Source organism: Sphingomonas sp. 67-41, from assembly GCF_001899725.1.
Taxonomy (GTDB): domain Bacteria; phylum Pseudomonadota; class Alphaproteobacteria; order Sphingomonadales; family Sphingomonadaceae; genus Sphingomonas; species Sphingomonas leidyi.
In genome coordinates this window covers 57140-113164 of record NZ_MKWJ01000008.1, presented here as the reverse complement: position 1 = coordinate 113164, position 56025 = coordinate 57140, and the positions used below count along the sequence as shown (strand labels likewise).

The window sequence follows — 56025 nt, the reverse complement described above, 5'->3', positions numbered from 1 at the left end:
GTCGGCGAGCGGCTGGTCGGCGATGCGGAGGCGCGGCTGGCGGCGGCGCGGGCCGGGGTGGAGGTGGTGACGCCGCTCGTCATCGACTTGCCCGCCACCGGCCTGCCGGCGAACCGGCGGTTGCTGGCGTTCGAGGACGCGGCGCTGGAACGGGCGGGGCGGGTGTTCGGGCCCTGGCGGTTCGAGATCACGGGGCCGGAACGCGTGGCGGTGACCGGCCCCAACGGCGCGGGCAAGACGAGCCTGCTCAGGATGGCGGCGGGCGTGCTGGCGCCGGAGCGCGGCGCCGTGCGGCGGGCCGAGGGGCGGGTGGCGATGCTCGACCAGCATGTCGGGCTGCTCGATCCGAGGGCTTCGGTGCTCGACAATTTCCGGCGACTGCACCCCGGCGCCACCGAGCGCGAGGCGCATGCCGCCTGCGCGCGCTTCGCGTTCCGCAACCGGGATGCGCTGAAGCGTACGGGCGATCTCAGCGGCGGCGAAAGGCTGCGCGCCGGGCTGGCCTGTGTGCTCGGCGGCGAGATAGTGCCGCAACTGCTGCTGCTCGACGAGCCGACCAACCATCTCGACATGGAATCGATCGAGGTGATCGAGGCGGCGCTGGCCGGCTTTGACGGCGCGCTGCTGGTGGTGAGCCACGACCGCGCGTTCCTCGAGGCGATCGGGGCGGGGCGGGAGATCGCGGTGGGGCGATGAGCGTTCAGCGTTCCAGCGCCAATACCCAGGCGCGCTGGGCCTCGGTGTCGGGAATGGACAAGCCGCGCGCTGACTCGATCGCCGTCAGGGCTGCGACGGGATCCATGCCGTCGGCCACCAGCATCGCTGCCGCCATCAGCGAGGATCGGCCGATTCCCGCGCGGCAATGAATGGCGATCGGCTTGCCTGCGCTCGCGATTTCGGCGGCGAAGCGCACCGCCTGGCCGGTATCGTCGGGAAGTCCGCGGTCGGGGATCGGGAAGCGGTGGAAAGCGATGCCGCTGTCCGCGCAGAGCCCGGCTTCGCGCTGCAATGCCAACGCCTCGACTTCCTCGTCCTCCAGAAGCGAGACGACAATTCCGACACCTGAATCACGCCAATGCGCGATCTCGTCCTCCAGCCAGTCGTCGGCGCGCGGCCGGGCCATGATCGCGAGCCGGAGCGAGTCGGGGGTGTCGATCCAGTAGAGCGTCGAGGGCATGTCGCGCCCGGCTAGCCCAGCGGCGGTTCGGCGGGGTCGCCGTGCATGTCGATCTCGCGCACGCCGCGGGTGCGGCGGGCGGTGTTGACCAGTTCGCGCAGCTTCTCGCGGCGGGCGCGGGCTTGGGCCACGTCGCGGATCACCAGCGGGGCGTCGCGGGTGGTCTCGTCCGAAGAGGCGATGCTGATCGTGCCGATGTCCGCCAGCTGGTTGACGATCGAGAAGTCGATACGGACGTCCTTCACTCGGTAGAGCTCGATCTCGTCGATCGACTTTCGGAGAATGCCCTTGTGGAGGATCAGCCGATCCTCGGTGACTTCATAGGCGATGCCGAGATTCTCGAACCATTTGAGGATCAGCACCACGATCGCGACGACGAGCAGCAGCGGCGCGACCCAGGCGGCGCCGGCCAGCATGCCCTGGGCGAGGAAATAGAAGGTGCCGGCCAGCCCGAGCAGGAAGAGAAAGCAGGTGCCCCAGCCGGCGAGCGTGCCGACCAGCCAGCCGAGCGTGGAGGAACGGAAACGATCCAGGACTTGCGGCATGCGTACGGGCCTTCCCTGCGGTGTTGGCAGGGGAGGATAGCGGATGGCGCCGCCACATCAACTCGGGCGAAAAGCTCAGCTGGTATATTTGTCGCAGGTCGAGCGGGTGGCGGCGGGCGCGGGATTGAAGAGCTGCGAGAAGTCGCGCCGGTCGCGCACGATGAAGGATGCGACATAGTGGAGCCTGGCCGGACCCATGAAGCTGGAGCCGAACAGGCGCTGATAATCGTAATTCACTTCGACGAAGATCAGCCCCGAGCCGCTCGGCGCAGTGACGACGGCGCCCGGATCGCCCATGCCGGCACTGGCGGTGCCGGCATTCGCCTGGGTGGCGTCGGTACCGGCGGTCGCGCTGGCGGTGCCGTAGCTGGAATCATAGCCGGTCCCGCTCTTGAGCCCGAAGCAGCGCTGCCAGTGGATGCGCTGCACCGGCGCGGTGTCGTAGCTCTGCTGGACATATTCGAGGCTGGAGAGCGTCACCCGGCCGTTGGCGCCGATCCCGAGCGCGCTGCCCTGGAGGCGCGCGGCCTGCAGCGCGTTGTTGATGTCCAGCTCGCGCAGCTGGACGGTGGAGGCCGTGCTCATCATGCCCATGCGCGAGCCATTGTCGGCCAGGCTCGCAGTGAGCTGGCTGACCCGCAGATTGGCGAGCGCGAGGTTCGCGGTCTCGACCCCGTAGCAGCCGAGCACCAGCACGACCGGAAGGGCGAGGGCGAATTCGAGCATGGCCAGCCCCGACCTGGCGGCGGCGAAGCGGCGGAGCAGCGCCGGGACGCGATGCGGGCTCATGTGCAGATCGTCGCCGGCGACGGGATGTTCTGCGTGGCATAGGGCTGGTTCATCAGCGTGGTGGTGGCACTGAGCGTGGCGGTGCCCGGCCAGCCGAACAGGCGCGTGACCGGGAACAGCCGGCCATAGGTGATCGCGGCGGTGTAGACAGTGACGTCGTTCGGCCCGCCCTGGCCCGCGCGCCCGGCATCGGCGTCCCATTGGCCGTTGCCGTTGACGTCGGTGTAGCATTCGCCGGGATCGCGCACGCCGTTGCCGTTGGTGTCGACGAACGGCTCGGGCGCGACGGCGCTGAAGCTGGTATAGCTGCGCCGGACGGGATAGCCGGCGGCGAAGGCGGCGCCGGGCGCCACCGCCCGGACCTGGGCCAGCACGCGCGCGTCGATCGAGGCGGGGGTGGCGCCCTGGATGCCGCTGTCCCGCCCGGCCTTCTGCACCGCGCCGGTGATCACCGACTGGACATAGGCCTGATAGCCCAGCTCCATCATGCCCATCATCAGCACGAGCATCACCGGCAGCACGAAGGCGAACTCCACCACCGTGACGCCGCGCCGGTCGCGCCGGAGCCGGGCGAGAGGGCGCCGGCTCATTGCGACACCCGCAGCATCGCCACCTGCTTGGCGATGGTGGCGAAGGCCGTCGACAGGCCCGCGCCGGTGGTGGTGGCGAGCGCCTGGTTGGTGGTGGTGGCGCAGGACTGCATCTGGGTGGTCGCGCTCGAATCGATCGTCACTGTCCAGATCTGGATGTTGCGCGCCTTGGCCGCGGCGCATTCCGCGAGGAAGCGGGCATTGTGATAGGCCTTGAGGTTGGTGAAGTCGCCGCCGCTCACCCGCCGGTCGTAATATTCGTTGCCGTACATGCCGTAGATCGACGTGCTGGGCGCCATGTCGCCATCGGTGAGGAACACGATCACGCGGTTGGGCGCCTGGCGCGCGGGCCAGGACGCGGTGTCCGCCGCGAAGAGGCCGGTGGGCGAGAGCAGCCGCGTGCCCCAGATCATGCCGGTGTCGTGATAGGTGCCGCCGATCGGCCGGAAGTCGCTGGCGTTGACATAGCTGGAGACCTGGGTCCGCGTCATCACCGCCAGGCGCGAGACCGGCTTGCCGCAAGAGACATAGCCGAGCTGGTAATAATAGGGGGTGCCGATGTTCGGGCTGCTGCTGCTGTCGCCGGTCGAGGTGGCGGTGGCGGTGCTCGAATAATTGTTGCGGGCATAGAAGAGCTCGGGCCACATCGGCTTCCACTGGGTGTCGATGTTCGAATTGGGCACGAGGTCGGGATCGAGATCGGGCGGCAGCGTCGAGGTGTTGAAGCTCATGGTGCCGGCGGTGGTGGCGCGCTCCTCGAGGCAACCGGTCCAGCGATTGGTGGCGCCGGTGGTCTTGCTCGGATCGGTGACCGTGCTGCCGGCGACGAAGCTGCGCACGTCGAAATTGAGCTGCTGGTATTTCCAGATCGGGATGCCGAGCAGGTTCCCGGTCTGGCTGCGCGATTCATAGTTCCACTGCGTGTTCGCGCTGCCCGTGCCGCCCACCATATAGGCCGGGGACAGCGCGACGATCGCCTTCCCGGCGTTCACGGTGGAAGTGTAGGTGACGAAGCCGTAGCGGATATGGGTGGAGGGGTCGGCCGCGGCGGCGAGCGTGTCGTAGAAGTTCAGCACCGCCGAGCGCAGCGCCGAGATGCGCGAGCCGCTCTTCTCCGGCACGTAATAGGCCGTGCTGCCCGGATAGCCGGCGACGCTGTCATTGCCGCTGCCCGCGCCGTCGGCGGGGCGGGCATAGCTGGTGGTGCCGGCCGAGCCGACATAGTTGTTGCAGGTGTTGTCGTCGTCCTGCGGCAGGCAGGCCATCGAGCCGGTGGTGTCGAGCACGAAGATCACGTCGGTGTCGCCGACGTCGTAGCTCGCCTGGCAGGTGACGTTGATCGTCTGGCTGGGGACGCCGAACATCGACAGGATCGTCATCGGCACCACTGCCTGGGCAGTGCCGGCGACCTGCGCGTCCGACGTCTTGCTGGGCGTGAAGCTGGCGGTGCTGGTCTTGAACCAGCCGGTGCGAAAATTGTTGTTGAAGAAGGTCTGGGCCTGGGCCGTCGCGGTCGCGTCCAGCGTGGTGTTGCCGGCCGAGGTGTCGGTCATGAACTTGCGGCCGGCCAGGACGCCCGCATCGCATGCCTGCTGCAGCCGCGTCTTGACGACGTACATGCGGGCGGAATCGATCGCGCAGCCGCAAAAGGCGGCCAGCGGGATGAGCATGGCCGCCATCATCGCCAGGGTATTGCCGCGGCGATCCCGCGCGAGACGCGCCAGGAACCCCGCGGGACATTGCCGATCCTGCTCCACGATACGCTCCGCACCGGGACCTGCTAAGGTCCACAATCTGGAGCACTTTTTCTTCCGAAACCGAAAAAGAGATGGTTGCCGGGGGATTAGGGAATTCACCCCGGAGGGATTCTACGGAGGGCGTGGGGCCGGAACTTGAGCGAGACCCTGATTTCCCTCGTCATTCCGGCTCGAGGCCGGAGTGTGGAACATGAGTCCTCAGCCTAGCTTCCCGGTGCCGGATCACCCGCGCCGACCACTTTGGCGTCGAGCGCGATCGTCCTGCCGCTGGCGAAGGACAGCTGGAGCGGGACCGTCTGGCCGGGCTTCACCGCCGGCCCGATCGAGAAGAGCATCACATGACGGCCGCCCGGCGCGAAGGCGAGCTTGCCGCCGGCGGGGATGGCAACGTCCTTGAGCGGGGCCATCGACATCATGCCATGCTCGCCCTTCATGCTCTCGTGCAGCTCGGCCTTCAGCGCGGCGCGCGAGGAGACGGCGAGCAACGTGTCGGCGGTCGCGCCGCCCTGCACGGTGAAATAGGCCGCGCCCGGCTGGCCGGCGACGGCGGGCAGCCGGACCCAGGCATTGCCGGCGGAAAGCGTGCCCGCGGGCGCGCAGGCGGAAAGTGCCGCCACCGTAACGATCGTCGAGAAACGCCGCATCCGCCTTACTCCCATTTCGGGAAACCCTCTAGAAAGCCCTGCTTCTTGCGGCAAGCGCGTGTGCACCTATATCCGGCAACGTGACCGGTTCTCCGCGCTGCCTCCAAGCAGGGGCGCGGGGGCCAAGTTTTTTGATTTGAACTGGGGGCCAACGAGGGACCATGGCTAAAGTTATCGGTATCGACCTGGGGACGACCAACAGCTGCGTGGCAGTGATGGAGGGCGGCAAGCCCAAGGTCATCGAGAATGTGGAAGGCGCGCGTACCACGCCGTCGATCGTCGCCTTCGCCAAGGATGGCGAGCGCCTGATCGGCCAGCCGGCGAAGCGCCAGGCAGTGACCAATCCGGACAACACGGTTTTCGCGGTGAAGCGCCTGATCGGCCGCCGCTTCGACGATCCGGTGACCAAGAAGGACACCGAGCTGGTGCCCTACACCATCGTGCGCGGCGCCAATGGCGACGCCTGGGTGCAGGCCGGCGGCGAGGACTATAGCCCGTCGCAGATCTCGGCCTTCATCCTGCAGAAGATGAAGGAAACCGCCGAGGCCTATCTCGGCGAGAACGTCACCCAGGCGGTGATCACGGTGCCGGCCTATTTCAACGACGCGCAGCGCCAGGCGACCAAGGACGCCGGCAAGATCGCGGGCCTGGAAGTGCTGCGCATCATCAACGAGCCGACGGCGGCGGCGCTCGCCTATGGTCTCGAGAAGAACGACGGCAAGACGATCGCGGTCTATGACCTTGGCGGCGGCACGTTCGACATCTCGGTGCTCGAGATCGGCGACGGCGTGTTCGAAGTGAAGGCGACCAACGGCGACACCTTCCTGGGCGGCGAGGATTTCGACGCCAAGCTGGTGCAGTTCCTGGCCGAGGACTTCAAGAAGGCTGAGGGCATCGACCTCACCAAGGACAAGCTCGCGCTCCAGCGGCTGAAGGAAGCCGCCGAAAAGGCCAAGATCGAGCTTTCGTCGGCGCAGACCACCGAAGTGAACCTGCCCTTCATCACCGCCGACGCCAATGGGCCGAAGCACCTGGTGAAGACGATCAACCGTGCCGAGCTGGAGCGCCTCGTCGAGGACCTGATCCAGCGCACGCTCGAGCCGTGCCGCAAGGCGCTGGCCGATGCCGGCGTCAAGGGTTCGGCGATCGACGAAGTGGTGCTGGTCGGCGGCATGACCCGCATGCCCAAGGTCCGCCAGATCGTGAAGGAATTCTTCGGCAAGGAGCCGCACACCGGCGTGAACCCCGATGAGGTGGTTGCGATCGGCGCGGCGATCCAGGCCGGCGTGCTCCAGGGCGACGTCAAGGACGTGCTGCTGCTCGACGTGACTCCGCTGAGCCTCGGCATCGAGACGCTGGGCGGCGTGTTCACTCGCATGATCGACCGCAACACGACGATCCCGACGAAGAAGAGCCAGGTCTATTCGACTGCCGATGACGGCCAGCAGGCGGTGACCATCCGCGTCTTCCAGGGCGAGCGCGAGATGGCGGCGGACAACAAGCTGCTCGGCCAGTTCGACCTGGTCGGCATCCCGCCGGCGCCGCGCGGCGTGCCGCAGATCGAAGTGACCTTCGACATCGATGCCAACGGCCTGGTCAACGTGTCGGCCAAGGACAAGGGCACCGGCAAGGAGCAGCAGATCCGCATCCAGGCCTCGGGCGGCCTTTCGGACAGCGACATCGAGCAGATGGTCCGCGACGCCGAGAGCTTCGCCGAGGAGGACAAGAAGCGCCGTGCCGCGGCCGAGGCGAAGAACAATGCCGAGAGCCTGATCCACACGACGGAGCGCCAGCTCCAGGAAAATGGCGACAAGGTCGATGCCGGGTTGAAGGCGGAGATCGAGGCGGCGGTGGCCGAGGCCAAGGCCGCGGTCGATGGCGGCGATGCCGACGAGATGCAGGCCAAGAGCCAGAACCTTGCCCAGGTGGCGATGAAGCTTGGCCAGGCGATCTACGAGAAGCAGACCGCCGAGCAGGCCTCGCCCCAGGCGGGTGCCGGCGCGGCGGCGGGTTCGGAGGCCGGCGGCGAGGAAGTCGTCGATGCCGAGTTCTCCGAGGTGGACGACAACAAGGCGTAACCAACGTCCCCTCCCTCTCCCCGCATGCGGGAGAGGGCCGGGGAGAGGGGGAGACGGGGTGGCGATGCGGATGCTTTCCGGCGGCGTGCCCCTCTCCCAACCCTCTCCCCTGACGGGGAGAGGGCTTTTTGAATGACCACCGAAGTCGATTATTACGAGCTGCTCGAAGTCGAGCGCACCGCGGACGACGTCACGCTCAAGTCCGCCTATCGCAAGCTCGCGATCAAATATCATCCGGACAAGAACGCCGGGTGCAAGGATCACGAGGCCAAGTTCAAGGCGATCAACGAAGCCTATGACTGCCTGAAGGATCCGCAGAAGCGCGCGGCCTATGACCGGTTCGGCCATGCGGCGTTCAAGAACGGCATGGGCGGCGGCGGCGCCGGCCCGCAGCCCGATTTCGGCGCGTTCAGCGACATCTTCGAAAGCGTATTCGGCGAGTTCATGGGCGGCGGCCGGGGTGGCGGCCGCCAGGTGCGCCGCGGCGCCGACCTGCGCTACGACATGGAGATCACGCTGGAAGAGGCCTTTCACGGCAAGACCAGCGAGATCACCGTCGACGTCTCCGGGCATTGCGACACCTGCGACGGCACCGGTGCCAAGCCCGGCACCCCGGTGAACCAGTGCAAGCAGTGCGGCGGCCATGGCAAGGTCCGTGCGCAGCAGGGCTTCTTCATGGTCGAGCGGACCTGCCCGGTCTGTCACGGCGCCGGCGAAGTGATCGAGCAGCCCTGCCGCGACTGCCGCGGCGAGGGGCGGACCGACAAGACCAAGACGCTCAAGATCAACGTGCCGCCGGGCGTGGACGAAGGCACCCGCATCCGCCTGCAGGGCGAAGGCGAAGCGGGCGCGCGCGGCGCGCCGGCGGGCGACCTCTACATCTTCCTGCACGTCAAGAAGCACGCGATCTTCGAGCGCGAGGGCACGAACCTGTTCGCCCATGCGCCGATCAGCTTCACCACTGCGGCGCTGGGCGGCGAGATCGTCCTGCCCGGGCTGGATGGCGAGAAGCATGTCGTGAAGATCGCGCCGGGCACCCAGAGCGGCCGCGAGGTGCGCCAGCGCGGCGCCGGCATGCCGGTGCTGCAGGGGCGCGGGCGCGGCGACCTGGTCGTCGAACTCGTCGTCGAGATGCCGACCAAGCTGACCGCGAAGCAGCGCGAGCTGCTCGAGGAATTCCGCGCGACCGAGACCGGCGACGAATGCCCCCAGGCGACGGGCTTCTTCGCCAAGCTCAAGGCGGCGCTGGGCTAGGTCGAGAACTCAAGCAAACATCTGATTTTCCTGTATCGTCTCCACGTCTTCCTTCGTCATCCCCGCCTGCGCGGGGATGACAAGGTTTGCTGAACGAGTCTTGACCCTAGGCCGGGAACGCACGCAAGCATCTGATTAGCCATCATAATCCTGGCTCGATGCTTGGGTGGCGCTGGGATTGCGGCAGGCGCCGCCTCCCGGCACGCGCGCATCCCCCTTCTTTGCACCGCTTCGGTTCGGTTCGCTCCCATATGGGGGCTGCCCGGCTGCGATCGCGCGCGGATAGTCGCGTGTCTTGCAGGGAGGGGAGGCACTTATGTGGGCTTGGCTCAAGGCATTGCTGGCGCGGCTGTTCGGCGGCGGGGCGCCGAAGCCCGTGCCGCCGACGCTGGCGGAGGAGGAATTCCGGCCCGGGCCCCCGCCGCCTTCGGGCATGCAGCAGCTGCTGGTGATGAACGGCGTCTTCCCGCAGGGCGGCTCCGCGCCCGCGCAATTCACCGTCGGCATGATCGAGAGCTTTGCCGGCAGCTACCCGGCCTATGGCGCCAGGCCGTGCACTGGCGGCACGCTGCCGATCGCGTCGAACCAGCCGCTGATGGCGGTGATGGGAACGAGTTTCGGCGGCGACGGAATCATGACCATCGGCGTACCCGACCTGCATGCCCGGGTCGCGATCGGCGGCGCGCCGGTGGGCGGGGTGCGGCCGGGCGCGCTCGTCCTCGGCTGGCTGATTGCGATGGATGCGAGCGTCGACGCGCCGCTGCCGGGAACGGTGATGCCCTTTTGCGGGACGGTGGTGCCGGCCGGCTGGGCGCCCTGCGCCGGCGCGACGCTGTCGGTCCAGCAAAATGCCGCACTGTTCGCGGCGATCGGCACCGCGTTCGGCGGCAATGGCACGACCACCTTCCAGCTGCCGGACCTGAACGGCGCGGCGCCGGTGGGCCTGGGGCCGGGCATGGCGCTGGGCCAGAAGGTGCCGGGCACCATCGACGGGCTGGGCCTCAACTATATCATCAATACCGGCGATCTTCTGGCTCCCGGCAGCGGCGATGGCGAGCCGCCGGCCTATTATGCCTATGCCGGGCAGGTGACGGCCTATGCCGGTGCGCAGATCCCGCAGGGCTGGGCGGCGTGCGACGGCAGCATGCTGGCGATCTCCGGCTATCCGACGCTGTTCCAGGCGGTCGGGGACATATGGGGCGGCGACGGCAAGACCAGCTTCGGCCTGCCCGATCTGCGCGGCCGGATGATGCCCGGGGCCTGAGCCGCCACGATTTCGTTACGTGAACGCAAGCTGCAAGGCGAGTTCAGCATCGCATCAGGGCGAATCGCCTAGACCCATCCTCGTTCCCGGTGCCGAGCCACCGGCCAAAGGAGGAGAAGAGATCATGCGTAAGATGCTTCTGGGCCTCGCGGCCATGGCCGTTGCCCTTCCCGCCCTGCCCTCGACCGCGATGGCGCAGCGTTATGACGGCTATCGGGGCGACGATGGTCGCTACGATCGCGGCTATGACCGTCGTGGTTACGACCGGGGCTATGACGATCGCGGCTATTATAACGGCCCGAGCTGGCGCGGCCGCGACGGCCGCAACTATTGCCGCCGTTCGGACGGCACGACGGGCCTGCTGATCGGCGGTGTCGCCGGCGCGCTGGTCGGCCGCAGCATCGATCGCTACGGTGATCGCACTCCCGGCACGCTGCTCGGTGCCCTGGGCGGCGCGCTGCTCGGCCGGGCGATCGACAAGGACAGCAGCGGCGGCCGTCGCTGCCGCTAAGTCCCGGCGACTTGAAGATGGAGGCAGGGGCCCGGTGGAAACGCCGGGCCCCTTCTCGTTTGGCACGGGGCTCAGGCGGCGCGGGCGGCCTTGAGCGCGTTGCCCCACCAGGCGATCTCGTCGAACAAGGTGGCGCGGGCGGCGGCGAGATGGGGGTAGTCGTCGAGCGTCTTGCCCTGCTGGAGGACGCCGAGGAACGGCTCCATGCCCACATTCACCTCGGCCCGGATCGGTGCCATGTGCAGCTCGACGGCGATGCCGCGCAGCTGCTCGATCGCGCGGGCGCCGCCGACGCCGCCATAGCCGACGAACGCCACCGGCTTGCGGCGCCATTCGAAGGTGGCGGAATCGAGCGCGTTCTTCAGCACTGCGGTGGGCCCATGATTATATTCCGCGGCAGTGACGATGAAGCCGTCATATTTGCCGACCTTGTGGCGCCAGGCCTCGGCGGCGGGGTGCGAATAGACGCCCTGGGTCCAGGACGGGGGGACGGGCTCTTCGAACAGCGGCAGATTCTGGTCGCGCAGGTCGAGCGTGTCGAGCGTGAAGTCGTCGCGCGCGGCGGCGCCGGCGGCGATCCATTGGGCGGGAACGTCCGCGAAACGCTGCGGGCGCGTACTGCCGATGACGAGTGCGAGGTTGAGCATGGAAATTTCGACCCTTTCCGGTTACGAATCGTAACAGGGGATCAAATGATGCGGTGGGCGCATCGCCACAAGGAGGCACATTTCTGGAACCCAGGCACATCCATGTAAGCGGGGGGCATGCAAGCGAAGGGCATGCAAGCGGACGGCATGAGGGCTGCACGCCGGTGCGCGAGATCCTCGCCAAGATCGGCGACAAGTGGAGCATCCTGACGATCATGATGCTGAGCGGCGGCACCAGGCGGTTCAGCGAGCTGCAGCGCGGAATCGAGGGCATCTCCCAGCGGATGCTGACGCTCACCCTGCGCGGGCTGGAGCGCGACGGGCTGGTGACTCGCGAAGTGTTCCCGACGATCCCGCCGCGCGTGGAATATACGCTGACGCCGCTGGGGCGTTCGCTCCAGCAGCCGGTGATCGCGCTCGGCCAATGGGTAGTGGCGAACCTGCCCGAGATCGACACGGCGCGGCGCCGGTTCGACGCGGCGGCGGAGGATCGGGGCGGCAATTGAGCGAAGGGAGCCCGGCGGAGGCGCCGGGCTCCCTTCGTCCCGCTCAGGCAAAGGCGCGGCGGAACAGCGACAGGCCGTGGAATTCGAGCGCCGCGAGCCCTGCCACCGCCAGCGCCTGCACGGCGACGAAGGCGGCGCCGAGCGGATTCGGCGCGAGCAGGGCGATCACCGCGAAGCTGGCCGCGGTCCAGCCCAGGTTGAGCAGGGCGATGGCGCGCACCGGCCATTCGAGCCGGTCGGCCTGGCGCGCCGCCCACAGCATGAACGCGGCCGAGGGGAAGAGCAGCAGCCCGGCCTCGAACAGCAGCGCCGCGGGCAGGTCGAGCAACCCGGCGAGCGGCCCGGCGGCGGCGACGAGCAGCGCGCCCATTCCCAGGCAGGTGACTGCGTCGATCGTGAGCACGGCGCGGAGGAAATGGATCGGATTGGTCATGAGTCGTCTCCCTTGCTGGTGATGACGCAAAGCTGACGGCATCGGCGCGCCGGGTCGATTACGCGGGAGGTAATGGAAACCGGCGCAGCTTGCGGGCAGAGAAGCGGCGAAGGAGACGATCCGTGCAGCCAGCCATACGCCCGCTCGGCGACCAGATCAGGGAATGGCGCCGCCGCCGCCGGCTGAGCCAGATGGACCTGGCGCTGGATGCGGAGATATCGACCCGGCATCTGAGCTTCATCGAGACCGGGCGCACCCGGCCGAGCCGCGAGATGGTGCTGCGCCTGGCCGACCAGCTCGCGCTGCCGCTCCGCGAACGCAACACGATGCTGCTCGCGGCGGGGTTCGCGCCGCTCTATGCCCAGCGAGCGCTCGACGATCCCGCCCTGGCGGCGGCGCGGCGGGCGATCGACCTGGTGCTGAAGGGGCACGAGCCCTGGCCGGCCCTGGCGGTCGACCGGCATTGGCATCTGGTCGCGGCCAATGCGGCAGTCGCGCCGCTGCTCGCCGGCTGCGCGCCGCACTTGCTGGCGGGGCCGGTCAACGTGCTGCGCCTGAGCCTGCATCCCGAGGGGCTGGCGCCGCGGATCCTGAACCTCGCCGAATGGCGGGCGCACCTGCTCGAGCGGCTGCGGCGCCAGGCGATGACCACCGGCGACCAGGGGCTGGAGGCGCTGGTCGTCGAGCTGGAGGGCTATCCCTTTCCGGACGGGGCGGGGCAGCTGGAGGACATGGGCGGCGTGGCGATCCCGCTGCGGCTCGCCACGCCGCTGGGCGAACTCAGCTTCATCAGCACCACCACCGTATTCGGCACGCCGCTCGACGTGACGCTCGACGAACTGGCGATCGAGGCCTTCTATCCGGCGGACGCGATGACGGCGGAGCGGCTGCGGGGGCTTTGAGGGATGGGGAATATGGTCCTCGGCCTGGGTTGAGCCTCATTCAGCCTGGCCCGTCATTCCCGCCTGCGTGGGGATGGCGAAAGAAATCAAGGTCTTGATCGAGGTCTAGGACGGATCGACATTTGGGCGCGCGATGAGAGCCGGACCGCGCTTCTTGCTCCCCGGCGAAGGCCGGGGCCCAGTTGCAACATCGTTCGAGAGGTTCGCGTATCTCGCTAGCGTCCCGATGCTGGGCCCCGGCCTTCGCCGGGGAGCCGCCTGGGACCGCCAGTCTCGTAAATGTCGATCCGCCCTAGGCTGGGGTTCATATTCTTCCATCGCCAGCGACGCGCGGGCCGGGATGACGGCAGGAAATCAAATATTTGCTTGAGCCCCCGAGCTACCGCCCGTCATCGCTCCAGTGGGGCGGGTCCGAGACCAGCTTGATCACCCCATAGGTCGCGCCGACCCTGTGGAGATCGGGGTTGGTGTCGCCCGAGCGCGGAGCGGCGATCTCGCGCGGCTTGCCCTGCTTGTCCCTCACCTTGATCGTGCCGTTCCAGCCGATCGTCATGTCGATCGCGCGGCCTTCGATATGGCGCGAAGTGAGCGAGGGCTCGAAGGCGATCTGGAACAGGTCGCACATCGCCTGCGCGCCGGCCTTCGACCTGGCGAGGTCGCCATGATCCCACCGGATATCCAGGCCGGGCAGGACAGGGACCTTGTTCGGCGCGACCAGCCCCTTCGCCACCCGCCAGCTGTAATGCATCAGCTGCGCACGCAGGGCGTTGCGGCGCGTGGCGGAGATCGTGACGCTGGCGCCCGCGTCCTTCAGTGCCTTCAGGAAGGCGGCGACGTTGTCGCGGAAGGGCTGGACCAGGTCGGCGACGGCGGCGCTGTTCGGATATCTGGCCTGGTTGGCGTTCCACCATTCCGCACCCGCGAGCGGCGGGCGGGTGCCCTGGCCGGCGGCGAGCGCGAGCCAGGTCCTGCCGCCGGGGCCGATCAGGCCGTCCGGCCTGGCTGCGTCCAGCACCTGCGCCTGGTAGGCGGTGATCGCCGCAATGGTGCGCGTGCCGCATTCGCCGCTGGTCGGAAGCGGCTTCTGGCCCGTGGCGCCGAGCCAGTCGTTGAGGAGGTGCTGGACGACCAGCACGTCCGCCAGGTCGTTGACGCCGTTCTTCCCCACCGATGCGCCGATTGGCATGCGACCCCTCCCTGAGATTCCCGTCCCTGGAAGAGGGGGGAGCTTGCGAGTCGTATCCGGCGAAATCCTACATTGAAAGCAGGTCGGAGATCGCGCGGGAGATGCTGGCGAGCGTATAGGGCTTCTGGGTGACAAGGGCAGCGGCATGCTCGCTGGGAAGCTTGAGCTGCTCGCCATAGCCGGTGGCGAAGAGGAAAGGCACCCCGGCGGCGGTGAGGTCGTCGGCAAGCGGCAGGCTGGTCTCGGCGCCGAGATTGACGTCGAGCACCGCGGCCTCGAACGTTTCGCGGGCGATCTCCTCGCGCGCCTGGGCGAGCGTGCCGGCGGTAACCACGCGGTGGGCACCGAGGCGCGTGAGAATGTCCTCGGCGTCCATGGCGATGATCAGGCTGTCCTCGACCAGCAGCACCACGCCCGAGAGCAGCATGGGCGCGGCGGTGCCCGGCGCGGGCGCGGCGGCCGCCGCAGGGTGGCCCGCGCGGTTCGAGTCGATCTCGATATAGCGGGCGGGCACCCGGAAATCAGCTTCGAGCCCGGTAAGCGGATAGCGCACCTCGGCGCGGCCGCCCAGGTCATAGGGGATCGAGCGCGTGATGATCGTGGTGCCGAAGCCTTGCCGCTTCGGCGGTTGCACGGCGGGGCCGCCGCGCTCGCGCCATGCGATCGCCAGGTCGCCGTCGCGCTCGATCCGCCAGTCGATGGCGACCGAGCCATTGTCCGAGAGCGCGCCATATTTGGCCGAGTTGGTCATCAGCTCGTGCAGCACCAGCGCCAGCGCCGAGAAGGCCTGGGGATGGAGCAGCACCGCCGGCCCGTCGGCTTCCACCCGGCCCGCCTTGCCGGCGAGATAGGCGGCGGCCTCGGTCTCGATCAGCCGCAGCAGGGGTGCCGCGGACCAATTGTCCTGGGTGATCTGGTCGTGCGCACGGGCGAGGCTCTCGATCCGGCCTTCGAGCAGATGGATGGTGTTGCGGGCATCCGCCTCGGGATCGAGCGACTGGCGGACGAGGCCGCGGATCAGGCTGAGGATGTTGCGGACGCGGTGGTTCAGCTCCGCGATCAGCAGTTCCTGGCGCTCGGAGAAGCGGCGGCGCTCCTCCTGGGCTTCGTCGCTGAGGCGCAGCACGACTTCGATCAGCGACGCGCGCAGCATCTCGGCGACGCGCAGCTCGGCGTTCGAGAAGGGCTCGGAGCGGCCGCGGACTTCCTGGCTCCATAATTCGAAGCTCTTGCGCGGCGTGAGGCGCGGGCCGTTGGGGCCGAGCTGCGCGGGCTTGTGCGGGTCGCCGGCCCATCTGACCGTGCGGATCTTCTCCTGGCGGAACAGCAGCACGTAATCGCGCGGGCGGCGCGAGATCGGGATCGCGAGGAGGCCGGCGGCGACATCGTCATAGCCGGCGGCGGCGGGAAGGGTGTCTGCGAGGCGATCGGTCGAGAAGATCCTGCCCGCGGCCATTGCGTTCAGTCGGCGGGTGATCGCCGGGAATGCAGCGGGCGGCGGCGTCATGCCGGAGGAGGAGACCCTGCCGTCGAGCCAGATCGCGATGCCGTCGCACGGCACGGTTTCGCGCATCATCGTGCCGAGCCATTCGGGATTGTCGAGCAGCGTCGAATCGCCGGCCACCGCGGCGAGAAGCCGATCGCTGGCGGAACGCGCCGCCAGCTCATAGGCGGCGAGCTCCTTGCGCTCGCGGCTCTCGAGCTTGAGCGCGAACATCTGGCCGAACAGCTCGGCGATCGAGCGCCGTTCGAAGCTGGGGCAGCGTGCGGCATAATGATGGCAGGCGAACAGGCCCCAGAGCTGGCCCTCGACGATGATCGAAATGGAGAGCGAGGCGCCGACGCCCATGTTCTTCAGATATTCGATATGGATCGGCGAGACCGAGCGCAGCACCGACAGGGAAAGGTCGATCGGCGTGCCGCTCTCGTCGAGCCGGGGCAGCACGGGCACCGGCTCGGCATTCACGTCGGCGATGATGCGGAAGGGGGTGCGGACATAGAGCTTGCGCGCCTGCTGCGGGATGTCGCTGGCGGGATAGCGCAGGTCGAGAAAACTGCCGATGCCGGTGCGGGCAGCCTCGGCCACCACTACGCCCGAACCGTCCCGATCGAAGCGATAGACCATCACCCGATCGAAGCCGGTCAAGGCGCGGACCTGGCGGGCGCCTTCGCGATGGAAGGCCGCGGCATCGGCGGTCTCGTCGAGCCGGGCCATCATCGCGCGGATCGCCGAGCCGATATCGGTGGAGGCGTCCTCGCTGCAATCCTCGCCCTCCAGCACGATCGTGTCGCCGATCATGTGCAGCGCGAAATCGAAGCAGCGGCCGCTGGCGATCCGCAGCCCGAAGACCCGCTCGACCGCGTCGGCGCCGCGCAGCATGGCGAGGCGGTTGCGCAGCGTGTGGACGGCGTGTTCGCCGAGCAGCGGGATGGCGGAGGTGCCGAGCAGGTCGTCGGCGGGTTGTTCGAGGAAGTGCTCGGCATTGGCCGAGACGCGGCGGATCAGCCAGTCGACCGAAAGCGCAAGCAGGAAGCCGAAGGGCTGGACGGCGCCCAGCGCATGAATCGGCTCGCGATCGCAATTGGTGAGATCGACTTCGAAATCGCGGTTACTGGCCAATCTCTGCCCTTCGCCATTTCTCCGCCGAACGCTCGAACGCCGTGAAAGTGGCAAGCGCTGCGGCGAGAGCGGCGTCCAGCGCGAGCGGTTCGCGAAGCAGGCCGTCGATAACCCTCAGTAGTTGCTGCCACTTTTCGGCGCGCTGATCTGCATCAAGATAGGCGCGGGGAAATCCGGCGGGCAGGCGGCGGGCAAGAAACTTGCCGCCGAGACGCGAGCCTTCGAGGACGTAGAGCGTACCGGCGATGACGGGAGCGTCCCAACTTCCGTCGTCCCCGCGAAGGCGGGGATCCAGGGCAATGGAGGACATCGCCTGCGGTTCCGGGTCCCCGCCTTCGCGCGGATGACGAAAGGCAGAGCGAAGGAAGGCCAGGTCTTCCCTGAGCAGATGTCCGCGTTTCCGCTCCTCCCAGTCCGCGATTACCCGTTCGCCGGGCAGCTCCGCTTCCAATGGCCACACCACATCGGCATGGGCGGCGAGGAAGCGGGCATAGCCTTCCCGGTCGGCCAGGTCGAAATCCGCGAACGCCGCATCGACGCGGTCATGCGCGTTGGCCGTCGCCTCGCGCAGCGCCTTGCGGCTCGGCGTCAAGCGAAGACGCGCTCGAAGATCGTGTCGACCTGCTTGAAATGATAGCCGAGGTCGAACTTGTCCTCGATTTCCGCCGGCGAGAGCGCGGCGGTCACTTCCGGATCGGCCTTGAGCAGTTCGAGCAGCGAGAGCTCGCCGTCCGATTCCCACACCTTCATCGCATTGCGCTGGACCAGCCGATAGCTGTCCTCGCGGCTGACGCCGGCCTGGGTGAGGGCGAGAAGCACGCGCTGGGAATGCACGAGGCCGCCCATCCGGTCCAAATTCTTCTGCATGCGCGCCGGATAGACGAGCAGCTTGTCCATCACGCCGGTGAGGCGGGCCAGGGCGAAATCGAGCGTGATCGTCGCGTCCGGGCCGATATAGCGCTCGACCGACGAGTGCGAGATGTCGCGCTCGTGCCACAGCGCGACATTCTCCATCGCCGGGATCGTCGCGCTGCGCACCATGCGGGCGAGGCCGGTGAGGTTCTCGGTCAGCACCGGGTTGCGCTTGTGCGGCATCGCCGACGAGCCCTTCTGGCCGGGCGAGAAATATTCCTCGGCCTCGAGCACTTCGGTGCGCTGCAGGTGGCGGACCTCGACGGCGAGGCGCTCGATCGACGAGGCGATCACGCCGAGCGTGGCGAAGAACATCGCGTGGCGATCGCGCGGGATCACCTGGGTCGAGACCGGCTCGACCGCGAGGCCGAGCTTGGCGGCGACATGCGCTTCGACGCGTGGATCGATATTGGCGAAGGTGCCGACCGCACCCGAAATGGCGCAGGTGGCGATGTCGGCGCGGGCGGCGACGAGGCGCTCGCGGTTGCGCTTGAACTCGGCATAGGCCTCGGCGAGCTTGAGGCCGAAGGTGACCGGCTCGGCATGGATGCCGTGGCTGCGGCCGATCGTGGGCGTGAGCTTGTGCTCATGGGCGCGGCGCTCGAGCACTTCGAGCAGCCGGTCGAGATCGGCGAGCAGGATGTCCGAAGCGCGGGCCAGCTGCACGGCCAGGCAGGTGTCGAGCACGTCCGAGCTGGTCATCCCCTGGTGCATGAAGCGGGCCTCGTCGCCCACCTGCTCGGCCACCCAGGTGAGGAAGGCGATCACGTCGTGCTTGGTCACGGCCTCGATCGCGTCGATCGCGGCGACGTCGATCGCCGGGTTGGTCGCCCACCAGTCCCACAGCGCCTTGGCGGCGCTCTTCGGCACCACGCCGAGCTCGGCCAGCGCCTCGGTGGCGTGCGCCTCGATCTCGAACCAGATGCGGAAGCGCGCCTCGGGCGACCAGATGGCGGTCATTTCGGGGCGCGAATAACGGGGAACCATTGCAAGCCTTTCGCCGGGGGTATGGCGGCCCCCTAGCAAGCGCGCCCTAGACTTTCCAGCGGAAGCGCCCGGTGATCGGCCAGTCGAGCAGCGCATCCTCCTCGCGGGCGCCGCGGCCGATATTGTGGAGGATCATCGGGGCATGGGCGCCGGGCAGGTCCGAGACCAGGCCGATATGCGTGGCGGTGCCGCCCATGCCGTTCGCGGGCGCGGAAGTGAAGATGTCGCCCGGCAGCCAGCCCTTGCCGTCGGCGGGCACCGGCAGCGCGGCGCCCGTGCGCGCGAGGAAGCGGGCGAGATTGGGCACGCGCCGGTGATCGATGCTCGGATCCGGATGGGCCAGCCCCCATTTGCGGGGATAGGCGGCGAAGTCCCGCTTCATGTCGGCATGGACCAGCGCCTGGAGATCGATCCCGAAGGCGTCGCGATAGGCGCGGATCAGCACATCGGTGCACACGCCCTTCTCCCGCGGCACGTCGCCATTGGGGAAGGCGAGCCGGGTATAGGCCGAGTCGTAGCTGCGCGTGACGCCGACCTGGGCGCGCGCGGCGGAGACCAGCCTGGCGGCCGGGCCGCTGGCGGCGAAGCGCGGCGGCCGGGGCTCGTCGGCCTTTCCCGATGCCTTCGGGGCGCCGCCGCAGCCGGCGAGGCCGGCGGCCATTCCGAACAGCAAGGTGCGGCGATCGAACATCGCGCCATCCTGCACCGCCCGTGACGCATGCGCCACAGGGCAAATGAAATGCGGCAAATCGAGCCTGTGAAGGGGGGTGAGGCTGGTCGCGATGAAATCGGGAACATGATCGCCGGATCATGGGTTGATGTGGAGAGTTTCTAAAAATAACGTCAGGAGAAATATGAATATATCTCCTGATAAGTTTAGGAGATATATTCATGATGAAGTCGATTATTCTCACTACTTCTATGTTGCTCGCTGTTCCTGTCTTTGCGCAGGAGGTGCCCGTGCAGGATAATACGCAGCCGGCCCAGGGCGCGGCGCAGGAGGCGTCGCCTGCGCCCGGCCAGCCGGCGGCTGCCGCCTCGGCGGCGACCGGGCCCGTCGCGACTCCGGCCGCCACGCAGGAACAGGTCGCCCAGGCAGTGGGCCGCGACTTCGGCAGCTATGACAAGGATGGCGACGGCAGGCTGGACGCGACCGAGTTCGCCGCCTGGATGGGGGCGCTGCGCAAGGCCGCGGAGCCGAACTTCCAGCCGGGAAGCGCCGAGGCGGCGACCTGGGCCAACCAGGCCTTTGCCAGCGCCGATACCGACAAGAGCGCTTCGGTGAACAAGCAGGAACTCACCGTGTTCCTGACTCCGAAGCAGCTGGGCTGATCCCTTCCCGTCGCGCCCGCGCATGGCGCTTGCTCCCGAACGGCCGCCGGACTTGCCTCCGGCGGCCGTTTGGCTTGCCGGCCGCTTCTCGCAAACCCGTCCCTAGATCAGCCCCTGTCCCCTGAGCGACGCGTGCCCCTCGCGCCCCAGGATGATGTGGTCGTGCACGCCGATCCCCAGCCCCTTGCCCGCAGCGACGATCTGGCGCGTGATCTCGATGTCGGCGCGGCTGGGCGAGGGGTCGCCCGAGGGATGGTTGTGGATCATCCCAGCTTGCACGAATAAATGATTGATTTAATTCGAAAATTATACTGATTAAATCTCGTTGGGGGCTGAAATGAGGGGCGGATTAAATCCCGCTCACGCCTCCTCGTTACGCTACCATGACACACCCCCGTGCACCCATATTGAATGCGGTTATAGTCCCCTTTTTAACCTTGGGACAATGTGAGTCTGGCAGCGCGTTCGAGATGACAGCTCCCAGTCATACGGGAGAAAAGCCGCGCCAAGACGCAGCGAGTGGGTCATCTATTGGCGATGGCAGTACTATCAATTTGCTAGAAATGATTACCGTACGGCGTCCTCGGCTGTCCGCGAACTTTCGTCAACGCGTGAGGCAAATACGGTGCCGTATCCGGATTTTTGTAAGCAAGTCCTTGAGGAAAAGACAAGGGCCTCCGACCTTAACGCGTAACTGCTCACGGGGTTGCCAGAAAAGGTGTTGCGCCCGGAATCAGGATTTGATTCAGCCTGAGCATGTCGCCGCCGCCGCTTCATGTTCTGACCGAGGCGGAGAGGAACGCACTGCTGCCTACACAGCACGAGATGATCGAGCGGATGGCGGCTCGGATTTCGGAACTGGAGGCGCCGGTCGGTAAGCCGCGCAAGACGTGGAAGAACTCACGCGTCCCGCTCTCGAAGGACGATTTCGGCAAGGGTGGCAGTAAGGGCCGCAAGGCGAAGGACGGCAAGCGCCCCTCGCGAGTTGGCAGGCACCGGCCTCTGTCCGAGACACCGGATAAGACCGAGCGGGTCATGGCGACGGCCTGCGGGCATTGCGACAGCGATGTTTCGGGTCAGGTCCAGCGCTGCCGTCATCGCTATGATCACATCGATTTGCCTGCGATCTGGCCGATCGTCACACGCATCGAGTTGTTCGGTGGCCGCTGCCGCGAATATCGCGCCGAGGCGCCTGCCGAGATGGCGCCGGGCACGCTGTTCGGCCCCGGGATCGGCTCGCTGCTCGCATATCTGCATCACAGCCACCATGTAGGCTTTGAACGCTTGGCCCGGTTTGCCGACGAGTTGTTCGGTCTGGTCATCTCCGAAGGGGCAATCGCCAATGTCTTGCGCCGCATGGGCGGCAGTGTACCAAAGCGATCGACAAGTTGCTGACCATGCGGGTGATCGCATCGGACGAGACGACGATCCGCATCAACGGCGTCATCCATTGGCAGCGGGTGTTCCTCTCCGACAAAGCCGTCCCGCACAAGTCGCCCCACGCCGGCACGCAGCGTCGCTGAGTAGGTGCTCGGCGGCCATCAGCCCGATGTGTAGATCTCTGATCGCTATGCCGGTCAACAGGAACTGGGCAAAGCGCACCCGGTGCGCCTCGCCCACGTGTTGCGCGATGTTTAATACGCCATCGACTGCGGCAACGGGGCCTTTGCCCTGAAAGTCCGCGATCACCTGCGTTGGGCCATCCGCATTGGCAAGCGACGGAGCAGCCTGAAAGACACAATGCTGGCCACCTATGCCGCCAAGGCCGACAATGTGCTTACCCGGTTGATGCGCATGCCGATCGTCCATCCGGCCGGACAGGCGCTCCTCAGACAAATCAAAGCGTGGCGAGGGAAGTTCTTCGTCTTCCTCTCCAACCGCGAGGTCCCAGCAACCAACAACATCTCCGAGAGAGAGATCTGCCCATCGGTGGTGTTCGAAAGGTCACCAACGGCTTCCGCTCGGGATGGGATGCACAGATTCATGCGGGCTATCGCTCTGTGACCGGAACGGCCCGTCTCTCCGGACAATCCGCGCTCCGCGCCATCCGCAATCCCGTCGACGGCAATTTCGCTATCGCCTGATCCGCCTCGATCCCGAGCCAACCCCGTGAGCAGTTACCTTGACGCCGCAGAGGGACTGACAACAGTTGCTTGGTCCGCGGCGTTCCTCGTTTTGGAGTGCTTGCCACGCCGGCAGGCTTGTCGATCGGGCTCGATGTGGGGGCCTTTATTGTTGGGGACGCGTGCGCGGCTCGTCAACGGTAGGGAGCAAGAGCTATTAGACCTCTGTGACGCGAGCCCGGCCGATCACCTTGGAAGGCTTGCAGACAACCATGTTCTTCTTGTCCCAGACGTCCAATTCCTCGACAGGGTACAGGACAGCTTTCCCTACCTTGATGAACGCGGGGCCAATCCGCATTCCCCGCCAACTCTCCAACGTGCTGACAGTGACAGCCCCGCGATAGCGTTCGACCACTTCCTCGACAGTCAGATACTTATTGTCGGACATAGGATGCCCCATTGGTTTTTATCCTGAAGACTTCTTTGACTGGACGACTCATGTGGTGACGCTTGGGTCGACAAAGAATGAGGTGATCCGGCTGGCCGCGCAATGGGTGGGGCAATGAAGTGCCGAACCAATCGATAAGCGTATAGAGAGACAAAAAATGGAGCTTCTTGCTTCATTTTGCTCTTCTGGTGCGTGGATTGGTCTCGGAGCCGACCCGGCGCTCCTTGAGGAAGCGCCGTGGTGGTCGACATATGACGGTTGAGATGCGAGACGGGCAGCCGGAGCGGTGGCTTCGCCGGGAACCGGCTGCACGGAACGCGCTCGCGCGTGGAGGAAGCTGGGCGGAATCAGGTCCGATGGGCGCCGGGGCAGCGCCCCGGGACTACTCAGCCGCGCCCAGCGACGCTGTGCGGAACCAGTCGGGATCGTAGCCTCGGTTACCGAGCAGCGTTTTGGCGCGGGCAAGGCGTCGAGCATGAGGGCGGCGCCCTTGTAGTCGCTCACCTGCCCCTCGCTGATCGGCATGATCAGCGGCCTGCCGTTGCCGTCCCATACGGCATGGCGTTTGGAATTCAGGCCGCCTTTTGTGCGTTCGATACGTCTGCGAACAGCCACTTTTTGAGCAGGCTGGCGGCGGTCCGATGCGCCTTCAGGTGCGTCGCATCGATCATCAGCTGGTCGGGCTTGCCGCCCCGCGCCGACAGGGCGGAGAAGATCTTGTTGAGCACGCCAAGCAGGCTCCACCGGACGAAGCGGTTGTAGATCGTCTTCGACGGACCGTAGTCGTCGGGCGCGTCGCGCCATCGCAAGCCGTTCCTGATGACGAAGATCATGCCGCTGATGATCCGCCGGTCGTCTACCCGTGGCACGCCATGCGACAGCGGCAAATATGGCTTGATCCGGCACATCTGCGCCTCCGACAACCGAATCAAATCGCTCATGGCAAGGCCTGCCAACTCCGTCATCGAATCAACCGATCCTCATCTCCGCGAATGATTTGATAGATCCTGAGCCTAGCGTAGAGGCCCCTGAGGTCACCTCATCCGAGATTTGAATTCAAGGCTTCCGCCGGCAGCCCGCAGGTCATGCAATATAGCCGCAAGGTGCCGACCCTCCATCCAAGCTGGACCTTGCGAAATCCCTCGGGCGGGAGAAACTCGCGCATATTTTCGTTGTCGTTCGGCGCAGCAGACTCGGGGGGAGAGGCTATGCAGCCCCGTAGACCACATTTCGGACAGGAAATGACTACCATGATGTCCTATCCATCCTTTTGACTGCGCCGCGCCGAACCCGCTTGTCAGAAGTGGAAGCTCAAACCGCCTGTCACGATCAGCGGATTGATGCGGATGTTGGCCCTCGCCGGCGCGCCCGCCACCGTACCGCGAGCGGTCGTGTTGAGGAAAATCTGCTTTGCATCGACAAAAAGGCTCAAGCGGTTGCTCAGCCAGCTCTCGATGCCACCCTGGAGAACAACCCCTACCGGGCTCTTGACCTTCAGGTTCTGAACCGCCGCATCGTGGTTCTTGAGCACGATCGTATAGTTGATGCCGGAGCCCAGATAAGGCTGGAAATGCTTGCCAAAGTTGGTGATGTGATACTGAACGGCGGCGACGGCCGGACCGTAGGTCACCTTGCCCAGCTTGAGCCCGGCTAAGGGGCCGGTGCCATACAGCGTGGCGGTCGGCGGTGCGCCGACCGTCAGGGATACCGAAACGTTCGGGTTGAAATAATAACCGCCCTCGATCTCGCCGGTGAAATTGTTCTTGACGCGTACGCTTGCTCCGGGGACCTGCTGGCCCCCGACAGAAATCTTGGCGCCCTCATCGTAAATCACTTCGGCCGGCCCGGCGCGGATGAACCAGTGCTTGAACGGTGCCTCTTCCGCAACGGGCGGGGGTGCGGGGGCGTCGGCCGCTCGGGGCGTCGCGTCGGCACCGGGCTCGGGCGTGTCGGCCAGCGCAGGTGCCGTAATGCAAACCGCGCAGATCGCGGCCATGATCCTTGCCTTCATAAATCATCCTCCCATGGCGCAATGTGCTGCGCTCTACTGAATCGTCTTCGGATAAGTGTTCCGGCAACTCAGCGCCGGGCATCCTGGATCGCGCGCAGCCCGATCATGAACAGCGCGATCATCACGAGGACGCCGAACAGATAAGCAGGGGCAAGCGCGAGGAAACTGAAGATATTGGCATCGCCCCATTTGTTGGGGCCAAATGACAGGCCGCGGTTCGGCGCCCAGTTTCCGAAAAAATAGAAACCGGTGTTCGACCAGCCGTCGAGAACGACGATCCAGCCCCAGAGGCGCGCCTGCTTCGGCGTAAAGGAGAGGAGCGGCAGGATGAATGCGACCGCGATCACCATCAACCCGTTCATGACGGGTCCGGTGTGCGCGCGCGCCCAGCCTTCGGCCGAGCCGGGGAGCTGGAATTTCCAGTCGATGCCGGGGAGCGGGAAGATCCCGCCCAGCAGATACATCCACAGGCCGAGGCCTCCGACCAGGGCCATGAAGATCATGAGCACGCCGTTGCCAAGCATGACATTGCGCAATGCAACGCGATGGAATGCATCGTCCTTTTCCGTCGGGGAAGCCGATGCTTGCGAGCGGGACGCCAAAGTTGCCATATTATCCTCTCCTCATTGTTTTCCCGGGTGTTCTTCACCTCAGGCGGCGGCAGCGACCGGAAGCGCGTGGAAGCGTCCGCCGTGAAACAGCAACGGCGGATGGTCCGCAAAATAAACGCCCTGTATGACGCCGAAGAATACGACATGGGTGCCGGCCTGCACCTGATGGTCGACTCGGCATTCGATCGCTGCAAGTGCCGTCTGGAGGATCGGCAGCCCGTGGACATCGCCCGCCGTCCAATCACCATGCTCGAACCGGTCGTCACCCTGCAGGCCGCTCCGGCCCGCGAACACTTCCGCTACCGGCTGATGATGCTGAGCCAGCAGATTGACCGCGAACAGGCCGGTTTCCCTGATCATCTGACACGTTCCGGTCGCGGTGTTCACACAGGCGAGGATGGTAGGCGGCGACGCCGAGACCGAGCAGACGGCAGTTGCGGTCACTCCCCGCCGGTCCCCATCACGCTGGGTGGATACGATGCTCACGCCGGCCGCGAGGCAGGACAGAGCTCTGCGAAATATGTCATCGGTTACGGACATCGGGTGTCTCCCCGGAAGGTGAAGGCCGGCCCGCACCCCAGCGGCCGGCCGACCTTCCTCATTCAGCTGCAACTGTGACTTCTTCGTCGTTCGCCGGCACCGAGAGGCGCTGCTCGATCCAGCGCTGGACGCGCTCGGGGCTCGAGAAACAGTCCCACTGCTTCTCCGGGAAGTTGAAGTTCTCGGTGAACTCGTCGGCGAGCGGCGGGTTCTGGCTAATCGCGCCGATGAACTGCAGAAGCTCAGGCGCAAGCGTGTTGAAGCCACGGAGGATATAGTTGGTCCAGCGGGTGGCGCTGAGCACCCGGTCACCGCGACGTGCGTCGACCTTCTCCATGAAGCGCTCGTCGAACACCTCATTGGCCACGATCTCCTCGCCGAGTATCACGCCGGCATAGGATGCCATGTTCGCGCCCTGGCCCAGGACCGGATCGACCACGGCCTGCACGTCGCCGAGCGCGACCGCGAGCTTGCCGTTCGACAGCCTGGTGTAGCTCGCGCGCACGGTTGGCGTGACACCGCCCTGGAGGATGTCGAGCGGCCCATTGGCAAGATCGAAGGTGTCGAGGTCGATGCGCTCGTAGCAGGTCGGATAGTGCTTCTTCAGCTTTTCGAGAAGAAGCGCGATGAAGGCCTTGGGATCGTCGTCATATTTGGTCTTGGCGAGGATCTCGAGATCGCCGCCGATATGGTTCTCCATGACGAGCGCGCTGACCATGCCGTTGAACGAGAGAGTGGGAATCTCGATCATCTCGCCCTGTCCGGGAGAGAAGAACATCGTCACGGCGCGCGTTTCCGTCTCGCGGATGCCCTTGAAGAGTCCGACGCACAGCGCGCGCTGCGGCCGATCGAATGGCGAATAGGCGGGCTCGTGGGCGAACATCTGGCCGAACGGGCCCTTGCCGGTGCATATGACGATCAGATCGTGCTTTTCGGAGATCTCCGGCAGATCCTCGTGGGCGATCGGCTCATAGACGATGGTCCCGCCGCGCGCTGCGAAATCCTCCATCAAAGCGGGCTGATAGATGCGATAATCGACGGCCCGGCTCGGCTTTTCGAGCTTCCCGTAGAATTCGAGCGGCTGCGGGCCGCCGATATAATAATAATGCCCTGCATAGCCGGCATCGGGCCAATGGTTCACGCCAAGCCGGTCCTCGCGGGACACGGTGACATGGTGGTGAGCCACGGTGTTGAGGAGGCGCATCGACGCATATTCCTCGGGCCGCCGATCGGTGTAGATCGTCGCCTCGACGCCGTTCTCGATAAGGTGGAGGCCAAGATGAAGGCCTGCGGTGCCGGCGCCGACGATGCCGATCGATTTCGTCATATCCTCTTCCTTTCGCGGATGGTCGGGAATTGCTTATTTTGTTTCATCCTATTTACCGACCGAGCGTTCAGGCGTAAATCGCCTGTTCGTGCTAGTATATATTCCATATGGAATAGGTATGACAGACCGCCTCGAAGCCTACGCCGCTTTTTCGAAAATGATGGAGCTCGGCTCCTTTTCCGCGGTCGGGCGGCAGCTTGGCATCGCTCAGTCGACTGTCAGCAAGCATATCGCAGCGCTCGAAAAGGAGTTCGGTATCCAGCTCTTCCATCGAACGACTCGCCAGATTCGGCCGACGGCTGAGGCCGAGCGGATCCATGAACATGTCCACCGCATGCTCGATGCGGCCGAAATGGCCCATGCCGTCGTGCACGGGCAGCAGCCGGAAGCGAGCGGACTTTTGAAGATCGCGGTGCCGCACACGCTGGGGCGGTGTCTCGTGCGGCCGCTGGTCCACACATTCCTCGAGCTCAATCCGCTGGTCTCGGTCGATCTTATCGTGGCAGAGCAGGAGCCGGACCTGGCCGCCGGCGGTTTCGAACTCGCGGTGGTGACGGACGCGCCCTCGGAAGGTCCGCTTATCGTGCGGACAGTCAGGCGCTTCGAATGGCTTGTCGTGGCCTCGCCCGAGTATCTCTCCCGCAACGGTATCCCAGAGACCGCTATCGATCTTGAAGACCATGAAGTGGCGTGCGCGCCGTGGATGGCAGACGGCGTCCTCGCATTCGATTCGGAGAACGGCCGGCAGGCCATCAAGGTCAGTGGACGCTTCATCACCAACAGCGACGACACAGCCTTTGAAGCCGCGATGGGTGGCCATTGCGTCGCGATCGTGCCGGCATGGCTGGCGGTCGAGGGTTTCGAGCGCGGGGCGCTCCAGATTCTGTTGCGGGACTATTTCCTACCGTCGATCGCAGTCAGCATCGTCTACCCCCAATCGCGCTACCCTTCGCGGCGGGCGAGGGCCTTCATCGATTTCGCGGCGGCGCGGATGATGCAGAGCCGTGACCTGCTCGCCCGCATCGACCCTGCGCTTGCGAGGCCGCAGCCACATTTCGTGCGTCCGGACGAGCCGATCCCGATCTGACATCAATTGATTTTGCCGTGACGATGCCATAACGCTTGTGATTAGCCGTCTGACCGTTCATGCTATTAATGTCGTCAGCATGCAAAAAGACGGGAGAGACGCCATGAAGAAGATGCTTGCCCTTTATCGGGCCCCGGAGGACGCCGAGGAGTTCCTGCGGCATTATCGCGAGGTGCATATGCCGCTGGTGCGCGCGTTGCCCGGCCTCGTCGACGTTGCCATTACCCGGATCAGCAGGACGCTGGTCGGAGAAGAGGGTGTCTTCCTCTTGGCGGAAATGAGCTTTGCGGATGACGCCGCATTGGCGGCGGCGCTCAAGAGTCCGGAAAACGCAGCGTGCGGGAAGGACGCCATGGACTTCGCGGGCAAGCTTGTGACCGTGATGACGGGAGAAACCCTCGCGCTCTGACCGGTATCACCGGCAAGATATACAGGAGAGAGATATGGCAACTGCTTCCAATATCGTGACCCCCCTCAACGACGTCACCGCCTTCCTGGGCACCGAGCATGGCCTGTTCATCGACGGGTCCTGGCGCGAAGCGCGCAGTAGCGACCGGATCGACGTCTATAACCCGGCGACAGGCGAGCGGATCGCGTCTGTCGTCAACGCCAACGCTCAGGATGTCGACGACGCGGTGCGCAGCGCCCATGCGGCCTTCGAGAGCGGCGCCTGGTCAGCGCTTGCCCCGGCGGAGCGCGAGCGGCTGCTGTTGAAATTTGCGGATCTGGTCGAACAGAATGCCGAGGCGCTGGCCCAGCTGGAAACCCTCAACCAGGGCAAGTCCATCAACATCTCCCGCTACGTCGATATTGGCGGTGCTCCGTCCTATATGCGCTATATCGCGGGCCTGGCGACCAAGGTGACCGGCGAAACTTTCGATGTCTCGATTGGTGCGATTCCGGGCGGCCGGTACAATGCCTCGACGCGGCGCGAGCCCATCGGCGTGGTCGGCGCGATCTCGCCGTGGAACTTTCCGATGATGATCGGGCTCTGGAAGATCATGCCGGCACTCGCAGCGGGCTGCACGGTCGTCCTCAAGCCATCCGAGCTCACACCCCTGACAAGTATCCGCCTTGTCGAACTCGGCCGGGAAGCAGGCCTGCCCGATGGCGTCCTCAATCTCGTGACCGGCGACGGCCGCGCCGGAAAGGCCCTGGTCGATCATCCTCTCGTGTCGAAGATCAGTTTCACCGGATCGACCGCGACCGGAAAGGCGATCGCACGAAGCGCAGCCGAGCGGATGCTGCGGACCTCGCTCGAGCTCGGTGGAAAGAATCCGGCGATCTTCCTCGCCGACGCGCCGATCGAGAAAGCGGTGCAGGGCGCTATCCTCGGCGGCTTTTTCAACAATGGCCAGGTTTGCGCGGCCTCGTCGCGACTTTATGTGGCACGCGACATATACGAGCCCTTCGTGAAAGCGCTTGCGACCGCGGTCGACGGCATGGCGATCGGGCCGGGACTCGATCCCGCAGCCCAGATCAACCCGGTCGTTTCGGCGGGTCATCGCCAGAAGATCCTGGATCATGTCAGCAAGGCTCGGGAAGATGGCGCCAGGATCGTGGCGGGCGGCGACCGGCCCGATCTGCCAGGCTATTATGTGCGGCCGACCATCGTGGTGGATGCGGGGGCGGATCTTGCCATCTCGCGCCAGGAAGTGTTCGGCCCGCTGGTGACCGTGACGCCCTTCGACAGCGAGGACGAAGCGATCAGGCTCGCCAACGACAGCGACATGGGCCTGGCCGCCTCGCTCTGGACCAACGATCTGAAGAAGACGATGGAGCTCACGTCTCGGATCAAGGCCGGAACGGTGTGGGTGAACTGCCATAATCTGATCGATCCGAACATGCCGTTTGGCGGATTCAAGGAATCCGGCATCGGTAGGGACTTCGGCGTCCGGTCGCTCGATCCCTACACCGAGGTGAAATCGGTCTGCATCGCCTATTAATGGATCGCAGGCCTGCATCGGCTGTCGCTGCGCGGCGGCGACGGTCGATGCCTGTGGCCTGGTTAGCCGAGTATCGCCTTGTCGAGAGGTTCAGCCGTCACCGGATACCCAAGATTTTCCGGAATGCAGAGATGCGGAATGCCTCCACGATCTTCGATCCAGGGGCTCACCATGCCGATCGGACGCTGGGCGGCATCTTCGCAGGCCTCAGCGATGTTTCCGAAATGTGCCAGTCGCTCGACATTGCGGCGGGTCGGGAACATAAGCTTCGTCGTCCCCTGATCCGCGCCGTCGAGCAAAGCCTTCGCACTCGTCCAGAAGACACGCGAAATCTCCGAGCCGTCAGCGATCGGGAGCGGTAGAGCCTCCGGCGCGCGGGCGAGAAAAAAATGCGTGTCGAAGGGACGTTTCTCGAGACCCACCGGGCACCAGCGCGCAAACGGGACGAGGGTTGCGATCGCGAGCCTGACGTTCCGCTCCGCCAGAATGGCAGATAGGGAACGACCGGCGCGAAGCTCCACGCCGATCTCGAACATGGCCTGTTCGCACGGCCTGGGCTCGGCCGCTATCAGGATGCCCGTTTCTTCCGCCGTCTCGCGGATCGCGGCGACCTTCGCGGCGTCGAGCGAGTGATTGGCAGAGGCGTAATCTACCGGCTCGATCCGCCCGCCGGGAAAGGCGACCGCGCCGCCTGCGAAACGCAATCCTGCGGCACGTTCGACCATTAGCAGCTCGGGAGCGGTCGGCCCGTCACGCATGACGATCAGGGTCGCGGCAGCTATCGGTGCTTCGTCCTTCATCGGTCAGAGGCGAGGGAATTCACGCGCTCAGCGCCTGGAGCCTCAGATCGCGAACATGCGACGCCTTGCCGGTGGATCGCGGAATATCTCCGATCCGCCTCAGGTTGATACGCGCCGTGACGCCGATGACATCCTTCACGTAGGATGCAAGCAGCCGGCATTGGGCGGCGCTCGCTTCATGGTCGAGGTCGCCGCGCGGCTCGACTTCGATCAGCACCTCGTCCATTCGCGAAGGCCGGCTGATTTCGATGAGGAAATGGGGCGCCAGACCCGGGCATTTGAGAACCTGTTCTTCGATTTGCGTGGGGAAGACGTTCACGCCACGAATGATCAGCATGTCGTCGCTTCGGCCGACGATCTTGGCGATACGCCGATAGGGAAGCCCCTCGCCCGGCAACAAGCGGGTAAGATCGCGGGTGCGGTAGCGGATGATCGGCAGTGCCTCCTTCGTGAGCGACGTGAAGACGAGCTCGCCTTCCTCGCCGTCTGGAAGCACTTCTCCGGTCTCGGGATCCACGATCTCGGGGAGGAAATGATCTTCCCAGATGGTCGGGCCGGACGTTCCCGCGATCTCCTGGGCAACGCCCGGTCCCATGACTTCGGAAAGGCCGTAGATGTCGCTTGCCCGGATGTCGAACGCCTCCTCGATCTCGCGCCGCATTGCTTCGGTCCAGGGCTCCGCGCCGAAAATCCCATAGCGCAGCGACGTCGCGCGCGGATCGAGGCCCTGCTTGCGATATTCGTCGAGGATACAGAGCATATAGCTCGGCGTGACCATGATGATCTCGGGCTTGAAGTCCTCGATGAGCTGGACCTGTTTTTCGGTCTGGCCCCCGGACATCGGAATGACGGTGCATCCGAGCGCTTCGGCTCCATAGTGGGCGCCCAGACCGCCTGTGAAGAGGCCGTAGCCATAGGCGATATGCGCCTTCATGCCAGGCCGTCCGCCCGCGGCATGGATGCAGCGCGCGATCAGGCTAGACCAGGTCTTGATATCGTTGGCGGTATATCCGACGACGGTGGGGCGACCGGTCGTTCCGGACGAGGCATGCACGCGCGAGACCTGCTCCTGGGGCACCGCGAACATTCCGAACGGGTAGGCCGCCCGCAAGTCCGCCTTGGTCGTGAACGGCAAAAGCGCAATGTCGGCGAGCGACCGGATATCGGCCGGGCTCACGCCCCTCTGCTCGCACTTTGCCCGGAAACTTGCGACGTTGCGATAGGCATGCGCCACCGACCATTGCAGTCGCTCGAGCTGGAGCGCCTCCAGTTCTGCTCGCGTCCTGGGTCCGTAATCCATCTTTCTCTCCCATCCCTCTTTTATAGATCAGAAGGCATTCATCGTGAGCAACTCGTAGGCGGCGACTATATCGTCCGCCGTATCGGTGACGGTCACGGCCCAGCGGACCTCGCCATAGTCGTCGTTGCGCCGGGTCTTCGCTTTCACCGTCAGCGAGACCTTGATCGCCTCTCCCGGGGAGACGGGCTTCACGAAGCGAAGCGAGTCCAGCCCGGTATTGGCCAGCACGGGCCCGGGCGCCGGATCGACGAAGAGGCCCGCGGCGAAAGACAGGAGGAGATAGCCATGCGCCACACGGCCCGGGAAGAACGGGTTCGCCGTGGCCGCCTCTTCATCCATATGGGCGTAGAAGGTGTCGCCCGTGAACGTCGCGAAATGCTCGATATCCTCGAGCGTGATCGTGCGCGACGCGGTGTCGAAGGTCTTGCCGATCGCCAGTTCGTCGAACCGCACGCGGAAGGGATGCTCGCCCTCGCTGGGCTTGGGCGCGCCGGGCAGCCACTGACCGACGATGGCCGAGATCGTTCGCGGGCTGCCCTGCAAGGCGGTGCGTTGCATATAGTGCTTCACGCCACGAACGCCGCCCATCTCCTCGCCGCCGCCGGCACGGCCGGGTCCGCCGTGGATCAGCATCGGCAGCGGCGAGCCGTGACCGGTCGATTCCCTGGCGCAGTCGCGATCGATGAAGATGACGCGGCCGTGATAGGCGCCCGCACCCAGCGTGAATGCACGCGCGATCCCGGGATCATAGGTGAAGACCGACAGCACCAGGCTACCCTTGCCGCGATTGGCGAGCGCGACAGCGTCGTCGAGATCCTTGTAAGGCATCAGCGTGGAGACAGGACCGAACGCCTCGACATCGTGGATGAGGTCGGCACTCCAGGGATCGTCGGCCCGGAAGAGCAGGGGTGAGATGAAGGCGCCGCTCCCGCCCGCATCGCCGGTGACCTCGACGCTGTCGATGGCGCCGAAGGCGAGACGCGCCTCTGTTGCAAGTTCGCGTGCCTTCTCGCGCACATCGTCCAATTGCGAGGCGCTGGCGAGCGCTCCCATCGTTACCCCCTCGATCCGCGGATCGCCGACGACGACCTTGGCGAGTCGGGCCTTGAGCGCCGCCTCGGCATCGTCGAGCAGGGCGGCCGGCACGAAGGCGCGCCGGATCGCGGTGCATTTCTGACCGGCCTTTACGGTCATCTCACGCACGACTTCCTTGATGAAGAGGTCGAACTCGGGGCTATCCGCGGTCGCGTCGGGACCGAGGATCGACGCGTTGAGTGAATCCCGTTCGGCGATGAAGCGGACCGACTCTTGAGCGATCGTGGGATGCGACTGGAGCTTCATCGCGGTCTGGGCCGAGCCGGTGAAGGAGACGACGTCCTGGCAGGTGAGATGTTCGAACAGATCGCCGGTGGAGCCCATGATGAGCTGCAGCGCGCCGCGCGGCAGAACCCCGGCGTCCAGCATGATGCGCACGGCCGCTTCGGCGACATAGCCCGTCGAGGAGGCCGGTTTCACGATGGCCGGAACGCCTGCGAGCAGGGTCGGCCCGAGCTTCTCCAGCATACCCCAGACGGGGAAGTTGAAGGCGTTGATGTGCAAGGCCACGCCCTGGAGCGATGTATAGACGTGCTGGCCGATGAACGTGCCCCGCTTCCCGATCGGCTCCACGGCGCCATCGATCAGGATCGTGTCGTCGGGGAGCTCGCGCCTGCCCTTGGATGACGTCGTAAACAGGGTTCCCGCGCCGCCCTCGATGTCGATCCAGCTGTCGGTGCGCGTCGCGCCTGTCTGGTAGGAGATCTCGTAAAGCTCTTCCTTTCGCTCGATGATCGCCTGCGCGAGCGCCTTGATCATGACGGCGCGCTGGTGGAATGTCATCGCCCTGAGCGCAGGGCCACCGATGTCGCGGCCATGTGCGAGCATCGCCTCGAAATCGAGGCCCTGGCTGCCCGTAAGCGCGACCGTCTCGCCGGTGATCGCGGAACGCACCTCGGACAGGTCTCCTGCCGCCGTCTTCCACTCATCGAGCGCGTAATTCTGCAGGGTGATCGGAAAGTTCGTCATATAATCCTCTTGCTCGAATTCCTGGTTCAGCGTCCCGTGAACTGCGGCTTGCGCTTCGCCATGAAGGCGGCGACGCCTTCGCGATAATCCTCGGAAAAGCCGAGTTCACGCATCGCGTCGCGTTCCAGCTCGAGCTCGGTTTCGATCGGCTGGAGCCAGGACTGGCGGATAAGTCTTTTGGTGGCGGCGAGGCCTCTGGTGGGACCGGCCGCAAAGCGCGTCGCCAGCGCCTCCACTTCGGCGCCCAGGGCTTCGTCATCGACGCATTTCCAGATCATGCCCCAGCGTTCGGCGGTCTCGGCGGGCAGGGGGTCTCCGGTCAGCGCCAGCCCGAGCGCCCGCGCCTGCCCAACGAGCCGCGGCAAGACCCAGGTGCCCCCGGAGTCGGGAATGAGCCCGATATTGGCGAAGGACTGGATGAATTTCGCGCTGCGCGCGGCGATGACGATGTCGCAGGCAAGCGCGATGTTGGCGCCCGCGCCCGCCGCGACGCCGTTGACCGCGCAGATGGTGGGCTTTTCGAGATTGGTGATCCGCCGGATCAGCGGAGCATAGAAGCGTTCGACGGATTCGCCGAGATCCACGGCCTGTTCGCCCGGCGCAACCGCGCGATCGGCGAGATCCTGGCCGGCGCAAAAGCCGCGGCCCGCACCGGTCAGCACGAGCACGCGCGCGCTCTGGTCAGCCGCCGCGATGTCGAGCGCGGCCGCGACCTCCTCGTGCATCTGTGCGGTGAAGCTGTTCAACCGATCCGGCCGGTTCAAGGTGAGCTTCGCCACCCCGTCCGCCAGATCGAAGTCGATGGTCTGGTAACTCATCAACGCCCTTTCCGATTCATCCTCTTTAATAGACTGCCCGGTCGGACTATTATTGGCAAGCGGGAAATTGCTGGTTAGGAAAGTCCCCAAGGAGATTCGGATGAACAGGAAGGTTGCGGTCATCGGCGCGGGCACGATGGGAAGCGGTATAGGCCAGGTAGCCGCGACGGCGGGGCATGAGGTGGTAGTGATTGACCGCGACGCGAGCGCTCTCGATCGCGGTCGGCAGCTCCTCGCAAAGTCGATCGGTGCGCTGGTCGCGCGCTCGCGGCTCGATCGGGACGATGCCGACACCATCGTAGCACGTATTGGCTGGTCGCAGGAGCTGGGCGATGCCGCGGACGCGGGCCTGATCATCGAGGCCGTGCTCGAAGACCTCGATGTCAAGCACAGGCTCTTCGCGGACCTCGGCGCGCTTGCCGCGCGTGACGCCATCGTCGCCAGCAACACCTCCTCGCTCTCGATCTCCGAGATGGCGCGCAGCCTGCGCCATCCCGAGCGTTTCGCTGGCCTTCACTTTTTCAACCCGGTGCCCGCGATGAAGCTCGTCGAGGTGGTCGCGGGGGCAGAGACCAACCCTGTGGTTGTCGAGCAGCTGACCCGCCTCATGGCCGCGTGGGGCAAGCACGCGGTCGCGGTGAAGGATGTGCCCGGCTTCATCGTCAATCGCGTGGCGCGGCCCTTCTATGCCGAGGCCTTCCTGGCACTCGACGAAGGAATTCCAGCCGCGCTGATCGACGACGCGATCAGCAGCGGGGGCGGGTTCCGGATGGGGCCGCTCACGCTCGCGGATATGATCGGCCACGATGTGAACTATGCGGCCGCCCGCTCGGTCTTCGATGGGATTTCCCCGCACGCGCGGTTTCGGCCCCAGCCGGCGCAGGCGCGGCTGCTGGACGAAGGGCGACTAGGCCGCAAGTCGGGCAGGGGGGTCTATGACTATGGAGCCGCCGAGAAAACCGGGCAGGTCGATCAAACGACCGCCAGCCAGCGGCCAGCGCCTCAAATCGCCGTCGCCCAGGACGCGCAGGACTTTCTCTGGCTGAGCGGGAGGCTGTCGACCTCGCCTGCGACAGGAATACCTGCCGGCAGCATTTCGGTTGATGGCGTCATCGTGGCGAAGGGAGACGGCCGCACGCTCGATCAGCGGCGCGAAGTGGACGTCCTCCTCGACCATGTTCATGACCACGCCATATCGCCGGTGCTGATCGCATCGGCGCGCGACGAGCGTTCGGCTGCGGCCGCCGCGGATCTCGCCTTCGCGCTCGATAAGAGGCTTCTTCTCCTTCCCGACCGGCCGGGCCAGATCGTCCTGCGGACCCTGGCGCAGCTCGTCAATGGCGCGGCGGATGCCGTCGAGGATGGCATCGCGCCGGCCAACGCCATCGACGAGGCGATGATCCACGGTGCCAATTATCCGCGCGGGCCATTGGCCTGGGCCCGCGATTTCGGGCCTGCCAGGCTGAAGCAGACACTCCTCCATATCGCTGCCGGCACGGACGATCTTCTTTATTCCCCGTCGCGCGGGCTCGACCGCCTGTGAGCGATGCGCGAGCCAGAGCGATCACCGATCTCCTGCGGACCCGCGAGACGATGGGCGCCGAGTGGGGGATCGAGATCGAGGAGGTGCGGACCGGATATGCCCGCATCGCCGTCACCGTCAACGCCTTCATGCTCAACGGCTATGAAACCGCCCATGGCGGCGCGATCTTCACGCTGGCCGATCAGGCTTTCGCCTATGCCTGCAACTCCCACGATGCCTTCACCGTAGCGCACGCCGCGTCGATCAGCTTCCTCGGCCCCGCCAGACGCGGCGACCGTCTGATCGCGGAAGCGAGCGAAGTCATGCTGTCCGGCCGCAGCGGCGCCTATGCGGTGACGGTGCGCACGAGCGAGGGGCGCGCCGTCGCGTCCTTTCACGGCCTTTCCCGCACCATCGGCGGTGCGATCCTGCCATCGGAGAACCAAGACGATGCCTGACGCTTTCATCTGCGACGCGATTCGCACACCTGTTGGCCGCTATGGCGGCAGCCTTGCCGGCGTGCGCGCCGACGACCTTGCCGCAGTCCCGATCCGGGCCCTTGTCGAGCGCAATCCGAAGGTCGACTGGGCCGCGCTCGACGACGTCATTCTCGGCTGCGCCAACCAGGCAGGCGAAGATAATCGCAATGTCGCCCGCATGGCGGCGCTGCTGGGAGGTTTCGGCGAGCAGGCCCCGGGCACCACCGTCAACCGCCTGTGCGGCTCGGGGATGGACGCGGTCGCAATGGCGGCTCGTGCGATCAAGGCGGGCGAAGCAGAGTTCATCGTCGCAGGTGGGGTGGAGAGCATGACCCGCGCGCCGTTCGTCATGCCCAAAGCCGACGGGCCGTTTTCGCGGTCCAACGCGGTTTACGACACCACCATCGGCTGGCGGTTCGTGAACAAGGCGCTCAAGGCTCAATTCGGTATCGATTCGATGCCGGAGACCGCGGAGAATGTCGCCCAGGATTTCCACGTGACGCGCGAGGATCAGGACCGGTTCGCGGCCGAAAGCCAGCGCCGCGCAGCGTCGGCCCAGGCGTCCGGCCGGTTCGATGCCGAGATCGTTCCCGTCGCGGTCCCGCAAAGGAAAGGCGATCCTCTGCTTGTCACCCGCGACGAGCATCCGCGCGAGACCAGCGTCGAAACGCTCGCCAGGCTGAAACCTATCGTGCGCCCCGACGGAACGGTCACCGCCGGCAATGCATCCGGTGTGAATGATGGAGCGGCCGCCATCATCGTGGCGAGCGAGGCTGCCGCCGCAAAATATGGCCTCACGCCGCGCGCCCGCGTGGTGGGCGGCGCGGTTGCGGGCGTTCCTCCGCGCATCATGGGGATCGGTCCCGCCCCGGCTTCCGAAAAGCTGCTCGCACGGCTCGGCCTTTCGATCGGCGACATGGATCTTGTTGAACTCAACGAAGCCTTCGCCAGCCAGGGCCTGGCCGTGATGCGCCGGCTCGGCCTGCCCGACGATGCGGAGCATGTGAACCCGAATGGTGGTGCGATCGCGCTCGGTCATCCGCTGGGCATGTCGGGCGCGCGCCTCCTGCTGACCGCCACCGAGGAGCTCCAGCGCCGCGGCGCCCGCTATGCGCTGTGCACGATGTGCATCGGCGTCGGGCAGGGCATCGCCACGATCATCGAGCGGGTCTGAGCGCACAAAATTAGTTGACCGTCCGGTCGGTGAATTATATACCGGATTCGTACTGAGAAGGAGCAAGCCGATGTATACCACCGAGCTCAAGGAGCAGGGCGGTAAGGTCGCCCCCGTTTCGATCGTGTCCGAAGACCCGGAACTCGTCGCCGCCTTCGAGGCGCGGGTGGCCGCGGACGAATTCATCGAGCCCAAGGACTGGATGCCCGAGGCTTATCGTCGGACGCTCGTGCGCCAGATCTCGCAGCATGCGCATTCCGAAATTGTCGGCATGCTACCGGAAGGCAACTGGCTGACGCGCGCGCCGTCGCTGCGACGCAAGGCGATCCTGCTGGCCAAGGTGCAGGACGAAGGCGGCCACGGGCTCTATCTTTACTGCGCCGCCGAGACGCTCGGCACGAGCCGAGAGGAGATGATCGAGGCGCTTCATGCGGGCAAGGCCAAGTACAGCACCATCTTCAATTATCCGACGCTGACCTGGGCCGATATCGGCGCCATCGGCTGGCTCGTCGACGGCGCCGCGATCATGAACCAGGTGCCGTTGCAGCGCACGTCTTATGGTCCCTATGCCCGCGCGATGATCCGCGTCTGCAAGGAGGAGAGCTTCCACCAGCGCCAGGGTTACGAGATCATGATGACGCTGGGCGCCGGTACAGCCGAGCAAAAGGCGATGGCACAGGACGCGCTCAACCGCTGGTGGTGGCCCTCGCTGATGATGTTCGGTCCGCCCGACGCGGATTCGCCCAATTCCGCGCAAGGCTTCCGCTGGCGGATCAAGCGCGACAGCAATGACGATCTCCGCCGGAAATTCGTCGATGCGACCGTGCCGCAGGCGGAGTTCCTGGGCCTGACGATCCCCGATCCCGACCTTCGCTGGAATGCTGAGAAGGAAGGCTATGATTTCGGCGAGATCGACTGGGAGGAATTCTATGCCGTGGTTCGCGGCGAGGGACCGACCGCCAGGGAGCGCATGAAAGCCCGACGCGACGCCTGGGAGCAGGGCGCCTGGGTCCGCGAGGCGGCCGACGCCCATGAAGCCAAACGCCGGGCCCGGCTTGCCGCCTGAGACCTGTCGACACCATAAACAAGGACGATTTTGATGAGCCACGATTGGCCGCTCTGGGAGGTCTTCATCCGGTCGAAAGGCGGGTTGAGCCATAAGCATGTCGGGTCGGTGCATGCGCCCGATGGGGAACTTGCCCTGCGTCATGCGCGCGACGTCTATACCCGGCGGCTGGAAGGCGTCAGCCTCTGGGTCGTACAGTCGAGCGATATCGTCGCTTCCGACCCGGACCAGTCCGGCCCGATGTTCGAGCCGGCGGAGACGAAGATCTATCGCCATCCGACCTTCTACGACATCCCAGACGCCGTGGGGCATATGTGATGGCGCCGTCGCTTCCGACCATCCAGCCGGGCGATGTGGCTAATGCCGAAAAGGCGCGGGCGGGCGGCAGCTTCGACGCGGGCGAAGCGGTCGAGCATCATGGGGCGCTCTTCGACTATCTTCTGCGCCTTGGCGATGACAGCCTGATCCTGGGTCAGCGTCTCACCGAATGGTGCGGGCATGCGCCGGCGCTCGAGATCGACCTCAGCCTCGCCAATATCGGTCTCGACCTGATCGGTCAGGCGAGCCTGTTCCTCAACCTGGCGGGCGAGGTGGAGGGAAAGGGCCGCGATGGCGACAGGCTGGCTTTCCATCGGGATGTTCTTGCCTTCCGCAATTGCCTGCTCGTCGAGCAACCGAACGGCGATTTCGCGCAGACCATCGCGCGGCAATTCCTGTTTTCCACCATGCAGCTGTCGCTGTTCGAACGACTGACCGGCTCGTCCGATCACCGGATCGCGGAGATTGCCGCCAAGGCGGTCAAGGAAGTGCGCTACCATGCCGAGCTTGCCTCCGACTGGGTGGTCCGGCTCGGAGACGGTACCGAGGAAAGCCGGCGGCGCATGGTCGACGGCCTGGACTGGTTCTGGCGCTTCGTTGACGAGATGTTCCAGAGCGATGAGATCGAGCAGTCCTTGACCCGCGCGGGTATCGCGGTCGATCGGGCGGAACTTCGCCAGGGTTTCGACGCGACCGTCGGAAACGTGCTGCGCGACGCCACCTTGCCCCTCCCCGAATATCCCCGCGCCCTTACTGGCGGCCGGATCGGCCATCATGGCGAGCATCTCGGCCATCTGCTCGCAACGATGCAGTATCTGCCGCGCACCTACCCTGACGCGGTCTGGTGATCGGCATGGTTTCCGAGGTCCTTGACGATGCCGTTGCCGACCGGATCATGGCGGTTCTCGCTACCGTTCCCGATCCGGAGATACCGGCGGTGTCGGTGACGGACCTGGGCATCGTCCGCGGCGTGCGTTGCGATCCTCCGGTCGTGACCATCACGCCAACCTACACCGGCTGCCCCGCGACGCTGGTCATCGAGGCATCCGTCCGCGCGGCTCTCGACGAAGCCGGCTTTGCCGATGTGGGGATCAAGACGGTCCTTTCGCCGCCATGGACGACCGACTGGATCAGCGACGAGGGACGCGAGAAGCTGCGCGCCTATGGCATCGCACCGCCACCCAAAGGCGCCGGATCGCGATCGCTTCGGGCTGACTCTCCTGCCGAATGTCCCCGCTGCGGATCGCTGCATACGCAGGAGGTCAGCCGTTTCGGATCGACCCCGTGCAAGGCGCTGTGGCGCTGCCTCGACTGCCAAGAACCGTTCGATCGCTTCAAATGTCATTAGGAACGCCAATGTCGACCGCTTTCCATCCGCTCAAGATCCTGGACGTCGCCCACGAAACCGATCAGGCGATCGCGGTGACGCTCGAGCCTGATCCGTCGCTTGCCGAGACCTTTGCCTTTCTTCCGGGACAGCATCTGACTTTCCGCGCGGAAATCGCCGGGCAGGATGTGCGCCGCAACTATTCGATCTGCGCGGCACCGGGCAACGGCCCGCTGCGGGTCGCCATCAAGCAGGTGGAAGGCGGACTTTTCTCCGGCTGGGCGCTTCAATCATTGAAGGCGGGCGATATCATCGAAACGATGGCACCGCGCGGCCATTTCACCTGGAAATTCGAGCCCGAGGCTCGGCATCATTATCTGGCCTTCGCCGCGGGCTCGGGCATCACGCCGGTTCTCTCGCTCATCAGGACGGGCCTGGCGATCGAGCAAGACAGTCGTTTCACGCTGCTCTATGGCAATCGGAGTTCCTCCTCGATCATGTTTCTCGAGGAACTCGCCGCGCTGAAGGACCGCTATCTGGGTCGGCTCCAGATCTATCATTTCCTCACCAGCGAGTTCGACGATATCGAATTGTTCAACGGTCGCCTGGACGAGGCGCGGATCGCCATGGTCCTGGACTCGCTTGTCGACCCGGCCGCGATCGATGTCGCGTTCATCTGCGGTCCGGGTGCCATGATGGACGCCGCCGAGCTGGCGATGCTGGGCGCGGGCCTGTCGCCGGAACATGTCCTGACCGAGCGCTTTTCCACCGGCGAGGAGAGCGAGACGGAACGGCAAGCGGATCGTGAGAGCCGCCGGAAGGCGCAGGGCCTGCGGATGGAAGTTCGTGTCGACGGACGGCGCCGGGCCATCGAATTCGATGCCGAGAAGGGCAATATCCTCGAGAGCGCCCGGGCCTCCGGACTCCCTGCGCCCTATGCGTGCAAGGCGGGCGTGTGCGCGACCTGTCGGGCCAAACTGGTCGCTGGCGAGGTCACCATGAAAAAGAATTACGGATTGAGCCCGCAGGAAGTCGAGCAGGGTTACATCCTGACCTGCCAGTCCATCCCGGCCGGCGAGGGTGTGGTTGTCGACTATGACAGCTGAGGCCCCCATGCTGCTCGCGTCGCGGCCTTCCGATGGCGTGTTGCTGCTGACCCTCAACCGGCCGGCAAGCCGCAACGCTCTCGCGACGCCTCTGCTCGAGATGATCGCCCGCGAGCTGATGGGCGCGGCCGACGATGATACCATTCGCTGTGTCGTCCTTGCCGGAAACGAGAAGGTATTCGCGGCGGGTGCCGATCTTGGGGAACTGGAGCGCTCCGACGGAAAGGAGCCGATCGCCGGGCCGCGCTGGAACGCCTGGGCCTGTATCGCGGGCTTCCCCAAACCGCTGGTGGCGGCGGTCGAGGGCTGGTGCCTCGGCGCGGGCTGCGAACTGATGCTGCGCTGCGACATCGTTGTCGCGGCCGAAAATGCCAGGATCGGCCAGCCCGAAACCAATCTCGGGATCATCCCTGGGGCAGGGGGCACTGCGCTCCTGCCGCGCCTCGTAGGACGGGCCGCCGCCCTGGATATGGTGCTGACGGGCGAGCCGATCCACGCCAGGCGCGCATATGATCTCGGGCTGATCGCGCGGCTGGCCCGGGACGGCGAGGCCTTGTCCGATGCGCTGACCCTTGCAAGCAAGCTCGCCTCGCGCGCACCTCGCGCGCTCAAGGCTGCGAAGGCCAGCATAAGAGACGCCGCGGATCGTTCCTTGAGCGAGCATCTCTGCGCCGAGCGCCAGCGCTTTCTTGCACTGCTCGCCGGTCCGGAGAAAGCCGAGGGCATCGCGGCCTTCCGCGAACGACGCGATCCGGTCTGGCCGGCAATGTCCTGCGGCTGATGGCCAAGGCCCTGGTCCGGTGACGGGGGCCATCGGGCAAGGCGCACATGTGGCCGGTCGATCCCGTCTGGAATGGCTATTGGTCGCTTGCAGCAGCTGCCGTCCTCTCGAGGCCGACCGGCCGGTCAATCATTGCTTGAGAATTTCGGGCCGATCCGGATAATAGGGTCGGTTCTTATACTCTTGTGTGGATTGGACGGATTGATGGCGCGCACCCAGGCCCCGGATTATGAGGAGCGCCGCATAGCGATCGTCGACAAGGCAGCCGAACTCTTTGCTCGGCGCGGCTTCACCGGCGCATCCCTCTCCGATCTCGCCGCAGCGTGCCAGACGTCCAAGTCGCTCATCTACCATTATTTCCCTTCGAAGGAGGATATTCTTTACGAGGTGATGTCTTCGCACATCGATCAGCTCGTGGAGGATACCCATCAGGTGGCCCGGGAAGGCGGGCGAGCCGCCGACCAGTTCAACAGGCTGATCCATGCCTTCCTGCGCCACTATATGGGCGCGGCGAGCCGCCAGAAAGTGCTGTTGAACGAGCTGGCGCATTTGCCAGACGCAATGCGTGAAACGATCGTGAGCAAGCAGCGCCAGGTGGTCGAAGTGACCCAGAAGCTACTCACCGCTCTCACCCCGGGTCTGGCCGGCGACCCGAAACGGGCACGCGTCCAGACCATGCTGCTCTTCGGGATGATCAACTGGACCCACACCTGGTACGATCCTGACGGAGACATAAAGATCGACGAACTGGCGGAAATGGTTCTCGAGCTGATCGGCAAGAAATCCGCGAGCGGCAAACGGGCAGCATAGCAATCTGCTGTCATCCCGTTCGCTATTGTAACGGCACGATGATGCTGAGCGGAGCTCTTTCGCTCACTGACATACGAACTGCCCAGGCTGATGATGCGCGGGGCAGACCCCCGGCATGATCGTGGCCGGTGAGCCGACCACCGGGCATGGGCTGTACGACTAGGCCCGCCACCCTTTTCGCACAGCTTCCATCAAATGCCTGGAGCGGGATGCGTTCTTGGGCCGGTAGCCGATCATGAGCGGGATTGGGGAAGGTCCGTCGACGAGAGGACGCGTGATGACGCGCGGGAGCAGGAGCTGGTCGGCATATTTCGGCAAAAGCGAAAAGCCTCCGACCGTGAGGATGAGCGACAGCGCCGAGGCAATGTTGGCGGCCGTGTGGACCGGGCGCAGCGGCAGGTCCTTGCGCTGCGCCCAGGCGTCGATGGCCACGCGCAGAGCCGGGGCGGACCGACGCCCGACTGACACATAGGTCTGATCGATCAGGTCCTCGAAGACGAGCTCGGGCTTCGCAGCCAGAGCATGGTCGTCGCGCAGAAAGGCGGTGAGGCCGTGATAGCCCGCAATCTCGAAATGGATATCCACCGCGTCTTCGTCCTGACGCATGAAAGCCATATCGATGTTCCCGGCGCGCAACTCCTCGATCAGTCGCGGAGATGAGGCGCTCATCACGCGAATTTCCGCTTCGGGGGAATGCTTCCGGGCAAGTTCGACCACCCTGGGCAGTGTCGACAGTTCAAGCCCGGGGAGGACCCCCAGCCTCAACACAGCCGGAGTATTTCTGGCCGCCGCAGCCGCGTCATCGACTTCTTTCAACACGCGCCGGCTTCGTTCCAGGAACACGAGGCCCGGATCGGTAAGCACCACGCCACGAGACCGTCGTTCGAAGAGCTTCACGCCCAGCTCTTCTTCAAGCTCGAGCAACTGCCGGCTCAGTGACGGCTGCGAGGTATGCAGCCGGGATCGCGCTGCCGTGCTGACGCTTCCGGATTCCGCGACGGCAACGAAGTATCGGATGTGGCGCAGTTCCAACCATGCCTCCTGAGCATAGCTTGTAGCGCTAGCAAGTCTTGGTGTGTCTGGCAACGCAGGCATAGATTTGGCGCAAGAGATGGGTGGACATCGCCAATCAGACACCCGCCCACCTCGAACATTTTTTAGGCTTGTCCGCATCTCGTCGAGATCTGCGCAAGCAAAACGGAGAAATCATCGTGGCGACACCTCAAAAAATCGGCATCGTCGGTTGCGGCGTCATCGGCGCCAGTTGGGCGGCTTATTATCTGGCTCGCGGATTTGACGTTGGCGCAACCGATCCCGCGCCCGGTGCCGAGCAGAAGCTGCGGGATCTCGTCGCGCAATATTGGCCCGCGCTCGTCAAGATCGGGCTCGCGCCCGGCGCGTCCCAGGACCGGCTGACCTTCGATGCCGACCCCGTGAGCGCGCTGGCCGGCGTCGGCTTCGTGCAGGAGAACGGACCCGAGCGCGTCGACGTCAAACGCGCGCTGCTCGCCGAGATTTCGGCAGCCGTCGCCGATGACGTGATCATCGCCACCTCCTCGTCGGGAATTCTCATCTCCGACATCCAGGGCGGCGCGCGCAATCCCGAGCGGGTCGTGCTCGGTCACCCCTTCAACCCGCCGCATCTGATCCCGCTCGTCGAGGTCGTGGGCGGCAAGGAAACCTCCGACGAGGCGGTCGAACGGGCGATCAATTTCTATCGCGCGATCGGCAAGAAGCCGATCCATATCCGGCGCGAGGTCAAGGGCCATGTCGCCAACCGGCTGCAGGCGGCGCTGTGGCGCGAGGCTTTCTACCTGGTCGATCAGGGCATCGCTTCGGTGTCCGACATCGACACCGCCATCGCGCATGGCCCGGGCCTGCGCTGGGCGCTGCTCGGACCGTTCCTCAACCTCCATCTGTCAGGCGGCAGCGGTGGTATCGGCCATGTGATCGACCATCTCGGACCGCCGATCGAGTCCTGGTGGCGCGATCTCGGCGACCTCTCCTTCACGCCCAAGGTCAAGACCGAGGCGATGCAGGGCGTCGAGGACGAATTGAGCGGCCGGGAACTCGCAACGCTCCAGGAGGAGCGCGACGACACGCTGATCCAACTCCTCGCCCTCAAGGCCCAGGCTCCTCAGCTGCCCTGAGCTTCTCTCTCAAGACATTGGATGACGTGATGACCAGCATGATCCAGGACCGCATTGCCGCGGCGCTCTCGGCGCCGCTCACATCCGACGATCGCATCGATCCCGCCAGGGAGCTGCGGGAGGTGTTGGACGGGGTAGGTCTCGACCCCACCGACGCCGGAGGAACGGTCACATTCTCCGGCAAGGACCCGATCATCTCCAGCCCCTGGCCGCTTGCCACCATGGCGGGCGTGTCGCTGATGGCCAAGGCGGTGGCCTTCGCGGGGATCTGGAAGACGCGGACCGGCGAGGGACAGGACCTGTCGGTCGACCTGCGCCAGGTGCTCCACCGGCTATGCCCCTTCTACGACAAGAAGTGGGAGATGCTGAACGGATATGCGCCGGGTACACCGTCCGACCCGGCCAATCCGTTCATGCCGAGCCACATGTACCAGACGCGAGACGGCCGCTGGCTGCAGTTGCTCAACATCTATCCCCGGACCAAATCGGCGGCGCTCGCCTTGCTCGGGTGCAGCGACAGCGTCAGCGCCATCGCGGCCGCGGTTCGCGAGCATGACGGGCTCGCGCTCGAGGAGCGTTTCAACCAGGCCGGTCTGCAGGCGACATTGGTGCGCACCGCCGAGGAATTCACGCAGACCGAGCAGTTCGGCTATCTGAAGGATATGCCACTCGTCGAGATCACGAAGATCGGCGACAGCGATCCGGTTCCGTTCACCGCCGATCCACGAACGCCCCTCGACGGGATCCGGGCGCTCGGACTTGGCCGGGTGATCGCCGGCGCCGGCCTGGGCCGCGCTCTCGCCTATCATGGCGCGGACGTCCTCAACCTGTGGGGACCGGGCGACTTCGAGATGGACCTGACCTATTACACGGCGAACGTCGGAATGCGGTCCGCGACCATGGATCTCAAGCGCGCCGACGAGATGACGCGCTTCAAGGCGCTGCTGGGCGATGCCGACCTCTTCTTTTCCAATCGGCGCCCGGGCTTCCTTGGTCGCTACAACCTGACGGCCGAGCAGCTCGCCGAAATCAAGCCCGGCCTCATCCATGTCGACATGTCGCTCTATGGCTGGCGCGGTCCCTGGGCGGATCGTATCGGCTTCGACCAGAATGCCGGCGGCGTCAGCGGCGTGTTCGCCCGCGAAGGCACGCCCGAGCGGCCGCAGCTGACCGAGATATTCGTCGTCAACGACTACGCCATGTCGTGGATCGCCAGCGTTGCCGTCGCGGCTGCGCTTCAACGCCGCGCGACCGAGGGCGGCAGCTATCGTATCCGGATCTCGCTCGCACGGCTGTCGATCTGGCTCCTGCACATGGGCATCTTCGACAAGGCCTATGCCGCTGCGATCGCGGGCACTGCCGGCGATCATGAATATCTCGCGCCCGAGCTGTTCGAAGCGGACACGCCATGTGGGCATTATCAGGGGGTCACCGACCAGGTTCGGATGTCCCGCACGCCCGGCTTCTACGCGACGCCGCTGGTGCCTCGCGGCTCGGGCAAGGCTGAATGGCTCGCGCGCTGAGATCCTCGCCGCCCGCCAGATGAGGCAGGGTCGGTTGCAATCGGAGATGTGAGATGAACGAATACACGGCTGCGCAGGGCCGTCTGGCCCTGCTGGATGTCTACAAGCGGCAGTTGGTGGTGATTGAGCGTGAGAGCGGCAAGATCCTCCTGACGGTGGAGAATGTCGGCCACCCCGACGGTATCCAGGTCGATGCGGCAAAAGGTTATTTCTACTGGACCGACATGGGCCCCCATCGCGAAGGCGAGGACTTCTTCGAGCCGGACGGCACCATCCGGCGCTGCCGCCTCGACGGCACTGGCGATACCCAGCTGGTCGGCGACGGCGCGATCTACACGCCCAAGCAGCTCCAATTGGATCATGACGCCGGCATGCTCTACTGGTGCGACCGCGAAGGCGGCCGGGTCATGCGCAGCAGGGTCGACGGGAGCGGGCTGGAAACGCTGGTGGAGCGGGGCAGGGGAGGCGCCTATCCCCGCGACAAGCTCGACCAATGTGTCGGCATCGCGCTCGATGCCGCGCACGGCAAGCTCTACTGGACCCAGAAGGGGCCCAAGAAAGCAGGTCTCGGCCGTATCTTCCGCGCCGGCATTGAGCTTGCCCAAGGTGAGCAGCCCTGGAACCGGTCCGACATCGAGCTGCTCGTGGACGCGCTTCCTGAACCCATCGATCTCGAAATCGACGAGGAACGGGGCCTGCTCTACTGGACCGATCGCGGCGCTGAGCCCGATGGCAACTCCTTGAACCGCGCCCGCATCACGGCTACCGGCCTGGAAGGGCACGAGGTTCTGGTTCGCGGCTTTGAGGAAACGATCGGCCTGACGCTCTGCCCTGGTGACAATGTCGCCTATGTGTCGGACCTGTCGGGCCGCGTCTATCGCATCGACCTTGAGACCATGGAACGGACGGTGCTGTACGACCAGGGTCAGGCGGTAACCGGCCTCGTGCTCTTCTGATCACCGTCGGCCCTCGCCAGGCGTCGCTTCCTTGAGGGGGCAGTACAGACGGGAAGCCAAGACTGTGCGCATCGCCAGGGTTTTGGTTTCCGGCGCCCCTGTTCAATTCATGCGAACAGCCCTGCCTGATAGTCGCGCGCGGCCTGTACGAGTTCAGTGGCCGTGGTCATGACGAAAGGGCCACGCGCAGCGACGGATTCGTTGATCGGCGGGGCGTGGCCGTAGATGATCGTTCCGCCATCAGTCGACGTCACGGTGACGCGGTCGCCCATATCGCCGAACATCACGCGGCTATACTGCTCGACCCTTTCGCCGCCGATGATGACGTCCCCCTCGATCACGTAGAGGAAGAGGCTGCGTCCCTCCGGCGCCGGCAACACCACCGTTCCACCAGGCGCTAGGTCAACGACGAGCATTGTCGCGTCTGTCAGCGAACGGATCGGAGCCATGGTGTCCTCGAAGCGACCCGCGACGACGTTGACGGTGGCGCGGCCGCCATCGATCTCAATCGACGGGATGTCTTCAGCCTCGAGCCCGACATAATGCGGCGGGGCGTCTTTGAGCGCCGAGGGAAGGTTGAGCCAGAGTTGGAGGACTTCGAGCGGTCCGCCGTCCTTCCTGAAGGCTGGCGGGGCGGACTCGTTGTGGACAATGCCCGAGCCGGCCGTCATCCATTGCACGCCGCCGCCATGAACAATCCTGGGCGACGAGCGGCTGTCCTCGTGCAGCAGCGCGCCGGTGCGGACGAAGGTTATCGTCTCGAACCCCCGATGTGGATGGGGCGCAAAGGGCAGGCCATGATTGTTCGGCGGATAGACCTGCGGCCCGTGATGGACGATCAGCAGGAAAGGCGTGGGGCCAGACATGGTCACCGGCGGGATGCGGGTGATCAGGTCGTGATTGTCCTCGCGCCGCGCGACGCCTTTGTTGACGATCGTCCGTTCGGTCATGGTCTCTCCCTGTTTCGAAACGCACCCCGTGATCGGGTCAGCCGGCTTTCGCCTGCTTGCCTTCTCGGTAGCCCTTGAGCGCGCCGCCCCAGCCAAGCAGCTCGTCGAGCATCGTATTGAGTGCGGTCGCCTGCACGTCGCGCGGCTTGAACGTGGAGAAATTCTCAAAGTCGTCGAACAGCGATAGCGCGACCTGCGAACGCACATCCGCGATGTGCAATTCTCCGACGATACCGCGCAGATGCTCGACGGCGCGAACGCCGCCCGTGCTGCCATAGCTCACGAAACCCGCAGCCTTGTCGTGCCACTCGTAGAACAGGAAATCGATCGCGTTCTTGAGCGCACCGGAGGTCGAATGGTTATATTCCGGCGTCACGAACACGAGGGCATCGAGCGGTGCGATCGCGCCCGACCAGGCTTTGGAATGCTCCTTGGTGAAGGGTTGCCGCAGCGACGGCGGGAACGGCTCGTCGAGCACCGGCAGGTTGAAACTCTCGATATCGACGAGATGAAAGGCGGCGTCCTTGCGCTGCGAGGCGAGTTCATGGACCCAACGCGCTACCGCTTCGCCATTGCGGCCGGGCCGCGTGCTTCCGATGATGATTCCTACATTCAGCGTCATGAGGCAGCCTCCGGCTTACAAAAAGGAAGTGACGCTATATTGGTAAGTTCCTCGAACGGCTGCAAGGAGGCACATGCATGATAGTCCCGAACAGCGATGTCAGCGATCAGCTCCAGCAGGTGGCCGAGGGCTGCGAGATCACGCGAGACGTCTTGCAGCGGATTGGCGATAAATGGACCGTGCTGGTCATTATGAGCCTTGCCGGCGGGCCTCGTCGCTTCTCGGAAATCGCGCGTCTGGTGCCAGACATTTCGCAGCGCATGCTGACCTTGACGCTTCGTGGGCTGGAACGGGACGGTCTCGTCACGCGGACGGTGACGCCGACCGTTCCGGCGCGCGTCGACTACGCGCTCACGCCGCTCGGGCGCTCGTTGCAGAAACCTGTTGCCGCGCTGGGAAAATGGGCTCGCGCCCATCAGGACATGATCAAAGCTGCCCGTGTCGCCTTCGATGGCCGGCTCCGTGAATGATCCCGGACGCAGGTTTGGCATGCCACAGCTCGCCATGCACGTCGGTTGACAATCGTACTAAATATGTCAAATCTGTAAATCAGAGGGCCGCCCGTTTCTGAAGAGCCCGCCGCAGAGAGACCCATGAACACCGAGCCCGGCGACACGTATGACGCGATCCTCACGGCCGCGCTTGAGGTCTTCCTCCGGTACGGCTTCGCCAAGACATCGATGAAGGATCTCGCGCAGGCGGCCGGCCTGTCACGGCAAGGTCTCTACCTGCATTTTGGCAGCAAGGATTCCATCTTCGAGGCGATGGTCGCAGGGAACCTGCGCGATGCGGGCGGTACGGTGCGGCGGGCGCTCCGGCGGGCTGATTGCAGCATTGAAGACAGGCTGGCCGAGGCATTCGAGGTCGCGCACGGCGCAGGCATTGGCTCTCCATTGCTGGACGAACTCATAGAGGAGAGCCGAAAACGTTGCCCGCTTGCGGTCGGAGCGTTCGAAACGACGCTCCTGTCCGAGGTCACCGAAGCCCTGTCGGTGGCGCAGGTTGCGGATCGATGGAAAGCGGAAAAGCTTTCGGCAGCCGAGCTGGCGCAGCACCTCGTCCACGCCTCGGTCGGCATAAAGCATGAAGTCGCCTCGCCCAATGCATATCGGGCAGGAATTCGTCTGGCCGTGCAGATCATATGCCGCAGCCCGCGTGGCTAGACCCGATCCAGCCATCGCGAAACCGATCGTTCCATAAGAAAGAACCGACCAATGCAGAAGACCATCATCATAACCGGAGCCAGCGATGGAATTGGAGCGGCAGCAGCGCGGAAGCTCAAATCGCTTGGCCACACCGTCATCCTGGTGGGCCGTTCGCGGTCGAAGACCGAGGCGATGGCCCGCGAACTGTCTGTGCCCTTCCATCTGGCCGACTATGCCACGCTTGGTGATGTGCAGCGACTGGCGGACGAACTGCAACATTATGATCGCATCGATGTGCTCGCGAACAATGCGGGCGGTATCATGGGGAACCGCGAACTGACCGAGGACGGGTTCGAGAAAACCTTTCAGGTGAACCATCTCGCGCCGTTCCTTCTGGTCAAGCTGCTGATGCCCGAACTGATCGCAAGTCGTTCCACCGTCATCCAGACCGCAAGCGAAGCCGCGAACATGTGGGGCGGCGGTTTTGACCTCAGCGACCTCAACAACGAGCGCGACTACGCACCGCAGAAGGCTTATGGCCGGGCAAAGCTGGCGAACATATTGTTCACCAGGGAACTCGATCGTCGGCACCGACCGGACGGCATTTCCGCCGTGGCGTTCCATCCCGGCGTCGTCCGCTCCAGCTTTGCAAGCGACACCACGCATTTCATGCGCTTTATCTATCACACGCCGCTGAAGTACCTCATCACGATAAGCCCTGAGAAGGCGGCAACCGGTCTGGTCGACCTTGCCGAGGGAACCCCGGGCAGCGATTGGGAATGTGGCGGGATGTATGCGAACGGGAAGCCGATGAAGGTGGGCTTCAAAGACGATGGATCGATTGCCAGGGGACTGTGGGACCGGAGCGAGGCGATGCTTAAGCCGTGGCTTGGTCAAGGCTAGCAAATCGTAGACGCTTTCAGAGACCTTGCTAAGAAAGGTTTTGCCGCAGGAAGGCTCCCGCGCGTTCGGAAGCCTCGACCGCTGTGTTCAGGACGCCGGCCATTTCGATGAACCCATGCACCATGCCGAGAATTTCGACATAGTCCACCGGCACACCGGCCGATTGGAGCGCGTCCCGGTACAGGCGACCGTCATCGCGGAGCGCGTCGCATTCCCCGCTGAAGATCAGCGCCGGCGGCAAGCGATCGAAGGTGGAGGCGAGGAGAGGGGAGACCCTTGGATCGCGAGGATCGATATCGGAAACGAAAGGATCGGACATGGCGTGCATCGCGTCCAGCGTCAGTGGTGGCACATTGCCGTTTTCGACCCGAGACGAAAATGCCCAGCCGGTCGGGGATAGATCACCGCAAGGGTAGAACAGCACCTGCGCGCGAAACTGAACCTCGTCGCGCAGTTGTTGCGTCGCGACGGCGGCAAGGCTGCCCCCGGCGCTGTCGCCCGCAACGGCAAGCCGCTGGGGATCCAGAGCGAACTCGCCGGCATGCTCCGCGAGCCATCGGATAGCGGCCACGACATCGTCGGGGCCGGCAGGAGCAGGATATTCGGGCGCCAGACGATAGCCGATCGCAACCACGGTCACGCCGCTATTGTGGACGAGCCGCCGACAGACCTTGTCGTGACTGTCCAGGTCGCCGAGCGACCAGCCGCCGCCGTGGATGTACACGGTTGCGGCTCCCGGCGAACTGGGGGTCTGCGGAACATAGAGGCGCAGCGGGATCGCTCCCGCGGGCCCCATGGCCTTGATGTCGCGTACCTCGCCGACGGGCAGCACCTCGCCGCCCAATGTCGCGCCGATCTGCTTGTATGCTTCGCGCATCTCAGCGATCGGCAGAGTATCGAGCGGCGGCGCACCCGATTCGTTCATCGCCTCCAGGACCGCGCGGACGTCGGGCGCCAGCCGCGCCGGATCGAAGGGTTTTGCCTGCATCTCGTCAATCTCCGTTGAAGCGCAACGGCGCGCCGGCGTCGTTGCTGTCAGTTTCAGATAAATGATGCCCAAGCATGTCGCTCAGAGGGATTTGAGCGCGCGTTCAACGCTCGTTGCCAGCGGCGTCGTCGGACGCCCGATGAGCTGCGACAAGGTGCGCTCCGATCCATAAAGCGCGCCCTGCGAGGCGCTGACATCATAGGAAGCGATGGCTGCGGCCAACTCCTTGGGCAAACCGGCACCTTCGAGCGCTGCGGCGTAATCGGCTGCGGGAAGATTATGATAGGGAATGTTCTTGCCGGTCTGTCGCGATATTTCGGCCGCAAGGTCGGTCAGGGTCCAGGCTTCGTCGCCGGCCAGTTCATAGGTCATGTTCTCATGACCCGGAGTGGTCAATACGGCGACGGCGGCTTCGGCAAGGTCCTCCCGGGTCGCGGAGGATATCCTGCCATCACCCGCGCTGCCGATCAGCGCGCCGTTGGTCAGCGCAGGGCCGACGGAGCCGGTATAGTTCTCGGTATACCAACCGTTGCGCAGGAGCGTGTAGGCAAGACCCGACGATTTCAGTTCGGCTTCGGTTGCCCGGTGCTCGTCCGCCAGGCTCAAGCTGGACACGTCCGCGTGAAGCACGCTCGTATAAACGATGCGCTCGACCCCCGCTTTCTTCGCGGCCGCGATTACATTGGCGTGCTGGACGGCTCGCTTGCCGATCTCGCTGGAGGAGATCAGCAACAGGGTGTTGACGCCGCGGAGAGGCGCATCGAGCGTAGCAGGAGCGGAATAGTCGATCGGCTGGGCAGCAACCCCAAGAACCTCAGTCTGCTCCGGTCGGCGGACCAGGGCGAGAAGATCGCCGGCAGACACCTTCTGCTTGAGCTTGTCGATGACAATATGGCCCAGCTGGCCGGCTGCAGCCGTTACTGCGATCGTCATGGCAAATATCTCCGCGTTGAATCAGGGTAGGAGGGCTTGCCTCGATATAGCGTCCGCCATTATTCTTGGTAAGTACATACAAAAAGGTAAGTTTAGGATGGCGCTCGAAAAGTCCGCCCGCACGTCCGAACCATCGGAGCGGAAAACCCTTCCCGACAGGCTCCTACGCGGCGATGTTCTGACGCCCGCATGCCCCTCCCGCGAGATCCTCAACCATCTCACCAGCCGGTGGGGCATATTGGCGCTCATCGCGTTGCTCCCTGGAACCATGCGGTTCAGCCAACTGCGTCGTCGGATCGGCGGGGTCAGCGAGCGGATGCTGGCGCAGACGCTTCAGCTGCTCGAAAAGGACGGTATGGTGGAGCGGCGCGCCTTCAACGTCGTCCCGCCGCATGTGGAATACACGCTTACGCCGATGGGCATGCAGGCGGCCGTTAAGGTACGAGACCTCGCCGACTGGGTGGAATCCAACCTGGAGACGCTCCTCCAGGCGAGAAGCGAAGACGGCTGAAGCCACACGGGGCATGGATGTCAGGAGCATCACCGCAAGAGCCGATCCTGTCAAAGCCGCTCGCCGGCGCGCATCGGTACCAGCATGGCGGCCGCCCAAGGGTTATTACTCGAGACGCAGGATGGGCTTGACGGTCTTGGCGCTCTCGCAGTCCGCGACCGCCTGGTCGATATCGGCGAAGTCATAGAACTGACCCTGTTCCTGCAATACACCCGGCCAGAACGAGAGACGGCCTTTCGAGCCAATCACCCATCGCTTTGAGAACTGCCTGGACGTCTGGAACTGAGCACGCTGGATCGAATGGTTTCTCCTGCATATCGTAAAACTCCGTTCAAGGGCTGGATAGGCATAGAGGTCGGCTCGGGTACACCAGTGGAAACACAATCTCGCCATCGTCGTCAGCGGTAAATCACGGCCTCTGCCTGTGCGGGTCGTGTCTTTGCCGGTCGTAGCGCTGCTAAGTGTTCTGCATCTCATCGGTCGCGACGATCGCCGTGAGATTGAGGATGCCACGCGCCGTCACGCTGGGGGTAAGAACATGAATCGGCCTGGAGAGGCCCATCAGCATCGGACCGACGACAGGCGAATTCGATGAAGCGGAGAGCGCCGTCAACGTAATGTTGGCGGCATCGAGATTGGGCATTACCAGCAAGTTCGCCGGTCCTTTCAGCGGGCTGTCGGTAACCAGCCTTTCGCGCAGACGATGCGAGAGCGCGGCATCAGCGTGCATTTCACCATCGACGATGAGTTCCGGTACCTTCTTCTGGACGAGCGTCAGAGCTGCACGCATTTTGCGCGCGCTCGGACTGTGCGAGGCTCCGAAGTTGGAATGCGAGAGCAGGGCGATCCGTGGAACAAGTCCGAACCGACGAACGCGCTGCGCCGCGAGTAGCGTCATTTCGGTGATCTGCTCGGGCGTCGGGTCAGGCACCATATGGGTGTCGGTGATGAACAGGGCTCCGGCATCGAGAATGAGCCCGGACAAGGCGTAGGCCCGCTGCACGCCCGGGACGAGGTCGATGATGCGCAGGACATGCTCGACCTGGCCCCAGAACTCGGCATTGCCGCCCACGAGAGCGGCATCCACGCGCCCGGTTCGCAGCAACATGGCTGCGGTCACCGTAGGACGCCGGTAGACGTGGCGCAGGATTTCCGATGATGCAACACCGCGCCGCGCGGCGATTATGCGGTATGCTTCGGCGAGGGGTTCGATGATTTCGTGATCGGTTTCGGGATCGATCACGGTGACGTCACGATCCAATTCGAAGCGCAGGCCCAACTCGGGCAGCTTCTGCGACAGGATGCGCCGCCGCCCGATGAGTGTTGGCTGCACGATGCCGTCATCCAGGGCATCTTGAACTGCGCGCAAGATGCGTTCGTCCTCGCCCTCGCCATAGACCACGCGCCGGCGACGCCCGCGCACCGCCTCGAACACCGGCAACAGCAATTGCGCCGAGCGCAGGTTTTGTTGAGCCAATGCGCGGCGATACTTCTCAAGATCGACGGTGCGCCGGGCCACCCCGCTGTCCATCGCGGCCCTGGCGACCGCCGGGGCGATCTCTGAAATGAGTCTGGGATCGAAGGGGGTGGGAATGATGTAGTCAGGGCCGAA

57 protein-coding genes and 3 pseudogenes (2 of these 60 only partly in view) are annotated in these 56025 nt (G+C 65.0%); 29 read left to right on the top strand and 31 right to left on the bottom strand.

Annotated elements, in window-relative coordinates:
- On the top strand, positions 1-696 hold the 3' portion of the coding sequence (locus tag BGP17_RS04445) for an ABC-F family ATP-binding cassette domain-containing protein (protein WP_286711133.1). Its footprint begins 882 nt before the window's first position; only the last 696 of its 1578 coding nucleotides appear in the window; its start codon lies off the left edge, out of view; the stop codon is at positions 694-696.
- A gap of 4 nt (positions 697-700) precedes the next feature.
- Here BGP17_RS04445 and BGP17_RS04440 read toward each other — a convergent pair whose 3' ends face one another.
- The 6 genes from BGP17_RS04440 to BGP17_RS04415 all read right to left on the bottom strand — a co-directional run bounded on the left by BGP17_RS04440 (position 701) and on the right by BGP17_RS04415 (position 5502).
- Positions 701-1177, bottom strand: coding sequence for a protein-tyrosine phosphatase family protein (locus tag BGP17_RS04440; RefSeq protein ID WP_286711132.1), 477 nt, complete (start codon positions 1175-1177; stop codon positions 701-703).
- Between the two features lie 11 nt (positions 1178-1188).
- Entirely contained in the window at positions 1189-1722 is a 534-nt protein-coding gene (locus BGP17_RS04435; RefSeq protein WP_167301509.1) for a PH domain-containing protein, read from the bottom strand.
- 75 nt (positions 1723-1797) lie between these two features.
- The gene (locus tag BGP17_RS04430) at positions 1798-2511 is read right to left on the bottom strand and encodes a TadE/TadG family type IV pilus assembly protein (RefSeq protein ID WP_167301508.1); all 714 of its coding nucleotides are present in this window, start codon (positions 2509-2511) and stop codon (positions 1798-1800) included.
- Positions 2508-3101 carry a TadE/TadG family type IV pilus assembly protein gene (locus BGP17_RS04425; protein WP_286711131.1) on the bottom strand — a complete coding sequence of 198 codons (594 nt, stop codon included), beginning with the start codon at positions 3099-3101 and terminating at the stop codon, positions 2508-2510. The genes BGP17_RS04430 and BGP17_RS04425 overlap by 4 nt, the downstream gene beginning before the upstream one ends.
- Positions 3098-4858 (bottom strand): TadE/TadG family type IV pilus assembly protein, encoded by a 1761-nt coding sequence (locus BGP17_RS04420; RefSeq protein WP_286711130.1) that lies wholly within the window; start codon positions 4856-4858, stop codon positions 3098-3100. The genes BGP17_RS04425 and BGP17_RS04420 overlap by 4 nt, the downstream gene beginning before the upstream one ends.
- Before the next feature lie 203 nt (positions 4859-5061).
- Complete coding sequence (locus BGP17_RS04415; protein WP_167301506.1) at positions 5062-5502, bottom strand: copper chaperone PCu(A)C; 441 nt, start codon at positions 5500-5502, stop codon at positions 5062-5064.
- Positions 5503-5663: 161 nt separating this feature from the next.
- Here BGP17_RS04415 and dnaK point away from each other — a divergent pair, with 161 nt between their 5' ends.
- The 4 genes from dnaK to BGP17_RS04395 all read left to right on the top strand — a co-directional run bounded on the left by dnaK (position 5664) and on the right by BGP17_RS04395 (position 10609).
- Entirely contained in the window at positions 5664-7580 is a 1917-nt protein-coding gene (gene dnaK, locus BGP17_RS04410; protein ID WP_167301505.1) for a molecular chaperone DnaK, read from the top strand.
- 132 nt (positions 7581-7712) lie between these two features.
- Positions 7713-8834, top strand: coding sequence for a molecular chaperone DnaJ (gene dnaJ, locus BGP17_RS04405; RefSeq protein WP_167301504.1), 1122 nt, complete (start codon positions 7713-7715; stop codon positions 8832-8834).
- A 316-nt stretch (positions 8835-9150) separates the two neighbouring features.
- Positions 9151-10098, top strand: a complete 948-nt coding sequence (locus BGP17_RS04400) for a tail fiber protein (protein WP_286711129.1) — start codon at positions 9151-9153, stop codon at positions 10096-10098.
- 124 nt (positions 10099-10222) lie between these two features.
- Positions 10223-10609, top strand: coding sequence for a glycine zipper 2TM domain-containing protein (locus BGP17_RS04395; RefSeq protein WP_286711128.1), 387 nt, complete (start codon positions 10223-10225; stop codon positions 10607-10609).
- Between the two features lie 71 nt (positions 10610-10680).
- Here BGP17_RS04395 and BGP17_RS04390 read toward each other — a convergent pair whose 3' ends face one another.
- Positions 10681-11256, bottom strand: a complete 576-nt coding sequence (locus BGP17_RS04390) for an NADPH-dependent FMN reductase (RefSeq protein WP_208413810.1) — start codon at positions 11254-11256, stop codon at positions 10681-10683.
- A 164-nt stretch (positions 11257-11420) separates the two neighbouring features.
- Between BGP17_RS04390 and BGP17_RS04385 the strand changes: the two genes are divergently transcribed.
- Positions 11421-11762 carry a winged helix-turn-helix transcriptional regulator gene (locus BGP17_RS04385; protein ID WP_286711127.1) on the top strand — a complete coding sequence of 114 codons (342 nt, stop codon included), beginning with the start codon at positions 11421-11423 and terminating at the stop codon, positions 11760-11762.
- A 43-nt stretch (positions 11763-11805) separates the two neighbouring features.
- Here BGP17_RS04385 and BGP17_RS04380 read toward each other — a convergent pair whose 3' ends face one another.
- Positions 11806-12195 carry a hypothetical protein gene (locus tag BGP17_RS04380; RefSeq protein ID WP_167301500.1) on the bottom strand — a complete coding sequence of 130 codons (390 nt, stop codon included), beginning with the start codon at positions 12193-12195 and terminating at the stop codon, positions 11806-11808.
- A 122-nt stretch (positions 12196-12317) separates the two neighbouring features.
- Here BGP17_RS04380 and BGP17_RS04375 point away from each other — a divergent pair, with 122 nt between their 5' ends.
- Positions 12318-13097: a helix-turn-helix domain-containing protein gene (locus BGP17_RS04375; RefSeq protein WP_286711126.1), complete on the top strand. Its 780-nt coding sequence runs from the start codon at positions 12318-12320 to the stop codon at positions 13095-13097.
- A 379-nt stretch (positions 13098-13476) separates the two neighbouring features.
- Here the strand turns inward: BGP17_RS04375 and BGP17_RS04370 are convergent, their stop codons facing one another.
- The 5 genes from BGP17_RS04370 to BGP17_RS04350 form a co-directional block, all read right to left on the bottom strand.
- The gene (locus BGP17_RS04370; protein WP_286711125.1) at positions 13477-14283 is read right to left on the bottom strand and encodes a hypothetical protein; all 807 of its coding nucleotides are present in this window, start codon (positions 14281-14283) and stop codon (positions 13477-13479) included.
- 67 nt (positions 14284-14350) lie between these two features.
- Entirely contained in the window at positions 14351-16903 is a 2553-nt protein-coding gene (locus tag BGP17_RS04365; protein WP_286711124.1) for an HWE histidine kinase domain-containing protein, read from the bottom strand.
- Positions 16893-17495 carry a biliverdin-producing heme oxygenase gene (locus BGP17_RS04360; protein ID WP_286711123.1) on the bottom strand — a complete coding sequence of 201 codons (603 nt, stop codon included), beginning with the start codon at positions 17493-17495 and terminating at the stop codon, positions 16893-16895. Before BGP17_RS04360 ends, BGP17_RS04365 begins: the two co-directional genes overlap by 11 nt.
- Entirely contained in the window at positions 17492-18802 is a 1311-nt protein-coding gene (gene purB / locus BGP17_RS04355; RefSeq protein WP_286711122.1) for an adenylosuccinate lyase, read from the bottom strand. Before purB ends, BGP17_RS04360 begins: the two co-directional genes overlap by 4 nt.
- A 46-nt stretch (positions 18803-18848) precedes the next feature.
- Positions 18849-19493, bottom strand: coding sequence for a DUF1287 domain-containing protein (locus BGP17_RS04350; protein ID WP_286711121.1), 645 nt, complete (start codon positions 19491-19493; stop codon positions 18849-18851).
- Between the two features lie 269 nt (positions 19494-19762).
- Here BGP17_RS04350 and BGP17_RS04345 point away from each other — a divergent pair, with 269 nt between their 5' ends.
- Complete coding sequence (locus tag BGP17_RS04345; protein WP_286711120.1) at positions 19763-20134, top strand: EF-hand domain-containing protein; 372 nt, start codon at positions 19763-19765, stop codon at positions 20132-20134.
- Positions 20135-20236: 102 nt separating this feature from the next.
- Here BGP17_RS04345 and BGP17_RS04340 read toward each other — a convergent pair.
- Positions 20237-20401: pseudogene (locus BGP17_RS04340) on the bottom strand (JAB domain-containing protein); the annotation flags it as partial.
- A gap of 489 nt (positions 20402-20890) precedes the next feature.
- Between BGP17_RS04340 and BGP17_RS04335 the strand changes: the two are divergent.
- Positions 20891-22218 (top strand): annotated as a pseudogene (locus BGP17_RS04335) (IS66 family transposase).
- 196 nt (positions 22219-22414) lie between these two features.
- On the opposite strand, the gene BGP17_RS04330 reads toward BGP17_RS04335, so the two are convergent.
- From BGP17_RS04330 to styA, 6 genes and pseudogenes are all read right to left on the bottom strand, one after another.
- Positions 22415-22645: a MerR family transcriptional regulator gene (locus BGP17_RS04330; protein ID WP_070156447.1), complete on the bottom strand. Its 231-nt coding sequence runs from the start codon at positions 22643-22645 to the stop codon at positions 22415-22417.
- Between the two features lie 409 nt (positions 22646-23054).
- Positions 23055-23586, bottom strand: a pseudogene (locus BGP17_RS04325) (IS5 family transposase); the annotation flags it as partial.
- 356 nt (positions 23587-23942) lie between these two features.
- On the bottom strand, positions 23943-24656 hold the full coding sequence (locus BGP17_RS04320) for an OmpW/AlkL family protein (protein WP_083276925.1): 714 nt from the start codon (positions 24654-24656) through the stop codon (positions 23943-23945).
- A gap of 68 nt (positions 24657-24724) precedes the next feature.
- Positions 24725-25258: a styrene-oxide isomerase StyC gene (gene styC / locus BGP17_RS04315; protein WP_223806530.1), complete on the bottom strand. Its 534-nt coding sequence runs from the start codon at positions 25256-25258 to the stop codon at positions 24725-24727.
- Positions 25259-25306: 48 nt separating this feature from the next.
- Positions 25307-25807 carry a flavin reductase family protein gene (locus BGP17_RS04310; RefSeq protein ID WP_070156439.1) on the bottom strand — a complete coding sequence of 167 codons (501 nt, stop codon included), beginning with the start codon at positions 25805-25807 and terminating at the stop codon, positions 25307-25309.
- A 58-nt stretch (positions 25808-25865) separates the two neighbouring features.
- Positions 25866-27134, bottom strand: coding sequence for a styrene monooxygenase subunit StyA (gene styA, locus BGP17_RS04305; RefSeq protein ID WP_070156438.1), 1269 nt, complete (start codon positions 27132-27134; stop codon positions 25866-25868).
- 118 nt (positions 27135-27252) lie between these two features.
- On the opposite strand from styA, the gene BGP17_RS04300 reads away from it, so the two are divergent.
- From BGP17_RS04300 to BGP17_RS04290, 3 genes are all read left to right on the top strand, one after another.
- A complete protein-coding gene (locus BGP17_RS04300; RefSeq protein WP_190287182.1) occupies positions 27253-28221 on the top strand; it encodes a LysR family transcriptional regulator in 969 nt (322 codons plus the stop codon).
- Positions 28222-28324: 103 nt separating this feature from the next.
- Positions 28325-28630 carry an EthD family reductase gene (locus BGP17_RS04295; protein ID WP_070156436.1) on the top strand — a complete coding sequence of 102 codons (306 nt, stop codon included), beginning with the start codon at positions 28325-28327 and terminating at the stop codon, positions 28628-28630.
- Between the two features lie 34 nt (positions 28631-28664).
- Positions 28665-30167 (top strand): aldehyde dehydrogenase family protein, encoded by a 1503-nt coding sequence (locus BGP17_RS04290; protein WP_070156435.1) that lies wholly within the window; start codon positions 28665-28667, stop codon positions 30165-30167.
- 62 nt (positions 30168-30229) lie between these two features.
- Here the strand turns inward: BGP17_RS04290 and BGP17_RS04285 are convergent, their stop codons facing one another.
- The 4 genes from BGP17_RS04285 to paaG form a co-directional block, all read right to left on the bottom strand.
- Positions 30230-30967, bottom strand: coding sequence for an NUDIX hydrolase (locus BGP17_RS04285; protein ID WP_070156434.1), 738 nt, complete (start codon positions 30965-30967; stop codon positions 30230-30232).
- A gap of 19 nt (positions 30968-30986) precedes the next feature.
- On the bottom strand, positions 30987-32144 hold the full coding sequence (locus BGP17_RS04280; RefSeq protein WP_286711119.1) for an AMP-binding protein: 1158 nt from the start codon (positions 32142-32144) through the stop codon (positions 30987-30989).
- A gap of 150 nt (positions 32145-32294) precedes the next feature.
- On the bottom strand, positions 32295-34331 hold the full coding sequence (paaZ, locus tag BGP17_RS04275; RefSeq protein WP_070156432.1) for a phenylacetic acid degradation bifunctional protein PaaZ: 2037 nt from the start codon (positions 34329-34331) through the stop codon (positions 32295-32297).
- 26 nt (positions 34332-34357) lie between these two features.
- Positions 34358-35272, bottom strand: coding sequence for a 2-(1,2-epoxy-1,2-dihydrophenyl)acetyl-CoA isomerase PaaG (paaG, locus tag BGP17_RS04270; protein WP_223806529.1), 915 nt, complete (start codon positions 35270-35272; stop codon positions 34358-34360).
- Here paaG and BGP17_RS04265 point away from each other — a divergent pair.
- From BGP17_RS04265 to BGP17_RS04220, 10 genes are all read left to right on the top strand, one after another.
- Positions 35250-36692: a 3-hydroxyacyl-CoA dehydrogenase NAD-binding domain-containing protein gene (locus BGP17_RS04265; RefSeq protein ID WP_070156430.1), complete on the top strand. Its 1443-nt coding sequence runs from the start codon at positions 35250-35252 to the stop codon at positions 36690-36692. The two genes, paaG and BGP17_RS04265, sit on opposite strands and share 23 nt — an antisense overlap.
- Complete coding sequence (paaI, locus tag BGP17_RS04260; RefSeq protein ID WP_070156429.1) at positions 36689-37129, top strand: hydroxyphenylacetyl-CoA thioesterase PaaI; 441 nt, start codon at positions 36689-36691, stop codon at positions 37127-37129. The genes BGP17_RS04265 and paaI overlap by 4 nt, the downstream gene beginning before the upstream one ends.
- On the top strand, positions 37122-38324 hold the full coding sequence (gene pcaF, locus BGP17_RS04255) for a 3-oxoadipyl-CoA thiolase (RefSeq protein ID WP_070156428.1): 1203 nt from the start codon (positions 37122-37124) through the stop codon (positions 38322-38324). Before paaI ends, pcaF begins: the two co-directional genes overlap by 8 nt.
- 70 nt (positions 38325-38394) lie before the next feature.
- Entirely contained in the window at positions 38395-39390 is a 996-nt protein-coding gene (gene paaA, locus BGP17_RS04250; protein WP_070156427.1) for a 1,2-phenylacetyl-CoA epoxidase subunit PaaA, read from the top strand.
- A gap of 33 nt (positions 39391-39423) precedes the next feature.
- The gene (gene paaB, locus BGP17_RS04245; RefSeq protein WP_070156426.1) at positions 39424-39708 is read left to right on the top strand and encodes a 1,2-phenylacetyl-CoA epoxidase subunit PaaB; all 285 of its coding nucleotides are present in this window, start codon (positions 39424-39426) and stop codon (positions 39706-39708) included.
- On the top strand, positions 39708-40556 hold the full coding sequence (gene paaC / locus BGP17_RS04240) for a 1,2-phenylacetyl-CoA epoxidase subunit PaaC (RefSeq protein ID WP_083276923.1): 849 nt from the start codon (positions 39708-39710) through the stop codon (positions 40554-40556). The genes paaB and paaC overlap by 1 nt, the downstream gene beginning before the upstream one ends.
- A gap of 5 nt (positions 40557-40561) precedes the next feature.
- The gene (gene paaD, locus BGP17_RS04235; protein WP_070156442.1) at positions 40562-41056 is read left to right on the top strand and encodes a 1,2-phenylacetyl-CoA epoxidase subunit PaaD; all 495 of its coding nucleotides are present in this window, start codon (positions 40562-40564) and stop codon (positions 41054-41056) included.
- Positions 41005-42141 (top strand): 2Fe-2S iron-sulfur cluster-binding protein, encoded by a 1137-nt coding sequence (locus tag BGP17_RS04230; RefSeq protein WP_286711118.1) that lies wholly within the window; start codon positions 41005-41007, stop codon positions 42139-42141. The genes paaD and BGP17_RS04230 overlap by 52 nt, the downstream gene beginning before the upstream one ends.
- A 7-nt stretch (positions 42142-42148) precedes the next feature.
- Complete coding sequence (locus BGP17_RS04225) at positions 42149-42922, top strand: enoyl-CoA hydratase-related protein (RefSeq protein WP_070156424.1); 774 nt, start codon at positions 42149-42151, stop codon at positions 42920-42922.
- Between the two features lie 204 nt (positions 42923-43126).
- Complete coding sequence (locus BGP17_RS04220) at positions 43127-43732, top strand: TetR/AcrR family transcriptional regulator (RefSeq protein WP_070156423.1); 606 nt, start codon at positions 43127-43129, stop codon at positions 43730-43732.
- Between the two features lie 159 nt (positions 43733-43891).
- Here the strand turns inward: BGP17_RS04220 and BGP17_RS04215 are convergent, their stop codons facing one another.
- The gene (locus tag BGP17_RS04215) at positions 43892-44764 is read right to left on the bottom strand and encodes a LysR substrate-binding domain-containing protein (protein ID WP_070156422.1); all 873 of its coding nucleotides are present in this window, start codon (positions 44762-44764) and stop codon (positions 43892-43894) included.
- An 83-nt stretch (positions 44765-44847) separates the two neighbouring features.
- Between BGP17_RS04215 and BGP17_RS04210 the strand changes: the two genes are divergently transcribed.
- Genes BGP17_RS04210 through BGP17_RS04200 form a run of 3 tightly spaced genes read left to right on the top strand, consistent with a single transcriptional unit; the run spans position 44848 to position 48361 of the window.
- Complete coding sequence (locus BGP17_RS04210; protein ID WP_223806527.1) at positions 44848-45882, top strand: 3-hydroxyacyl-CoA dehydrogenase NAD-binding domain-containing protein; 1035 nt, start codon at positions 44848-44850, stop codon at positions 45880-45882.
- 29 nt (positions 45883-45911) lie between these two features.
- Positions 45912-47405: a CoA transferase gene (locus BGP17_RS04205; RefSeq protein ID WP_070156420.1), complete on the top strand. Its 1494-nt coding sequence runs from the start codon at positions 45912-45914 to the stop codon at positions 47403-47405.
- A gap of 53 nt (positions 47406-47458) precedes the next feature.
- Entirely contained in the window at positions 47459-48361 is a 903-nt protein-coding gene (locus BGP17_RS04200) for an SMP-30/gluconolactonase/LRE family protein (protein WP_070156419.1), read from the top strand.
- A gap of 107 nt (positions 48362-48468) precedes the next feature.
- On the opposite strand, the gene BGP17_RS04195 is transcribed toward BGP17_RS04200, so the two are convergent.
- Entirely contained in the window at positions 48469-49311 is an 843-nt protein-coding gene (locus BGP17_RS04195) for a pirin family protein (RefSeq protein ID WP_070156418.1), read from the bottom strand.
- A gap of 37 nt (positions 49312-49348) precedes the next feature.
- Positions 49349-49933 (bottom strand): NADPH-dependent FMN reductase, encoded by a 585-nt coding sequence (locus BGP17_RS04190; protein ID WP_070156417.1) that lies wholly within the window; start codon positions 49931-49933, stop codon positions 49349-49351.
- Positions 49934-50010: 77 nt separating this feature from the next.
- On the opposite strand from BGP17_RS04190, the gene BGP17_RS04185 reads away from it, so the two are divergent.
- The 3 genes from BGP17_RS04185 to BGP17_RS04175 all read left to right on the top strand — a co-directional run bounded on the left by BGP17_RS04185 (position 50011) and on the right by BGP17_RS04175 (position 51981).
- Positions 50011-50403 carry a winged helix-turn-helix transcriptional regulator gene (locus BGP17_RS04185; RefSeq protein ID WP_070156416.1) on the top strand — a complete coding sequence of 131 codons (393 nt, stop codon included), beginning with the start codon at positions 50011-50013 and terminating at the stop codon, positions 50401-50403.
- A gap of 123 nt (positions 50404-50526) precedes the next feature.
- Positions 50527-51096 (top strand): TetR/AcrR family transcriptional regulator, encoded by a 570-nt coding sequence (locus BGP17_RS04180; protein ID WP_070156415.1) that lies wholly within the window; start codon positions 50527-50529, stop codon positions 51094-51096.
- A gap of 51 nt (positions 51097-51147) precedes the next feature.
- A complete protein-coding gene (locus BGP17_RS04175) occupies positions 51148-51981 on the top strand; it encodes an SDR family NAD(P)-dependent oxidoreductase (protein WP_070156414.1) in 834 nt (277 codons plus the stop codon).
- 28 nt (positions 51982-52009) lie between these two features.
- Here BGP17_RS04175 and BGP17_RS04170 read toward each other — a convergent pair whose 3' ends face one another.
- Together BGP17_RS04170 and BGP17_RS04165 are read right to left on the bottom strand one after the other, a co-directional pair.
- On the bottom strand, positions 52010-53041 hold the full coding sequence (locus BGP17_RS04170; protein ID WP_223806526.1) for an alpha/beta hydrolase: 1032 nt from the start codon (positions 53039-53041) through the stop codon (positions 52010-52012).
- 9 nt (positions 53042-53050) lie between these two features.
- Positions 53051-53902, bottom strand: coding sequence for an SDR family oxidoreductase (locus BGP17_RS04165; RefSeq protein WP_070156412.1), 852 nt, complete (start codon positions 53900-53902; stop codon positions 53051-53053).
- A gap of 97 nt (positions 53903-53999) precedes the next feature.
- Between BGP17_RS04165 and BGP17_RS04160 the strand changes: the two genes are divergently transcribed.
- Positions 54000-54413 carry a winged helix-turn-helix transcriptional regulator gene (locus BGP17_RS04160; protein ID WP_070156441.1) on the top strand — a complete coding sequence of 138 codons (414 nt, stop codon included), beginning with the start codon at positions 54000-54002 and terminating at the stop codon, positions 54411-54413.
- A gap of 105 nt (positions 54414-54518) precedes the next feature.
- On the opposite strand, the gene BGP17_RS04155 is transcribed toward BGP17_RS04160, so the two are convergent.
- Positions 54519-54662 (bottom strand): hypothetical protein, encoded by a 144-nt coding sequence (locus BGP17_RS04155; protein ID WP_171905851.1) that lies wholly within the window; start codon positions 54660-54662, stop codon positions 54519-54521.
- A 208-nt stretch (positions 54663-54870) separates the two neighbouring features.
- Positions 54871-56025 carry the 3' portion of an NADP-dependent malic enzyme gene (locus BGP17_RS04150; RefSeq protein ID WP_070156411.1) on the bottom strand. It continues 1113 nt past the right edge of the window, so 1155 of the gene's 2268 nt are visible here — the last part of the coding sequence; its start codon lies off the right edge, out of view; the stop codon is at positions 54871-54873.

Bases quoted from the DNA above. Each gene is read 5' to 3' on its own strand.
- BGP17_RS04180 (WP_070156415.1), top strand. From the start codon at position 50,527: ATGAACACCGAGCCCGGCGACACGTATGACGCGATCCTCACGGCCGCG.
- paaA (WP_070156427.1), top strand. From the start codon at position 38,395: ATGTATACCACCGAGCTCAAGGAGCAGGGCGGTAAGGTCGCCCCCGTT.
- BGP17_RS04300 (WP_190287182.1), top strand. From the start codon at position 27,253: ATGACAGACCGCCTCGAAGCCTACGCCGCTTTTTCGAAAATGATGGAG.
- BGP17_RS04195 (WP_070156418.1), bottom strand. From the start codon at position 49,311: ATGACCGAACGGACGATCGTCAACAAAGGCGTCGCGCGGCGCGAGGAC.
- BGP17_RS04225 (WP_070156424.1), top strand. From the start codon at position 42,149: ATGCTGCTCGCGTCGCGGCCTTCCGATGGCGTGTTGCTGCTGACCCTC.
- pcaF (WP_070156428.1), top strand. From the start codon at position 37,122: ATGCCTGACGCTTTCATCTGCGACGCGATTCGCACACCTGTTGGCCGC.
- BGP17_RS04395 (WP_286711128.1), top strand. From the start codon at position 10,223: ATGCGTAAGATGCTTCTGGGCCTCGCGGCCATGGCCGTTGCCCTTCCC.
- paaC (WP_083276923.1), top strand. From the start codon at position 39,708: ATGGCGCCGTCGCTTCCGACCATCCAGCCGGGCGATGTGGCTAATGCC.
- BGP17_RS04415 (WP_167301506.1), bottom strand. From the start codon at position 5,502: ATGCGGCGTTTCTCGACGATCGTTACGGTGGCGGCACTTTCCGCCTGC.
- BGP17_RS04265 (WP_070156430.1), top strand. From the start codon at position 35,250: ATGAACAGGAAGGTTGCGGTCATCGGCGCGGGCACGATGGGAAGCGGT.
- BGP17_RS04200 (WP_070156419.1), top strand. From the start codon at position 47,459: ATGAACGAATACACGGCTGCGCAGGGCCGTCTGGCCCTGCTGGATGTC.
- paaZ (WP_070156432.1), bottom strand. From the start codon at position 34,331: ATGACGAACTTTCCGATCACCCTGCAGAATTACGCGCTCGATGAGTGG.
- BGP17_RS04370 (WP_286711125.1), bottom strand. From the start codon at position 14,283: ATGCCAATCGGCGCATCGGTGGGGAAGAACGGCGTCAACGACCTGGCG.
- BGP17_RS04295 (WP_070156436.1), top strand. From the start codon at position 28,325: ATGAAGAAGATGCTTGCCCTTTATCGGGCCCCGGAGGACGCCGAGGAG.
- BGP17_RS04290 (WP_070156435.1), top strand. From the start codon at position 28,665: ATGGCAACTGCTTCCAATATCGTGACCCCCCTCAACGACGTCACCGCC.
- BGP17_RS04205 (WP_070156420.1), top strand. From the start codon at position 45,912: ATGACCAGCATGATCCAGGACCGCATTGCCGCGGCGCTCTCGGCGCCG.
- paaB (WP_070156426.1), top strand. From the start codon at position 39,424: ATGAGCCACGATTGGCCGCTCTGGGAGGTCTTCATCCGGTCGAAAGGC.
- BGP17_RS04380 (WP_167301500.1), bottom strand. From the start codon at position 12,195: ATGACCAATCCGATCCATTTCCTCCGCGCCGTGCTCACGATCGACGCA.
- BGP17_RS04320 (WP_083276925.1), bottom strand. From the start codon at position 24,656: ATGAAGGCAAGGATCATGGCCGCGATCTGCGCGGTTTGCATTACGGCA.
- paaD (WP_070156442.1), top strand. From the start codon at position 40,562: ATGGTTTCCGAGGTCCTTGACGATGCCGTTGCCGACCGGATCATGGCG.
- BGP17_RS04330 (WP_070156447.1), bottom strand. From the start codon at position 22,645: ATGTCCGACAATAAGTATCTGACTGTCGAGGAAGTGGTCGAACGCTAT.
- BGP17_RS04160 (WP_070156441.1), top strand. From the start codon at position 54,000: ATGGCGCTCGAAAAGTCCGCCCGCACGTCCGAACCATCGGAGCGGAAA.
- BGP17_RS04310 (WP_070156439.1), bottom strand. From the start codon at position 25,807: ATGTCCGTAACCGATGACATATTTCGCAGAGCTCTGTCCTGCCTCGCG.
- paaG (WP_223806529.1), bottom strand. From the start codon at position 35,272: ATGACCGCAACCTTCCTGTTCATCCGAATCTCCTTGGGGACTTTCCTA.
- BGP17_RS04185 (WP_070156416.1), top strand. From the start codon at position 50,011: ATGATAGTCCCGAACAGCGATGTCAGCGATCAGCTCCAGCAGGTGGCC.
- dnaK (WP_167301505.1), top strand. From the start codon at position 5,664: ATGGCTAAAGTTATCGGTATCGACCTGGGGACGACCAACAGCTGCGTG.
- BGP17_RS04390 (WP_208413810.1), bottom strand. From the start codon at position 11,256: ATGCTCAACCTCGCACTCGTCATCGGCAGTACGCGCCCGCAGCGTTTC.
- dnaJ (WP_167301504.1), top strand. From the start codon at position 7,713: ATGACCACCGAAGTCGATTATTACGAGCTGCTCGAAGTCGAGCGCACC.
- styA (WP_070156438.1), bottom strand. From the start codon at position 27,134: ATGACGAAATCGATCGGCATCGTCGGCGCCGGCACCGCAGGCCTTCAT.
- BGP17_RS04400 (WP_286711129.1), top strand. From the start codon at position 9,151: ATGTGGGCTTGGCTCAAGGCATTGCTGGCGCGGCTGTTCGGCGGCGGG.
- BGP17_RS04175 (WP_070156414.1), top strand. From the start codon at position 51,148: ATGCAGAAGACCATCATCATAACCGGAGCCAGCGATGGAATTGGAGCG.
- BGP17_RS04430 (WP_167301508.1), bottom strand. From the start codon at position 2,511: ATGAGCCCGCATCGCGTCCCGGCGCTGCTCCGCCGCTTCGCCGCCGCC.
- BGP17_RS04190 (WP_070156417.1), bottom strand. From the start codon at position 49,933: ATGACGCTGAATGTAGGAATCATCATCGGAAGCACGCGGCCCGGCCGC.
- BGP17_RS04165 (WP_070156412.1), bottom strand. From the start codon at position 53,902: ATGACGATCGCAGTAACGGCTGCAGCCGGCCAGCTGGGCCATATTGTC.
- BGP17_RS04285 (WP_070156434.1), bottom strand. From the start codon at position 30,967: ATGAAGGACGAAGCACCGATAGCTGCCGCGACCCTGATCGTCATGCGT.
- BGP17_RS04435 (WP_167301509.1), bottom strand. From the start codon at position 1,722: ATGCCGCAAGTCCTGGATCGTTTCCGTTCCTCCACGCTCGGCTGGCTG.
- BGP17_RS04220 (WP_070156423.1), top strand. From the start codon at position 43,127: ATGGCGCGCACCCAGGCCCCGGATTATGAGGAGCGCCGCATAGCGATC.
- BGP17_RS04425 (WP_286711131.1), bottom strand. From the start codon at position 3,101: ATGAGCCGGCGCCCTCTCGCCCGGCTCCGGCGCGACCGGCGCGGCGTC.
- BGP17_RS04440 (WP_286711132.1), bottom strand. From the start codon at position 1,177: ATGCCCTCGACGCTCTACTGGATCGACACCCCCGACTCGCTCCGGCTC.
- BGP17_RS04350 (WP_286711121.1), bottom strand. From the start codon at position 19,493: ATGTTCGATCGCCGCACCTTGCTGTTCGGAATGGCCGCCGGCCTCGCC.
- purB (WP_286711122.1), bottom strand. From the start codon at position 18,802: ATGGTTCCCCGTTATTCGCGCCCCGAAATGACCGCCATCTGGTCGCCC.